Below are 57671 nucleotides of genomic sequence, written 5' to 3' on the forward strand. Positions count from 1 at the left end.
CTGCCCACATTGGAGATCACAAATTGTGATCTCCAACTTGCAAGCTCTTGTACTGTCAATTGAAACATGAAGTCTAGCGGGAATCTCGCGGCGTTACGTTTAACCGCTTGAACCAGCGTACGAGTTTCGACGCCATATATCGCGGCCAGGTCAAAATCGAGCAGCACCTTATGCCCGCGAACAATAATGATTCGCTGGGCGATCCGTTCGGCCGGCAAATGAACCGCTGGCCCCTTGGCTTTTGACTGCCTTCTCATTTCGCGAGCGACATTATCCCACCGAACCGCAATGGTCAAATGCCAAGGCGCATTTGCCTTGTACGATAACAGTGGAATCCCGGAATGATGCAGATTCTTCAAGACGCTGTTGTGGATTTGCACAGTTTCTTGCACATAGGGCGAGGTCATTCGAATTCGTCCAAGATCCTCAATGACTTATAATTGCACCTATCAGGACCTAAACCTTGTGCATCCTGAAATGAGGCACGAGAGAATCGCAGTCGAATCAATATCTTAACTTTGTCGTTGACTCCCAATCCACGTCGCGCTACGGTTGCACATTCGTTGCACACTTTCGCGCACCACGGGAGGCTTATGGACAGACTGGAATTGATGGGAGGACGGCTCCGTCTTTATAAGCGGCCGAAAAGCCGCTTCTGGCAGTGCTACACCCATCTCGGCGGGCGTTCGTGGCGTGAATCCACAAAGCAAGAGAGTCCTGCCCTTGCAAAGGAGTTCGCAGAGGATTGGTATCTCAATCTCAAAGGCAAGGACCGTGTCGGCGAGTTGAAGGGCGGGAAGACCTTTCAATTTGTTGCGCAGCAATTCCTGACGGAATACCGGCTGCTCACCCAAGGAGAACGTAGCCCCAAATGGATTGAGTATCTGGAAATGGCTCTCGACAAGCACTTGATACCGTACTTCGGTCCTCTGGTGGTCGCGGATATTACGTCTGGCAAAGCCCAGGAATACCGAATGCATCGCGTCAAAAACGGCTACCGTGGCAAGCCGCCGACCCGTAAGACGCTTGAAAACGAAATGATCGCTCTGCGGCAGGTTCTAAAGACTGCCGTTCGTCACCGTTGGCTGGCCTATGTACCGGATGTATCACCACCCTTCAAGGCATCTACCAAAGTCTCGCATCGAGCTTGGTTTTCTCAGCAGGAGTATAGGAAGCTGTACGAGGCGACTCGCGAAAGGGCCGCTCACCCCAAGAAGGAAATGTGGCGGTGGGAGTGCGAGCAATTGCACGACCTCGTTCTCTTTGTGGCCAATACCGGTTTGCGGCCTGACGAGGTGAAACGGTTGGAATATCGAGACGTTCAAGTTGTCCGAGATCAGGACACCGATGAGACGATTCTCGAAATCGAAGTCCGTGGCAAGACCGGTGTGGGATTTTGCAAAAGCATGGAAGGAGCCGTCAGGCCATTCATGCGGGCGAGGAAACGCAATCAGCCAAAACCCACGGACCGCATTTTTCCGAAACTGCACAGGCAGCTCCTCAACGACATACTGACTGAACTTGGCCTAAAAAGAGACCGCGACGGCCGCTTGCGGACGCTCTACAGTCTGCGTCACAGCTACATCTGTTTTCGCCTCATGGAGCGAGCAGACGTGTACCAGATCGCCAAAAATTGTAGAACCAGCATCGAAATGATCCAAAAGCACTACGCGGCGCATATCAAGAACACGCTCGATGCCGCGGCGATTAATACTAGGCGCCCAAAGCCGAACAAACGTCGGACCAGGGCTCGGGCCGACAGGATACAAGAAAAATCGATTGGCGACGTCGTATCGTAACGCTATAGGTGAGCGTTGTGCGGGCGTGGCGGAACTGGTAGACGCGCAGCGCTTAGGACGCTGTTCCGCAAGGAGTGTCGGTTCAAGTCCGGCCGCCCGCACCAAAGAGGCGCGGCCCGTGTAATGCGAAGGAGCCCATTCATCGAAAACTCGCGCCAAATCGAATTAACATTGCGATCTAAAACGGCTTTCGCGAAGATAATTACCTTTCGTCGCGTCCTTGGGCGCAGGTGATTAGCCAATAATCTGCTTCGCGCTCTTGCCGATACGCCCACTTTTTAAGGGAATGACACCTTCGGTTGTGTGGCTCTTATTGCTCTCACGTTGATTGCCGCAAAACAGGAAGCACTTTGACCAATACTCAACGAGCGTGGCCGCTCGTTTGGCAGAATTGTCGCCCCCATACGTGTACGAGGCTCTGAACGAGTTGTTGGGAACTGCCTGGCGTGCGACGACTGATCGCGAGGTGGCATCTGCAGCATTCCTACCTTTCGATGCCGCGGCTAAAACGCTAGTGGAACTTCGCGCCGCGACCCAGAGAACTTAATTTCTCGATTGGAACTTCAAGGATTGGACGCCCCAAATGACTGATGGATCACACGTTTTTCGTACGGCCGCCGCCCTGATCCGGAGCGCCGAAGCATTTCAAAAGTTGACAACTCCTGCAGTTTTGGCCAACGACCTCTCGGCTATTGCAAACATTGCACGAGCTCGAATTGAGTTGATTCGTAGCATTGAAGCTAAAGCGGCACGTGCGGAGGCAATCTGTGGGGCCTTTGAGTCACTTCAGTCGCTTACGGCGGCCCAATCGATGGCCAACACGATTGCAAAGCTGAGCAGCTCCGCCGAGGCGATCGCATCGCTAGACCGGCAGAGCAAGTGGCTTCAGAACATCCGAGACGCGCAATTCCGTCTCCCGGCAATTGAATCAACGCTTGCCGGTGTGCTTCAAAAGATGGAAGCCTCGCAATTACTCGTGTCGGGCATCTCGACTGACCAAATCGGCGCTGCACTGCCAATCGGTAGGCAACAGCAACGGCAACTTGTTAATTCTTTTAGCAAGCTGGGGGAAGCGCATGATCGCTTCTACACAGGCGCTACCGGCTCGACTTCTACACTCTTGAGCATCGAGCCGGCACTTGTTGCTGGCCCAGCCACAGAGTATCTCAATGCAGCCGACTTCATCAACGCTACTACCGGTCAGTTGGCAGACGAAACGACCCCAGGGATTCAGATTGTCGCAGGTGAGCGACAATCGACACTTGACGCTGCGAGCAGCCTGACGGAAGAGCTGGCGAGGCGCTTCCCCGATTTATCAGAAGCACTCGAAGGAGCGAGAATCGCGCGCGCCGAGAAAAAAGCGGACTATGTGCGCCATTTTTTAACCTCATACCGTGAACTCTTAACCCAACTCCTTCACAGGCTGGCTCCCGACGAATCTGTGAAGGCATGGACGGATGACCGTAAGGATTTCGACAAAGGCAGACCAACTCGCGCAGCGCGCGTGCGATTCATCTGCCGTCAAATCGTTCAAGAGAAGCTCCGGAGTTTTGTCGACAAGGATATTCCCGCGGTGGTAGAGCTGTTTTCCATTTTTCAAGCCGGAACGCATTCTGCAGCGTCGCCGTTTCCGGAACGACAGCTCGACGCAGTCCAATGTCGCGTGGAAGGCGCGATGCTTTTCTTACTACAGATCGATTCGGCTGGAGTCGGTTAGTGATTGCAATATGACGCTGATTCACCTTGTTTGCCAATATGACTACTTCGCCTTCGCGCGAGTCCGTTTCTGCGTCATTGCGTCCGCACCACGAGCAAACGGTGCTGCGTGATTATCCGCAAGCAAAATAAGGACAACAGTCGGATGTTGACCGAACTGGAAGCCCAATGTCTGGGTTATCTCACCCACCGATACGAAAGCAGCCCAGGCACTAACGTCTCGCGTGATACTATCCTGCACGAACTCAGGATAAGTGATGCCGACTTTGAATTGGCGATGCGTAGACTTCACCATCTTGGCGCCATTAGCGTCCAGTCGACGGACGCGAAATACGGATTTTCCATTACGCCCTTGCCTGGAGCGTTCGATGTGAAAGCAAAGTACGAACATTCCGCTCGCGAGGCGGCCAGGCCTCCCGACATTGTCGCACAATTAAAGGAGGCCATGCACCGCAATCCCGGAACCGCGTGGCTCCTCATCAGCTTCGCTGGATTGACGGCACTGGGCACCCTAATCAGCACATGGTGGGACGTCATCGAGCGGATCGTGAGACTTATCGGGCAGAGCAGCTAATCGAAGCCGAAGCTCGAGAGGGCGAAGTCGGCGGTCGTGTCAATGCGATTGCCATTAGGATCGTAGTCGTACCCGTTGCCGACGAGGATGCTGGCATTCGCCGTCAGGAGTTGCCCGTCCGCGTCGTACAAATACGTCAGGCTTTCGCTGCGATGCTCGCCATCGAAGAACTGCGACGTTTGATTAAGCGCATTGAAATGTCATGTACGGCTCCCGATCGTCGCGTCCTTGCTGACCGCAATTCACTCAGGGGCGCTTCCCTAGAATCAAAAACACCGACCAAATCGCCCAGATAATATTGGTGCCAACTAGCGCCAAGGTCATTCGTCTACAATCAGCTGTCGCCATCGCCACAATCGAATTTGCGTCACTCGTAGGGATCGCCGAAAAACTATCGAAGTGCATATCGTAAAGCTGCACGCCGAGAAAGGATGTGATTGCCACAGCCCAAATGCATATGCACGCCGACAGTATGGCCCAAACGGAAAACACGCCTATTCGCATCCGTAGCATATGCGCTCCCGTCCAGCAGTTTTTACTGGAAAAGACAGTCTTCATCGTTGTACAAGTCCCGGCACTTGCCGCCCAGGGAACGGTCGTTGTACCAAATGGCTCTACTTTAGCGCCCAGTCGAGCCAGCCTGACGATCGTATCGCTTTAATCTCCACGGTTGGCAGTTTCTTGCGACACTCGGTGGCTTTATCCTTTGTTACGCTTGTGCCGTGAAGCTCAAGCACTCGCACTTGGTTCCCGACACCAAGTGCGCTAAGGTCATCCAATAGAGAACGTAGGCCCGTCTCGTCGAACGTAGGGTCTTTAACAATGATTGTAGGAATGACCTGGGCGGCCTCGCGGAGTTGTGACGAACCGCCGGTGAACGCCGAGAGCGTATATTGCAGTGCCACATCCGGAAAGGAGGTGTGCAGTGCCTTGAGCTGCGCTAAAGAAATCGAAGTATCTCGAAAATCGATTTGACGAAGGAATTGAAACTTCCGCAGCCACTCATCTGCGGACGAATCAAAATCGCCCCTGCCAATTGCTATCTCCCCCACACGATCAGCGCGGTTCCGATCTTTCCCAAAGACGACAAGAAGGAGCTTGTATTCTGGAACTGGGAAGCGCGCGGTTATTGTCCACCCCGGCGCGAGATACCGAATAGCCTCTTGCTCGTCGTCCCATTGGCTATCAATGCGATGCACTCTGGCGAACTGTAAAAGCAAGACGCCGAGAAACACCAAAAGGGAAATCCACCCGATCATTCGCCACGGTGGTGAAAGCAACTCGACTGCTCCCAGGTTCAATAACAGCAGCGTAATAGGTCGGCAGCCCAAGGTCGCTTTAGCAGCGCCAGCCCAAGCGACGCGCTATTCATTCGTGCCCTCGGTCCCAGGGCGGAGAACAACGGCCGATCGTCGGATCGTAGTGCCGCCCTGGCGCGTCATGCTGGCACCCTGCAAGCATTGGTGCGTTAAGATCGCCTAAGTAGTCGTATGCGTTGTCGATGGCAGTTCTAGCAATGCGAATCGTTTGGTCGGCAATGCACTCGCTGTGGGAGACAGGTCGGGCGATGCAGATCATTTGGGCGGTTCTCCTTTAACTATTCTTCGTGTTGACCCCACGGTATTCCCGGTGCCCCAGTGGGACATACGTCCACCGTCTGTCCAACCATGACAACTCGAATGGCAGCCGACGTTCGGTGAAAGCATTTCCTTTCTTCGTTGCTTTGGAACGACGAGGTGGCACCTGCACGTCGATGTCGTCGCCTTTTCCTTTTTCGTCGATCCCATTTGGGCCAATGCTTCTGAAATGAATCTCCCCGTCCTTGCGCACGTCGAGAATAACGGATTGGCCCCATGCGTCCTTCCCCTCCGCAATCCCGGGCCAGGAAATCAAGCATTCTCGATCAAAGGCTCCATCTGCTCGTAAGTAGTCCAAAAGCCCTTGAAGACCGCCGGCTGGTAGTCGGTCCTCAAGGATTTTTACCCTTTCAGTCTCACCAGCAAGGCGGTGCAGCATATCGCGAGTGCCCTTGTTCTGCCTCCTTGGCTCGCGCGCACAGCCAAGCGCGCCGCTTGCTATACAAAGTATGATCACGAGACGAATAGAGGGCATGTTATCTAAGAGCCGGCTTGGTTTGCGCACTCTCTAGCTCAAAGCATGGGTAGTATTTCTGTACCATGTCACTGTAAATCTTGAATACGGCTTCCTGCGACACGGTCACTCCCGTATAGCTAGAAAAGCGTTCGATGTCCTCATCTGTGACAGGTCCAAGGTTCACTTTATTTACGTATACGTCGGTATTCGGATAGCTTCCAAGAAGGCTCCATGCGGATTGCCATGCCTCATTCAAGGCAGCGTTCGACTGAAAACGGCGATTCTTCAAGTCGTTTTCAAATTTCTGTAGCTGGTAAATATTGTTGAATATCTGCTCCGCAGCGTATCCGAGCCCTTCAGCCTGCCGCCATACCGACTGGCCTCTATGAGAATATGTTTCATCAAGAAACCAATCTTCTTTATCGTCGAGTACATGAGTCAGTTCGTGCATGAACGTGCCTTCCGGAATTGAGTTGACCGATCCGGATAGGGCTAGAAGGTCAAACGTGAAGTTGTATTGAGCTGCGTTGCCGCCTGTCAGTATTGACCAAGCGTTCTGGATAACATTAATCCCCGATGAAGCCTGTCGCAGGTTGGCGAAGTATGCTCCGAGATGAAAAGCATCGAAATATGCGTATTTCTCTTGCTCTGCCTCAATATCATTCAGTCTGCCAAGCAATCCCCCACCTTGATTATTGGCGGGGGCGGTCCTGTCAGAAGCAAGTAGGATGTTCGTAACAACAGGCGGAACAAGCCCCGTCGGATCAGTTGCATTCGTCGGCCTGTTCCCAGTATACCGATACAAATTCGACGGATCGCCCTGGAAGCCAATAGGGTCCTGGCTTATGAATCGTCCGATCCCTGGATCATACCACCGATTCGTGTTGTATTGCAGCTTCGTCAGAGGATCATCGAAGCGCCCCGTCCAGCCAAAATCAGCGTCGAGCGTGCCTGTATTTGAGATCGCATTGCCGAATGCATCGTACGACTTGTGCTGAACGACCGTCCCTGTGTTGCTAATCCAATCGCGGACGCTGTTCAAGTCGTCGTCCAGAGCCCAATCGACGTTATTGCTGGCATCTTCCTGAGCGAGCAACAAATCGACCGCTGGTGCCCATAAGTACCGGTCCTGCACGGCACCATTGTCGGCCAGGCTCAAGACGATCTGGCCATTGTCGTAGATGTAGTGCGATGAACAACTGGCAACGCCGGTCTCATGCGAGATTACCTGGCGTCCGACCATGTTGTTGAACATGTCGTACGTATAGTGGATCTCCCAGTTCTCGGTCGTCTTCGCACTGCTCGTATAGTCAGTGACGCTCGCCAACCGATTGCGATTATCCCACGTCAATAACAGTGTCTCGCCCGTAGGATTGCCGCTCGCGTCCAGCACGGTGCGCTGCGTCATATTCCCTTCGGCATCGTACGAGTATGCACAGGCCGTTCTGGACGTAGCATAGACAGTTTCCGCAATGCCGCTATTGCTTCGCTGCCGTTCGATTTACCGAGAGATTTCAGTCTTACGTCGTCATATCGCGACCCAACCAGTCGATTAGCTCTTCTAGTTGAAGACCCCGTTCGTTCGGTTCGTCGTCGTCCTGCAGACCTGTCTCGCACAGCTCACTAGCACACGAGCTACGCAATTTGTCTCGCTGAGTCCAATTAAGTGCTATCGTCGGTGATGTATCGACTGCATCAAGAAGCTCCGGATGATACTTCGAGATGACTTCTTCAAGCAAAGTCGAAAGTTGCTTGGAAAGTTGAGACATCGTTGTTGCACTCCTATACAGGCTGCGGAGGTCTCCCCTCAGGGGTGCTCGAACCTTAAGAATGCTTCCAGCACTGAGAGCCCCTACGACAGGTGCTGTCGAGCCCATTCTTCGCGAATCTTGTTTCCGACTACTCCTGTCAATGCTTGTTCGAGGTCGTAGTGAGTTTCAATATTCTCGACGAAAGATACGCATATTAGGTCGTCAATTTCAGAGGCTCCGCTGGACATCGCATTTTCAAGGCACTGAACTACTGCAGCCTTGTCTTGGCCGCCTGCCAGTATGTATCTCGTTAGATCCCCGAAAAACACGTGCGGGAGTAGTTCGCCATTGTCGGCCTGACGTTCCTTCAATAGACGGGCAACTCCATGAAACTCCGCAGCTAGTTGCTCACAGAATAATATTGTCGTGCCGTTCATGTCTCAATTGCCGCCCTGTCTCATGAGAGCATCTGATGCTTCCTCGGATCATCCGAGCGTAATAATGTCCCATTGGTCCGACTCAGGAAACCGAACGATTTCAGACGAGTCGTCCTTATAGAATTGGATTTCATCGAGCCATTCTCCGGCTAGAAATAGCAGGGCATGGATCGACATGCCATCAATGTCCAATACTTCAGCTTCCGTCGGAAACTTACGTTGCACAGAATCAACGGATGGGTGCAAAAACCTTAAGCTACCGTTGGCGTCGCATTCATATACGGAAGCCTCGTCAATTTGCGTCAGGAGTGCACTGGCGCTCGTCGCACTAAGGATGCGCCGTATTAGAGTAGATTCATTTGGCCGTAATGCGCGATGTTCCATGTAGACGTCCGGTTCTGTTTTCGCTAAATGCCTACGGAATATAGTAGGTGCCGATATTGATTGTCCCGTTGGGGAGCGTAAAAGCGCGGTATTCAATCGTACTGCCATCAACGACGGCGCGTCCCCAGAACCCGCCGTTGAACTTCGATCCGGCCGCCGCCGCAGCTTTTATTTGCGCGTTAATAGCGCCCTCAACGGCGCTCTGCGATAAGCCCGTGCCAGCTAGATGTCGCGCCCCGTGCCCAAAGGCCGTCAACGGCGATATTGGGCATGCAAGTCCAAATGCACCATTTTTCAGGCCTTGAGCAGCCTGTTGAATCGCCGCTTGGAGGTCGGCTCGCTCCGCTTGTAACTCCGCCAACTCCGACGCTACCGAATTGGACGGAATTTGCAATGTAATCTTCGTATTCTCGTCAATGCTGAAGGTTATAGGCGTTCCCTGCTGCTGAAGCTCTTGGATGCGAGCGTTGACCTGATCGAATCTATAGCTTTGCGGTGCCGACCAGACTGTCTGCCCCGTCGGATCGACGAAGTTCGTTGGACTATTGTCAACATAACGATACAAGTTCGCGTCGCCGGCAGCGAAACCTGTCGGGTCCTGGCTCAAGAACCTGCCGGTTTCGGGATCGTACCAACGGCCGCGACTGTCGCCGTATTGATTGTACTGGAACCCTGTCAGCGAATCGCGAAATACGCCCGTGAAGCCAAAAACGGCGTTGACGGTCCCAGAACTGAGACTCGCTTCCAAATCGCCGAAGGCATCAAAAGCATTGTGCGCGACGACTGCGCCTGAATTGTCTATCCAGTCACGGATGCTGTTCAGGTTGTCATCCAACGCCCAGAGAACATTGTTGCTGGCATCCTCTTGCGCCAACAATAAATCGACTGCCGGAGCCCATAAATAACGATCCTGCACAGCACCGTCATCGGCCAGATCCAAGACTATCTGCCCATTATCGTAAATGAAGTGCTGCGACGAATTGGCCACGCCGGCGGTGAACGAGACAACCTGTTGTCCAACCAGATTGTTGAACATGTCGTACTTGTTGGTTTCGATCCACTTCACGGTCGTCTTAGTACTGTCCGAGTAGTCAGTCGCGGTTACCAGCCTGTTGCGATTGTCCCACGTCAAAACAAGCGTCTCGCCCGTGGGATGGCCATTACTATTCAGCGCAATGCGCAGCGTCATGCTCGACGTTCAACGCCGATTATCGAGAATTAAAACATCAATCTGGCGTCGCAACGACCGCGATGACTTGCCCTGTTTCATCTACGAGGATCTCAAAAGGTGCTTGAAACTTCGTCCGCCCTTTCAGGTAGAATCGTCTATCCGTAGGTGGCAATACCTGCATATCGGGTGCAATAGCATCTTTATAACTGTTTAAGCTGGTTCTGTCTGAATACTGAAACTTGTTCTGCAGAATAAAGTCTTTGACGCATTCTCGCGGAATTTTAAATCGTACGAACATCCACGCTGCGCGGATGAATGATGGATCTTCTATGCTTGTGACTTCGGACACATCGCAAGAGATTTGCACCCCTGTCGAATCCTGTAGAAATGAAATCGGTTCCGTTTGTACGCATCGCCACACGACTAAAAGCAGAATAACTGCGATCGCGAGAATCGCGGCGCATCGACGTAACCGAACGCTTGCTGTTGACATAGAGAATGTAGGACGGCTAGCCGCCTTCGCCGCTCGAGTCACGCGAGACCACCTGTCGTCCCATCATGTTGCTAAACATGTCAACCGTACTTTTCGATCTCCGCTCCTACAGGATTGGTATCGAGGTTATCCGGCAAGTGCCTGTTAATCTGGGGTTGCTACGAATATCGCAAGTTCTCCATTACCATCAAGCAGCACCTCAAATGGCAAGCCGTGTTTTGTTTTGCCCGATTTGTAAAAACGGTCGGTGTTCCCAGAGACGACGAGTAATTCCTTCGGTATCGCGTCTCTCTTGCGACGCAATTCAGTTCTATCTGTAGCCTCTAAATCATTTAGCGTCGCGATCTCCTTCACACGATCACTCGGTACGTGGCAACGAACAAAGATCCAAGCAGGATGAATAAAGGAAGGGTCTTCAATAATTTGAAGCTCCGAGACTGCGCACGGAACGTGGATATTCGTCGCGAGCTGGACGAATTCCCAGTTTCCCTGACGAAAATAGCGAGTCAATGCCGCAACAGAAGCGATTACCGCAGCTAATACGCAGAGGGCGACTATCGCACGGCGCCGCCAGAAAGTCTGCCGCATCGACGCCCGTTCATTCGCGTTTCGTGCGATACCGAGTTCACTGACCATCTATTCATCACCCGGCGATTGCGCGCCGGCCCATCGAACAGTGCTTTGAGTCCAAATCTGTCTTGCTTTCAGATCGACGCTGCTCACCTCGAAAGGCTTACCACTAATTAGATAATATCCATAAATGACTTTTAGTTCTGCATACCAAGGACGGCCCGAAATCTCCTCGCCAAAGGGCTTCGGGTCAAAATCGTACGTATCTTTAAACGTTATAGTTCCATCAAACGTCCAACGCGGTGGAACTTGGCAGTCGGTTGTAAGAGTTCCGACAAAATGCACCGTAAAATTTCCTAGCGTTCCCGTTGATTGCGATTGAGCCGATACATCGCCTTCAAGGAGACCTGATGCCTGGCTTCCTTGCTCTTTTGCTTTTGCCTCTAACTGGTGAAGTAACTCATAGAATTTTGGAATATCTCGCACATCGAGCGGATCTGGCCGCACTGATATGGCCTCGGCCTCGGAAAGCACGTACGGCCCTCCAGTAGCCATTACGTAATGCGTCAGCAGTGCTCTCGCAAGCGGATTGTTCTGGGCTAGCAACGCCAGCAATGTCCCAAGTCCGTTTCCTCCCGATGCGTACCCAATCGGCTCCAGTCCGAATGGGTCAATTGCATTCGTCGGTCCGTTCTCGACGTATCGGTACAGGTTTGAATCGCCTGCCACAAACCCTGCCGGATCTTGACTTAGCCACCGCGCTGTTTCGGGATCGTACCATCTGTCGCGATTATTCTGAAAGCCCGTCAGATCATCGCGGAACACCCCCGTGAAGCCAAATGGCGCGTTAAGTGTTCCAGTGCTCAGGCCAGCTTCCAGATCGCCAAACGCATCGTAGGCGTTGTGCGCCACAACGGCGCCGGTGTTATTGATCCAATCGCGAACGCTATTCAGATTGTCATCCAGCGCCCAATCGACGTCATTATTGGCATCTTCCTGCGCGAGTAGCAAATCCACGGCGGGCGCCCAGAGATAACGGTCATCGACGGCACCGTTGTCGGCAAGCTGCAATACAATTTGGCCGTTGTCGTAGATGTAGTGCTGCGAGCTACTCGACACGGTCACAACATGGGAAACGACCTCCCGGCCGACAATGTTGTTGAACATGTCGTACGTGTAGGTGACCGTCCACTGTGGCGTGGCGTGCGAAGACGCATCGGCCGCTGAGGCGTAATCGGTGACGCTCGTCAATCGATTCCGATTGTCCCAACTCAAGACGAATGTCTCGCCGGTGGGATTGCCACTCGCATCCAACGCGGTTCGTTGCGTCGTATTCCCTTCTGCGTCGTACGAGTAGGCATACTTGCCGTCGTTCGTGACCTCGTTGTTGGTGATCGTCGTGTAGGCGGTGGTCGTGGTGCCGCCGAAGATCACCTGGCTGGTGGTGTCAGTACGATTGCCGTTCTGGTCGTAGTCGTAACCGACGGCCGCGATGCCGCTGGAATTGGCGTTCACAAGCTGCCCAGCCGCGTCGTACGAATATGTCAGGCTTTCGTTGCCGTGCTTGGCATTGACGAACTGCGAGATTTGATTGGCGGCATTGAAGTGCCAGCCGTAGTTCTCGATCGTCGCGCCGGTGGGACCTGTATCGAGCAAGCCCGTCAGTTGGTCGGCGCCATTGTACGTGTAGGTGCTATTGGCCACCGAGGTCGAAAACGCATCACTATAACGGTCGATCTCATCGATCTGGCCCAGCCCGTTGTAGCCGATGTTGACTGCTTTGTTCGCCACCGTATTCCCGGGCAGGCCAAACAGACCGGCCAAGCCGAACTGATAAATCTGCGTCAGCCGGTTCAGGTGGTCATACGAGTAATCGTTGAAGAAATCCAAGACGCCGTTGATGCTGGCCCCTTGCAGCGAGACCAGATTGCCGTTGTCGTCGTAGAATTGACCGATCTGGACCCCGCCGGTGAGCCCTGCCAGGTTAGATGTGGTTTGGACCAGGTGGTCGTCGCCGTCATATTCGTAGTCGTAGTTGGCGTCCGCCGTGGCGCTTCCCACGGTCATCGCTGTGGCGCTCAACATCGCCCCGTCGTCGCGATACAAGTAGCCGATGGTGTAGTAGGCCGTGCTCGAACCGGCAGCGTACCAGTCCTCGGCGATCTCGCGGTTCAGGCGGTCGTATTGGTAGGTCGTCGTGCGGCCGTCGCGATCGATCTCCGACTTCACATTGCCGTCGGCGTCGTAAGTATACGAGCGAGCGTTGCTGAGCTGATTCGTATCCGTAAGCGTGCGGCCGTCGTGGTCGTAGGTGTAGGTAGTTGTGTTCAGGTCCGGATCGGTGATCGTCTTCTGTTGACCCCACGCATAGTACGTGTAGTTCGTGACGTTGTGGTCCGGGTCTTCGACACTCGTCTGCCGGTTCAGATGGTCGTAGACGTAGGTCGTCGTATCGCCGAGGGCGTCGGCCTGCGTCTTCAGGTTGCCGTTGGCGTCGTAGGTGTAGGCGGTATAGGCCGTGCCCGCGTCGGGCGAGCCACTCGGGCCGGCCGAAGGGCCAAGACCCGTCGTGGGATTCGGCGCGATCTCACGGCTTAGCCGGCCGTCACCGTCGTATTGGTCGGTGGTGACGTGTCCCAGTGGATCGATGGTTTCAATCCGCTCGCTGTCTTTGTCGTAAACATATTGCGTCACGGGCCGATCGGCGTCGGTGCCGTCGTCGGTGGGAATCGGTTGCGTTTCCTTGGTGAGCCGGCCCAGCGTGTCGTACTGGTACGAGGTGGTGTTCCCCAGCGAGTCGGTCTGGGTCAGCTCATCGCCGGCGGCGTCATAGGTGTAGACGGTATACGGATAGCCGATGGTCGGATCAGCGTAGGGAGAGCGATTTCCTTCGGCGTCAACCGGACCACTGCCATCGCCCGTGTTGGGCATGATTTCTTCATGCACCCGCCCCAGACCATCGTATTGATACGTGGTGATCTGGCCGAGTTGATCGACCGATTGAATCAACTGCCCGGCGGCATCGTAGATATTCTCGGTCTTGGGATTATCCGAGCTATCGTTTCCGCCGAGGCCCGTCCCCGGATCAGGCTCGATCGTCCAGGTCAGCCGATTGCGGTAGTCGTATTCGTAGGTGGTCGTGTTCCCCATCGCATCGGTCGTGGTCGAGACATTGCCGTCGTTGTCGTACGTGTAGGCCGTATAGGGAGTGCCTGTCGCCGGCGTACCGTTGAGCCCTCCTATCGGCCCTAAACCATTGACGGGATTGGGCATGATCGTGCGGACGAGCTGCCCTTCGGTGTCGTATTGGTAAGTCGTCTGCCCCTCGGCGTTCGTCATGCTGGTCATATTGCCAGCCGCATCGTACGTATACGTCGTAACCTGCGAGCCAGTATCGTCCAGGCCAGTCAACGGATTGGGATCGACCTCTTTCACCAGGCGATTCATGGCATCGTAGTAGTATGTCGTCAGCCCGCCGTTCGGGTCGGTCATCGTTTTGCGATTGCCGGCCGCGTCGTACGTATAGCTCGTCTCGGGGCCGTTAACGCTCGGGTTGCCGTTGGGGTCGGGCGCGATGACGTCCAGCAAATTGCCCATCGGATCGTAGTCGTACTTGGTGACGCGCCCCAGCGGGTCGGTCACCGTCTTCAGATTGCCACTTGAATCGTACGTGTAAGTTGTCTGCAGCGTGCCGCCGTTGGGATCGGTTTCGATCGTCTTCCAAAGATTGCCGCGCGCGTCGTAGACGTATTGCGTGGTGTTATTGAGCGCATCGGTCTGTGTCAGCACCCGCCCACTGCCATCGTAGGTGGTGCTGGCCGAGGCCGTCGCCTGCGAGAAACCTGGATTCGGAAGCGCCGTATGGATCAATTGGTTCTGGGCATCGTATTGGTAGGTCGTGACGCGGCCCAACTCATCGGTCGACGTCGTCATGTTGCCGGCGGCATCGTAGTCGTAACTGACGCTGGCATGGTCCGCGGTGCCCACCGCGTAGTTGATGGTCTCGACCTGGCCGAATTTCCCAGGCTGAGCTGCATTTGAGTAGTACGAATAAGTGGTCAGAATTCCCAGCGGATCGGTCTCAGTGAGCATCAAACCGCCCGGCAGTTGGCCTGGCGAGGTCGGTGCCGGTGTGTACGTGTAGATCGTCGTACGATCGTTCGTGCCCGTACCGATTTCGTGAACCGTAAGCACCAAACCCGTGATCGGGGCGATCGTGTAATCGGTTTCGTGTCCCAGCTGATCGATATGCGTGGTCGGCACGTTTAAGACCGGGTCGTAATCCCAGTGCTCGGTACTGCCGTCTGGGTACTGCACCTCGATCACGTTGCCTTTGTCATCGTAGGTGTACGTGGTAACGAGCGTGGTGAGCCCCTGGTCGTTGTTGGGCGCCGTAGTGGTCTTGGTGAGAATCCGCCCGTTGAAGTCCCGGGTGTAGGATGTCGTATTGCCGTTGAAATCGGTCTCGCTGAGCACCAAGCCATGCGCATTGAAGATTTCGGTGCTCGTATGACCCAGCTCGTCGGTGATTGTGGCCGTACGGTTGGTGTTGGTGACGAAGGCCGCCGCATTGGCCGAGGAAGTGCCCGTGCCGGGGGCTAACAAGCCCGAAACTACTCCCGGCATGATCTGCTCTTTGGTGTTGTCGTCGGCGTGCTGGATGTAGCTCAGTCGGTTCGTCGAAGAATCAAATCCATAATTCGTCTGGGTGCTGATGCCGGCGGTTACCTGGGTCAACGAGCCGATGAGCTTGCTTGTCGGATCGTAAGACATAGTGCTGACGATGGCCGAGCCGCCTGACTGCGGCGGCGGAGTGGTGACCTGCGTGAGCGTGTTCGTGGCACTATCGATATGCACGCTGGTCACATTATTCGCAGCGTCGGTCACGGAACTGAGCAGGCCACTGGTGTAGCCGAACGATACCGTATGGCCGTAGTTGTCCGTGATCCCGCTCAGGCTGCCGTTGCCGTTGTACGCGTACTTCGTATCGTTGCCGTCGGGCTGGCTAGTACCGGTCAACTGCCCGGCCGCCGTGAAATACTTCTTGTTTCCTTGCGGATCGGTGAGCGTGAACGAACCATCGGTATTCTTCATCAGGTTCGTGTAGTAGCCGTGCGGCGTATCGTAGCCTCCCCACGACGAATCGTACGGATAAAAGGCCGCCTGTCCGTCACCGCTGACGTAGGTGATCCCGGCCGGCTGTGTTGAGCTGCCCGCCTGAGGAATCAACTGATCGAGGCTGCTGATCCACCAGCGGTTGCCGTAGGGGCTGGCGATGTGGTTGATGATCGCCTGCTGGCCCGAGTAAGCTTCGGTGACTGTCTGCGCCGAGCCGCCGCCGGACGCGTTGAAGTGGTAGTTGACCGTCATCGACCACAGGTAGGTGCCGGTGCTGAGCGCCGCGGCGTCGAACTCTTGGGCGAGCTTGATGTACGAGCCCTGCGCCAGGCCGGCGCTGCTGGCGTAATACTGCGTGGGGAGCGTAATGCCGCCGAAGGTGAGCGTGGCATCGGCCGAGTAGGCCACTGTTCCGGCTGCTGCGGTCGGAACGGCCTCGCTGAGCGCGACGATCGGATGCGGGTTATCGTCTGACTGATAAACGGCCGTTGCCGCGCCCGAGAGCGAACCAGCGACGAGCGGCTGATCGAGCGACAACGAGCCGGTCGCCGCCGTGGCGTCGAGATCGCTATCCGCCTCGGCCGTCATATCCGACGAATCAACCCCACACCCGCAGTTATCGCCTTCGTCATTATTGGGGTCGTCGTCGGAGTCCGTGTCGGAGGTGTGGATGGTGCCGGTGGCTTCGTCGTCCTTGAGAATGGCATTTGAAGGTTCGGATAATTTGATCGTAAATGTCTTGTCCGGCTCTTGATCGTCACTGGAGCTGGCGAGGATGCTTATTGTGATCGTGCCCGAATCCTCGCCGGCGGGAATTGTCAGATCGCCGCTCTTTTCTTTGTAGTCGACGCCAGACTCGGCTGTGCCATCCTCGGTCTCGTAGTGTACTGTGACCGGTGAGGTACTTGTTTCGTCGAGCGTTACCGTGAACTGCATCGGAATCGTGGAATCTTCAGCCGCTGGCTTTGTCGCTTCGTTATCGACAATTGAGAGCACTGGTGGAAGTAAGATATATGACGACGCAACGCCCGCTCGGAACTCATCATTTGCTTGAACGAAAATCAGAACTTCCCCCGGACTATTCTGATCGAGCGGTGGGTCACCATTGTTCGGCGCGTCCGCGTTATTGTCGTACGTAATCGTACGCAGTACTTTCTGATAATCCTCGACGCTGTCTACGCCTGACAATGTAAGGACACCATTCGCATATACTTTTGAGATTTGTGTGCCGGTCGTGTCGCAGTCGAGAACATCACCGCTTGACGGATGGGGCGTTGGGCCATTCAGATTCGAAATCGTCGCAGTTAATGACGTCAGTGTTGATACGCCATCTGTTAACGTCGCGTTGGGTGCCGCAATTGGGATCGGGCCATTATTAGTCCATTGGGTGTCGAGGTTCGTGTTAAACCGAGGATCGTCGGTCTCGCCGTTCAGAATCACAATCGGGCCTTGAACAAACGTAATGGTAGTGGCCGCTGTTATGCTTGGATCGGCATCTAACCATGCTTCTATGGTAAAACTGCCTTGGCCCCACTGTTCTATAGCAACAGCGCTTCTAAAGGGACTAGCATTAGATACCAGAGCGTTGGCAACACTCGCACCATTATCATTTGTTATGGCATGATAATCGCCAAAAGGAGATGAGTGCGCCGTGCCGTCGACCGTCATATAATCTACGGTTGTGTATTCTGTCGACGACGTAGATGTAGATATTGTGAAGAGAACTCTGCTGTTGGGATAGTCGAGCTGCGCCGACAAAGTCAACTCTGGCGAAGCATCAAATACTCGCCGACTCTCCAACTCCTCGAACTGATGCCTTCGCCTTTTTGAGCATCGTTTTGAACGTCGCATAAGAAAGCCTACCGCTTCAAATCGCCGAAACCAGCCCGATGTCTTAACACGCACGATGCCGTCTCCGAAGGTGGTGCGAATGACGATGTATTTGGAATTCTGGACGGTAGACCGTCGCTGAATACAAGAGTTATTTCTCAGCAACCCCCTACCAACTCCATAGAAGCAAAGAAAATAGTAGACTAGGTAAGAACGCGACGTTATACCGGGCTTGCCGCTTTCTCGCAACTGTCGCTAAGAATGACGAATGGTATGTGACTATATGCCGGTAGCGGTGGGTAGTGGAAAGTAATCACATCCAAGCCGACTCCTAGATCTCTCGGCGTCTTCGCCGCAACTGACCAATGACAGTTCAGACCCGCGATAACAACTGGTTTCCGCGTATTTGCCGGTATTTGCCCGTCCACTCTCGAACTCACGGAGCCCCCGTACCTTAAGGCGAGCAATTATGGCTAAACAACGCGTCAACAAGGCCGCGCAGATCCGCAAGACAATCGAGCAACTTGGGGCAGGCGCACGACCCCGGGAAGTAATCGCCGCCTTGGCCGCCAAGCGGATCAAAGTCACGCCATCGCAAGTAAGCAATGAAAAGGCAGCACTTGGCGGATCGACGGGCGGGCGCAAACGCGCCAAGGATGAGATCAGCATGGATACGCTAATTGAAGTGAAGAAGCTCGTCGATAGGTTCGGACTGGAAAATGCTCAAACGGCGATGGACGCCTTGTCGCGTTTGCTCTGAGCATTCAGAGCGCGAGCATTTGTAGTGAATTGTCATTACGGATCGCTTATCCGCTTGGCATAGTTACGACGGCGCTTATAAACTTCCAGTCGGCTCGGGAGTTTAGCGGCTCCGCCAGCCTGGTCGCTGGGGAAGTGTAGGGGCTTCCCTGGCGGCTACTATGCCTTAACGTCGAAATACCTTCGTCTGATTGCCGGCCTATTGTCGGCGGATTACAATCGCCACGGCTGTGCGCATGTGCCCACAGCTTGAGCCGTCTGGAACGCCGTCACGCTCCCAGGCGGCTTTTTTCGTGCGCGTAGGGTACTGCCTAATTTTCAGGAAATTCTTCGAGGGCACCTCGCCTGCGGCGACCGCGCGCTCGCGGGCTGCGCTTCGCTCCGGTCCAGATCGGACGCCTTGGCCCCTTTCGCCCGACTGGTGCGACGGCCTGCGGCCTCAGGCGGTCACCTGACGGTGGCTGAAGACCTGCTTCTCGTGCTACCGAGCTAGGGGGCACATCCCCCGGGCCGTCAAGGATCGGGACCACGCGACCGCCTCGGGTCTCCTTCCCACCTTCCTCCGCTCGCGCTTCGTGCAGGCGGGCGCCTCCCAACGGCGGTCGTCCTTGACTGCCCTCCCCCTGAGTTTTGGGCGCTTCGCCCCCGTTGCCCAAAAGCATGTGCTTTTGATGCACCGGGTTTTTTTCAATCTCAGAGGGAGTACCAGACCATGAGCACTGCCAACACCAAACGCACCGATGTGTACAGCCGCGTTACCTCCACGATCGTCGAACAGCTTGAGCGAGGTGTGCGGCCCTGGATGCAACCGTGGAAGACGGAGTATGCCGCCGGACGAATTACGCGACCGCTGCGGCATAACGGAGAGGCCTATAAGGGCATCAATGTCATCACGCTGTGGATGGAAAGTGAATTACGCGGTTTTGCCTGTCCCTTCTTTCTGACCTTCCAGCAGGCCAAGGAACTGGGCGGGTTCGTGAAGAAAGGCGAGCACGGATTGCCCGTGGTCTATGCCAGTACGTTCAAGAAGACCGACACCAACGACGACGGGGCCGAGATCGAGCAGGAGATACCGTTCCTCAAGCAGTACACGGTCTTCAACGCCGAGCAAATCGAGGGCTTGCCAGAACGTTTCTACGTTTTGGCCAAGCAACCTAAAGAGAAGTTCGAACGCATCGAGCAGGCCGAGCGGTTTTTTGGCAATACCAAGGCAGATATTCGTTATGGCGGTAATCGGGCCTATTACGCCATAGATGCCGACTATGTGCGGATGCCGCCGTTGGAAACGTTCCGCGATGCCGAGTCGCACGCGGCGACGTTGGCCCATGAGATCACGCACTGGACACGGCACCCATCACGGCTCAACCGCGATCTCGGCCGTAAGCGATTTGGTGACGAGGGTTACGCCGTCGAGGAGTTGGTGGCGGAGCTGGGAGCGGCCTTTCTCTGTGCGGATTTGCAGATCACGCCGGAAGTTCGCGACGATCACGCCAGCTACATCGACAGTTGGCTCAAGGTACTCAAAGACGACAGGCGGGCGATCTTCTCGGCTGCATCACACGCCAGCAAAGCGGTTGATTTCTTGCACGGGCTCCAGGGAGCCGGTCAGACCTGACCGGTTCTCGGCCTTCATTGCGGCAGGACTTCACTCGTACTTTCGGCAGCCAGTCCAATGGATACTCAATATACGATCACCGATCCAGACGACGCATCGCGGCCCCCGCTGTTCAGCTTCAACGAATGGCGACAGGTCGTACACGTCCTGAAGCTCTCCAAGCGGCAGGCCGAAATCGTCGGCTACCTCATGCAAAGCCAGACCCGCAGCTCAATACAGCGAATTTTAAAAATCAAGCCGTCAACCTTTCGGACACAATACGACAGGGCCAGGGCACGACTCGGAGCCAGCGACAAGATGGCGATAAGCTATCGCGTCTTCGAAGTATTTCGCCAAATCCACGGACGCGATTAGCACTGTCGCCAAATAGGGCGACACCTAATGAGCGACGCGCTTGCGGGCGACACCTAAACAGCGACTCGTCGCCCGCTCAGCGATGAACTATTCTCCGCTCATTGGTACTGATGCTGTTTCCTGAGTAACGGTGCCTATGTGGTCAGTATGAAAGGTCACCAAGAGTCTCACTTCGGACAGAGGAGCGGGATTGGCGACCACCGACAGAAGGACCGCCTGCAGTGCCGCATTGCCGCCCCCAATCTTCACCTCGAAGGAATGGCAGGACCTGATACGGTTCTGCGGACTATCCCCTCGGCAGGCGCAAATTGTTGGGCTGGTAATGCAAAGCTGGGACCGAAACGAGATCGTTGCAGCACTCAAGATCAGCGAGTCGACCTATCGTACGCAACTCGACAGAGCGAAGGCTCGGCTTTCCGCGCGAGATCGGATTGGGATTGTGTACCAGATGTTCTCGAAATTCCGCCAAACGGTCGAAGTCAAGGACGCTTAACGTCCAATGGCACATTCACTGAACGCTAAACCAACCGAAGCTAATGGCTAGCATCTAAATCGGCCGCGTCGTCAAGCCAGGTGGCTTGACGATCTTCTCGCCCCTCGGGTCACCGTACCGGTGTCCCTCGGTGCTTCAGCGTCGAAGAAGCGTTTTGCGTTCTCAATCTGCGCCATCAACCGGAGACCACGATGTATCCACGAGTTCTTCTGAGTATTGCCTTCTCGATGATTGTCGGATTCAGCATGTCGACCAAAGCTTCAATCCTGAATTACAGTTCGACAATTGTTGTCATACCCGCTCCTGCGAACGTGACGCCCGGAAACCTTGAGAGCGACAAGCGAATCCGTGTGTTCGCGGAGCAACAACATCTCACGCTCGCCCATGACCTGGCCGTCGACATTACCGTGCCTGGTACGTCGCCCGCCGGAGGTGTACCGAATCTAAGTATCGGTTCAATCGCCGCTGGTACGCTGGTCGACAGCTATCTTTTGCACTTCGACGATGCAGGCACTCCGGGCGACCCGGTTCACATTACCGGATCGATTGCGTTCAGTGACGATATTCTCGGCATCATTGTGCTTGCGCAATCGCTTGATGGCACTGACGCCTACCCTGGCTTAACCACCACGATCTATCCCTTTGGCGATGCGGCACGGGGATTAGAGCTTCACGACGGCAACGGCTCCGACAGCATCACATTCAGCACCGATTTGCATACGATCGCACTCGATTTTCACAATATCAAGAACACCGACGAAGTGCGGGTAATCACGGCCTCCACGGTGCCCGAGCCTTCGACATTCGCTCTGACCGTGGTTGCCGGACTGGGACTATTTCTTTGGTTGCGGCGGCGTTCGTTGTAACCCGAGGCATTTCGCAGCGCAATCGACTGACTCAGTATCTCATGCACGACAACCCAGGAATATTGCCATGATTCGATTCGCGTTATTTTCCGCACTTGTTGCAATCGGAGCACGCCTTGGACATGCGGCCACAATCGAGCCGCTGATCGTTGGGCAGCCGTCGGGGAATTCCGGCGTTCTCAACTACATGGCCGTTGCTACGTCCGGAGGCGGGTACGCGACGCCTGACCTTGGCAATAATCCCCTTATGGACTCGTTTGCCTCCTCGTTCACGTTTCCAGATGGCTCGACCAGTCATGCAGACGCGTCGTACAGCATCTCAGCAACCCCGAACAGCATTACCATCGTCGTGACGCTCGACGTGTCCTCGCCAGGTGGCGGCGACGATAGCGACGCAATAGTCCATTTGGGCGTCCCGATCGTGATAGATGCGCAGCTTTCCAGTTATCACGCGACCATTGACTGGCAATCATCCAATCCAGTTCAACACAACAACATACCTACTGTTGGCGGACTTCCCACAATCGCAATCGCCGACTACAACTCGTCCGGCCTCCTCGGACCATCGGGACCGGGGACCTATAGTCACGATGGATTCTTCGGCAATACCAGCAATCCAGGACCGGCCTTGGGAGTAATTGAGATCTATTTGCCGTTCTTCGGCCCCTGGAGCGCGCCAGAATTTGAAACCGACACTGTCTCGATTACTGTGTCGATACCTGTGCCGGAGCCGCCAGCTATTGTCATCGCTGGCGTTGCGGGGCTTTGCCTGGCGACCGTAGCCATACTCAATTCGGTCTACCGCCGCGAGCGGGCATCACTGACATCGGCGAGAAATCAATGATTGTCGTTGGCGGTAATTAGGCGTAGATGGAACGAATGCCTGCTGGCCAGTACGTTCCCCATATGCCGCCGCGATCCGACTAACTCACCGCCGGAAACGGATAAGTGGTCCGATTCACGATTTCTGAGATTTGGTAACAATTTGGTAACAGGATTGGCCATGCCGCCGACATGCGGCTACAATGCCGCGCACGGCGAAGTCGTCGTTTTTGTCCGAGTTTTGAGGCCTTTTTTCGCCAATCCCACGCGATCGCAATGCGACTGCAAAGTGCCCGGATATAGGTTGAGGGCCTAGTGGTGGCAACACCGTGCAGGTTCAAGTCCTGTTTCCCGCACTACTTTCTCTGCAAGGACTTCCGAAGAGTTATTGTAGGGGTCAGCGCCGAAGAAATCGGTGGCTGCCAACAGCGATCACGACAAAAACCTCTGGGGCCGGTTTGGGCCGACCCCAGAGGTTTTCTTGTTGCAGCACGTCAACGAAACGGGCGATCAGATCCTTTCCGCCGACTATCTTTCATCGCAGAACGCTCACTTTCGCCGAACACGACGTCGAGCTTTAATCCGGCGGCGATGTTCTGATCCCGTTCTGCACTTTGGAACCACCGCACGCGCTAGAACGCGTTATTCGCGGGCAGGTAGTAAACGTTGATGTCGGAGATCGTCAGGTTAAGGACCTGGCTGGGCCCCGATGCCAAGAATCGCAAGGGTTGAATGAAGAAGCGGAGCTGGCTAGGTCCACCTGCCGCAGTGGCGTTGCCAATCATGCGAAACTTAGCGGGGCCGGCGTTGGCGGACTCCGGCAGATACCAATATTGATTAATTGTATCTAGCCCAACTCCCGAGAGCGGAGCGACGAAAACACTTTGAACGTCGTTGAGATTCGTATGACGCTCGTTCCACAGGTAGCTGTACGTACCGCTGTCGGCCGTAATGGTCATATCGACGGCAAACGAATCCCCAGCATTCCAATAAAAGCTAGTGCCGCCAGACTGACCAGGGTAGTTGTTGTCCTGACAGCGAATCTCGAAACCATAATTGGCAGGCGTGCCGGAAGCAAAAGCTCCCGTCTGGACAGCCAGCGTATTCTTACCGGTGATACCGCCGCTGTTTATCGTCACCGCGATCTGTCCCGAAGTCCAACCTTTTGCGACGAGCCCAGCTAGGGGACAAACGTTCTGCCAAGGGGAACTCAGATTCTGCGAACGCCAATCGGACGGGAAGCTGCAAGTTCCTCGCGACAGCGTGTCGGTGTCGAAATCGGTGTTAGAGTCTTGACCATACTGTCCCGAGATCACATTCCGTGCCGAATTCGTCAATGACCCCTGAGGAAGGATTTCGCCAGTGTTGCCGACCGGGTAGATGGCTCCCGACGGTGAGGACGGGTTCCGAGCTAGCACCCCTTGCAAACCGGACCCCGAATTCTTGGTCTCCAGCATACGGTTGGCTTCCTGCCAAATGGTCAGCGTCGAGCGGGAGACGCTGTCCACATTCAGTCCGTACCGGCCATTGGCCTCGGCGTCGAAGTTTCCAGTGACGGCTGCGCAATTCGAAATGACGATGCCGTCGTTACCATTGTTGGCCGACTCGATGCGATTAGCAGTGACCTGGTGACAATTCACCAAAGTAAAGCCATCCACCCAGCAGCCATTCGTTTGAATGTCATCGAAGAAAGACCCATCCATCTCTTCGAAGTGCGCACCGTAACCGCCGGTCGTGCCCTGACCGCAAAAAGCAATGAAGATCGAACGGAAGACGCAACTCTTGCCGCCGAGCTTCTGGTAAAGGCCGTTGCCATACGGTGCCTGGATCGTGAGATTCTCGATCAGGAGGCGGGAGTAGAGGTCATTCAAACTCTGCGCAGCCGTTCCGTAGGTGTTCTGGATGGCCCAGCCGGTCCCCGTGTACATGAGTCGTGTGGCTTGCTGACCCGAGATGCCAAAATAGACGGAGTTGGTGCCGTTGTAAGAGATCTGTGGAAAGACGATCGTTTGTGAAGTGTACAGGTCACCACTCCACGTAATGGTGCAATCAGGGTCGATCTGGTACGGGTGAGCTGTAATCTGTGAGACAATATTAGAAATAATGCCTGAAATAACAGAATCGTTTGTTGCTATGTCGCCTGGGCTGCTGCTGTTCAGTACGGCACCTGCGGCTCCAAGATCAATCATGGGACACCTCGCAAAAAGAGTTAACGGAAGGACAGGAACTCATACGGATCGGATTCCGGCGAGTTGGCCGGTCAAGCGACGGTCATGCGCGCAGTGGTAGCGCTCGATACTTCAGGTCGTGGAAAATCAGGAGCTAATTACCAACGCATCCGCAGATGTTTTGCATTCCTGGGCATCACAAATGCGAGACGAGCCGCTGCACGTCGAACGGCGCAGGAAATCTCTTAAATCAAAGGGCGAAGCAAATGCGTCGGCTGCTACTGCTTTGCATCGTGCCGGCCTTGAGGTTGATATCCCAGTTCTGCCGCTTGAGATCGTGCTTTCGCGACGATCATCATTGCGACGTACGGTACGGTACCACAGGGCGTGGCCTAATTTCTACTCAAGAAATTGCGAATTGATGGCGTGCTCTCTACAGCTTGTCTTCATGCCCACACGCCAAGTTTTGTAGGGGTACAGCGCGCCGTGCTCTAGATCTAATCCGGCACTGGATCGCGTTGGCTCTTTGGCGAATTGCCAATTTACTGAAGACGACGCAGCCGCGAAGAACCACGTGTGCGGTGCATTGCAATTTGATAGGAACAACTTCAGCCGCGTTCCACTGCGGACAGTCGCAACGATTGTAGCGGCGCTTCAGGTGCTAACGAAATGCTTGATCGCGCAGTTGGCCGAATGCCGAGAATGTTTGACGTACAGGCAATTAGCAGCGGAAGGCAGGAGATGAACTAGGGCGAATACATTGGACGTATTTCATCGCTCGAACCAAACCTAAGAAAGTTGTTCGCAAATTGAGCGTCAGGAAACCTGGCGACTCAACAATTGAAAAAGGAGTTGAGATATGTTGCGACATTTACTGATGGCCGCTGTCGTCGTAGTCGGAATGGCATGCATGGTGCAAGATGCACATGCCACCACGCATTGTTGCAAAGGTCGGGTGGCGGACTACCTGTTTGGTGGTTATGGCCGAGGCCCGTTCGGTCACGGCTATTTTCCCTACGCTGGCTATATGCCGCGTGCCAATTGCACCGAATGCGGACACAGAATCTGGTAGGGCATTGACGAATGACATCAGCGATTCCCGGCCAGGTGAACATTGCGGTTGCCGGGATCGCTGGGGGCGCATTCGTTCGCTAAGCGATTTATGTTTTTTCTGCGTCGGCGCTACGTCCCGCTGTCGAGTTGCGAGCACGGACGATCTTGCTGGGAATAGGCCACGACGTCTTAGATTTCCGTCAATTAAATCGAGGCTCGTGGCTCGTCGAACGAACGAGATGCGGCCCTATTGGCAATTCCGTCAGGCGCCGACGGCGAAACGGAGACAGCTTCCAATTCCCTCTTGATCCGGTTTTGTGATGGCAGTCGCTTCTGTGTGATGGCCAGCATTCCGGCTGCTGCGCTACTGGCGTCGGTCCCGCCAGTAAGCTTGCGGTTTGTCTCACGATCTCGATACCGCAAATCGAGATTAACGTCGCGGTGAGTCGAGAAATCGGCCGCTTCTGCCATGTGCCCCGTCGGACTCGCATTCAGGGGGGGTGCGCTCTCGATTGGCAGCGAGGGTCCTGTAGCCCGGTTATAATGCCGGGCACTGCGAACCCGTGAACTGTTCGCATGACGTCTCGTTGTTGCAAAGCATCAGAGGTTAGCTAAGACGATCCGCATAATCGTTGGATTCGGATCGTGAGAATGGACCGTTGACTCCTATCTGCCATGCAAAGACCTATCTTTGACTGGTCCACGCCGGCCGGACCGCGGGCAGTTTTTTATGTCCATGCGTCTTCATGTTGCCGGCTAAAACGTCACACACGCGTCGCCGGTCGATCGCGAACGCCGTCGTTCGTGAATGGCGGCTATAGCAGCATTCTGGACTGATCTTCTATGCTGTTCGTGGAGTATTTCTTGCTGCGACTCCTGCTGTGGGGAGGCCTATTGGCGGCGCTCGTGGCGCTGGCGGTCGGTCCGCGCAAGCTGTGGCGCGGCGTCAAACGGCTGTGGAGCGTCGCCTTTCGCAAGCGATTGGATCCGGAAGAGATCCTCACGCAAATCGTGCTGCAACACGAACGTCACGTAAAAGCGGTGCGTGACGCGCTGGTGCAAGCTGAAGTTGCCGACCAGGCGATTCGCAATAACCTGCGGCAGAGCGAAGAACATGTCGCGACACTAGAGACCGAGGCTAAGCGGTTCGCGACGGCGGGTGATGAACTAGGGGCGCGGGCGGCGCTCTATAAAATCAACCTCGAGCGGTCGGCCATCGAAAGCTTTCGTGAGCAGCTTGATCGCCATAACGGCATGGTCGCCGAATCTCGCCGCAGGTTGTACATGCTGGAACTGCAATTGCGTCAGTACCAGGTAGGCCGGAACATTTTACTCAGTCAATTAGCCCAGGCCGAGAAGGTGGAAGAACAGTACGCGATTGCGCGTCGCTTCGATCCTTTCAACGCTGTGGCAAACTGGCAGAAGGCCGAAGGACTCGTTCAGGAGAAATCGCTTAACGCTCGGGCGATCGAACGAGTCTATGTCGACACGTCCGAATTGGCAGCAACCGGCCCCCCTTCGGCAGTCGACCCCGTCATGCTCGACGCACAATTGGCGGAACTGCGCGCACAACTGGCGAATGTTAATCAAATCAACCACAAGACGCCGCTGGACTCAGAGGACAACATCGATCCAAAGGGTCGGCATGACGGCGCTTCGCTGACCGATCGGGATTCCAAGCCATCCCAGGAAGAGAAACGGGCATGAACTTCTATCGACAACCGCGCTTTTGGCTCGGGCTGTGCATCCTCTTGGTAGGGCTTGCCATCGTCCAGCAAATCTGGCACTGGGAAGTGGAACGCATCGAGGTTCCCTCCGGGCAGTACCTGATTCGGATCAGCCGTTGGGGACGAGATCTTGGCCCGGATGAAATTATCGCGCCCGATGAATCTTATAAAGGTGTCATGTTGCAAGCGTGGGGAGAAGGGCGACACTTTCTCAATCCGCTTTTCTGGAGCCATGAAGTTCACTCGTTGGTCGAAGTCGAACCGGGCGAATGCCTGGTGTTAACCCGGAAATTCGGAAAGCCACTTTCCCCGGCGCGCATGGCGCAGGGTGAGGTTCTGGGGGCCGAAGATCGTGCCGACCCGAGTCTCGGCGAACGAGGCATTTTGCGGGACGTGCTGACGCAGGGCTTTTACCGTCTGAATCCATACGCGTACTCATGGGAACGGGTGAAGGCGGTTGAGGTCGGCGTCGAACAAGTTGGCGTACGAACCTTGAAAGTCGGCAAGGACCCTCATGGGCTCAGCGACGAGCAGCGGAAGGATCAGTACCTTGTGCCGGAGGGATACCGCGGAGTCCAACAAGAGACCGTTCCGGCCGGTACGTATTACCTCAATCCGTACGTCGAATCGATCACGCCCGTCGAAGTCCGCAGTCACCGCGTGCGGCTCGCGGATATCGAGTTTCCCAGTCGCGACGGTTTTATTCTGAAGCCGCAAGTTGTCGTGGAATACGCGGCCCAGCCGGCGGCGGCTCCGTTGTTGACGGTGCGGCTGACCGACGTGGGCGTGTTGCATCAGAAAGACACCACGCCCGAGGAACAAGCGAACAACGAAATCTTGCAAAAAGTGATCCTGCCGCACATCCGCGGCTATGCACGCATCGAGGGAAGCAACTTCGACGCCCGTGACTTCATCTTGGCCGCCACGCCCGAGGCGGGGCCGCAGGCAGACAAGGCGCTCAACGCGCGCGAGGCATTGCAACGAGCCCTGCTAGAGAAAGTGAAGCCGCAATGCGACGCCCTGGGAGTTGAAGTCCGCGCCGTGACGTTGGCTGATATGCGGCCCCCTGAAGAGTTGGCCGAACAGATTGCGCTACGCGAACTGGCGCGGGTCGAACAGGCCAAGAACGGCGCGAAGATACGGCAGTTTCGTGCTGCCCAGGAATTGCAGGCCAAGGAAGCATTGAAGGGTCAGGCCAAAGAAAAGGTCGAAGCAGAGACGCGTCTGATTCAAGCCAAGACGAAGTCCGCACAAATGAAGGAAGTCGCGATTTCGCAAGCAACCCAGGATCTCGAAAATGCCCAGTTGTCGCTCGACGCCGCGGAGAAACAGGCCGAGGCGACCTTGGCGACGGGAAAGGCCGAAGCGGCGGTGATTTTGCTGCAAAACGAAGCCGAGATCGCTGGTCTGCGTAAGGCCGTGGCGGGCTTCGCGAACGTGCAGACGTTTGCCCAATACCATTTGATGGACAAACTGGGTCCGGCGTTGACCGAGATCTTTGCGTCAGACGACAGTGATTTTGGCCGACTGTTCAGTAACTATCTGACGCAGCCGAATGGCGGCGCAGGCAAGTCGCCCGTCAGGCCCGCGGCAATTCCCGATTCCACCACCGCCGGCACGAAATAACCATCGCGGTTTGCGGCAAGTGATGCCGAAATCAAGGAAACCTGGCAAATGACCGAAACGTTCAATCCTCTCGGCACTCCGGCTCGCTTCCGGGGGTTCGCGCGCTGGCGGCGGGCCCTGATCGTGTGGGGCGTGATCGCGCTCGTGGCACTGGTTCTGGTGTCTTCGACTTGGAAGGCCTTCTTCGTCTATGTCCGGCCGGGATCGCACTTAGTAATCACGGCGAAGGATGGGCAACCCCTCACGCCGGGACATGTACTGGCCGAAGCTGGCCAAAAGGGAATTCAGCGCGAGGTGCTCGGCGAAGGTTGGCACTTCGTCCTGCCGATCGTTTATGCCACCGAGATGGAGAAGAACACGGACGTGCCCCCAGGCAAGGTCGGCATCGTCACCGCATTGGGCGGAAAGCCCTTGCCCCCTGGACGTCTACTGGCCGAAACCACCGAGAATCCTCAGGACGAAGAGCAGGGCATTCAAAGGCAAGTGCTGCCGCCGGGATCGTATCGCATTAATCTGCGCGGTTACCGGGTCGAATTGGTCGATGCTACGGAGATCAAGCCGGGATTTGTCGGAGTGCAGCGCCGACTGCTGGGCATCGATGGTGCGAGTCGCTTTGCCGAGAAGCCCAATGAGAAGGGCATTCTGCGCGAAGTTCTACAGCCCGGTTTGTACTACATCAACACGAAGGAATTCGAGGTCATTCATTCCGAAGTGGGCATTTTCCAAACAGCCTTTCGCTACGACAAACGTCCCCAGGAAAATACGGCGATCGACTTCACCTCAAAGGGGGGCTTCCCGATCAGCATGGATTGCACCGTGGAATGGGAGATCCTGCCCGCCGACATGCCCAGCTTGGTGGCGGAGTATGGCTCGCGCCAGGTTGTAGAAAAGACCGTGGTCGATGTGCAGGCCCATTCGATCGGCCGTGACAAAGGCATTGATTACGGTGTGCAGGATTTTCTCGAAGGTACAAAGCGAGAGAAATTTCAGGCTGACTTTACCCAGGAACTCATCCGCGTGGGGCGGGTGAAGAACGTGACGGTCCATTCCGCGTTCATTCGGAACATCGTCATCCCCGAGGCGTATTTGAAACCGATTCGCGACAAGCAGATTGCCGGCGAAACCGAGATCACGAACAAAGCGAAGGAAATCACGGCGCAAACCGAGGCTGAAGTTGAGCGCGAACAACAAATGATCCAGCAGCGTGTGGTGGAAGTCGAGGCCGAGACCAAACGACTGGTGGCGAGCATCGACCGCGACGTCGAAAACATCGGTACTAAGACCACCAATGAAATCGATAAGCTAAAAGCCGAATTCGACGCGAAAATTGCCGCACTGGAAGGGCGTCGCACACAGGTCTTGGGCGGGGCCGACGCTCAAGTAACCACGCTCAAGGAAACGGCTCGGAGTACCCTTTACCAGTTGAAGATGGACGTCTTCAAAAACGATGCTGATGCTTTTCTGCGGTACTCGCTGTCCGAACAGTTAAATCCTAATATGGTAATGCGGCTGTTTCATAGCGGCGCCGGCACATTCTGGACCAACCTCGAAGGTAAAGGGGTCAGCCTGATGCTGCCCGCAGCGGGCGCCGCGCCGGCTGCCGCTGCGACGCCGGCCGCTGGCCGCGGCAACGAAACTAAGTAAGAACCGTGTTGGTTCTCGATTTCTACACGCCCGAAGAAGGACGACGCGGCAATGATGCTTGGCAAGCTATGGCGTGCGATTCGCGCCCAGATCAATAAGGGAGTAAACGCCCTGTGGGCCGCCGATCCCATCGCGCAGATGCAGTACGAGTACGATGCGGCCGTTGCACAACTACGGGACGGTCGTGAGGGACTCGAGCAGCATCGGGCGCTCGTCGAGCGCGTCGGCCGCCAGGTAAGCGGGGCGGAACGCCAGTTAGTGACGTTAGGGGCCAAAGTGAAAGCCTACCTCGCCGCAGGGGATCGAGAGTCGGCCGCGCGTTTTGCCCTGGAGTTGCAACGCGCGGAGCAGGAGTTGGCCGAGAATGAGAGCCAGCTTGAACTTCATGAGTCCGCGTACGCGAACAACGTGGCCAAGATCAAACACGCGGCCAAGAAGCTGTCCGAGGTTCGCAATCGCATCGCGCAATATGACGCCGAACTCAAGACCAGCAATGCCGAAGCCGAGATCGCTACGCTTGTCAATAATTTCAATCTCGACATCACCACCGACTTCGGCCAGATCGAGCAGATGCTGCAGGACAAGATCAGCCTGAACCGGGCCAAGGGACGCGTCGCGGCCGATCTTTCAGGCCTTTCGGCCATCGATCTCGAGCGCGAGCGCGCGATGGAATCGATTCTGGCTGAGCAAGCGCTCGAGCAGTTCGAGTCTCAGCAAAAGCTCAGCCCTGACGCTAATTCGACGAAGATCGTCCAGAACCCCGATCCGAGCAGTGCCCCGAAACGAATCGAAGGCCACTCCTAGTCGAGCCGAGCCGACCGAAGTCTGTAGCAATCATCACGGGCGAAGACCGCAACGCTCCCTCATTTGCCCAACTCGTCCGCCAATTCCTTCGCCCCGTACACTTTGCGTAGGGCTTCGACGATGGCCGACGAATGAACGCTCGTCGCGCGCGCCTGATCTTGCGTGTAGATGAAGTCGAGAACCAGCGACTGAATATTGCCGTCGAAGATCAGGCCCACGACTTCGCCATCGCGATTCACGACCGGACTGCCTGAATTTCCGCCGATAATGTCGGCCGTGCTGACGAAGTTAAAGGGGGTCTTCAAGTCAAGATCCTTCTTGTGACTGAGCCAGCTCTCGGGCAACTCGAACGGATCCTTGCCGCCGTGATCCTTCGAATGCTCGTAAGCACCGGCAATCGTTGTCCAAGCGGGCATCCTTTTGCCGGCATCGTCGTAGCCGGCCACCTTGCCGTAGGCCAGGCGAAGCGTGAAGGTCGCATCGGGATAGACGCTTTCGCCGTAAATCGCGAACCGGGCCTGGGCAATCTTGCCATAGGCTTGACGTTGGGGCTCGTCGACCTGCTCTTCGTAGATGCGGCGAATCTTGCGCGACGGCTCGTCGATCAGGCGAGCGAGTTCGATCATCGGATCCTTTGACTTCTCGATAGCCGCGGCACCCCCGTCAGCCAGTTGCTTTCGAAGTGCTACGTCAGCCAATTTCGAACCGGCGACCAATTCGGCCGCGCGCTCGCGCGGGGATTTGCCGTCCAGGATCTTTTGTACCAGTGGGTCGTCGGCCCCCTCGATCTCCATCAACATTCCTAGCGAGTCAGCCAGCTTCACCACTTCCAGGTCGGCGTAAATCGGCGCCTCAGAAAACAACTGTTGCTTCAGCGAATCGAGCCCCGCCTCGGCATATTCGCGCAGTCGTTCGGCGTTCGGCTTGCTCGTCTCTTCCGATAATCGCAGTAGCCGGCGGGCGATCGTGAACAGATCGGAATTAAATGCACGGCCGACTTCGAGCAATTGATATTCTTCGTAGATGCCGGCCAGCACTTCTACCGTGCGAGCCACCTGATCCCAAGCGTCGCCATATTCCTTGGCCAGCTTCGGGTCCTTCATCACGGCGTCGCGCAGCGCGGTTTCCTCGCGACGTTTCAGGTCCATGATCTTCGGATCTTGCAGGCCGGCCAGACCGCCCAAGCGGGCTTTGCGGCTGTTCTGGTAGCTGAACAGGTCGTCCTGCGCCCGGCGTAGATTTTCTAAGCCGCGTTCGGCAAACGTCCGCAGGGTTACCTCGCGGCGACGGATCATGTCGAGCACTGACGGAAACGCGACGTCCCGCAAGAACTCCAAATGCTTGACCGTATCCAGGCGATTGGTTCGGCCCGGATGACCGGAGACGAAAATCAGCTCGCCGTCTTTAGCTCCGTTCTTGCTCCACTTCAAGAAGTCCTTGATCTTCGCCGGCTTGCCGTCTTCGTAGACGCGGAAGAAGCACACGTCCAAATCGAATCGCGGGTATTCGAAGTTGTCCGGATCGCCGCCGAAAAAGGCGATGTCCTTTTCGGGAGCGAATACCAGGCGCACGTCGGTATATTTCTTGTAGCGGTACAAGTGATACTTGCCGCCGTGGTACAGCGTCACCACGTCGCTGCGCAGGCCAGTCTTGTCGAACGACTCTTTTTCGATCGTATTCATGACGGCCAAGCGCTGCTTCCGCGCCTCGGCCGCGTCAACTCCTTCTTTCACTGCGGACTTCACGCGATCGGTGACGTCCTCAATATCGACCAGCACGTTCAATTCCAGGTCGACGCACTTCACCTCATCTTCGTGCTTCTTGGCGTGAAAGCCGGTCTTGATCAGGTCGCGCTCGGGCGTGCTGAGTTTTTGCAGGCAGTCGGCACCCACGTGATGATTGGTCATCACCAGGCCGTCGGACGAAACAAACGAGCCTGATCCACCGCTGTTAAAGCGGACCGACGATTGTCGCACGTGTTTCAGCCAATCCGCATTGGGCTCGAATCCGTAGGTCTCCTTGAGCATCTTGTTCGGCGGATTGGTGAACAGCCACATTCCTTCATCGGCCTGCAGCGTGGAAACGACGGCAGCGCTCATGCAGAAAACTCCCAGGATGGTTATCAACCAATGCGCTCGATGCATCGTGGCGAACTCTCTTGGTAGAAAAGTGACATTTTGGACGCGAAACGGCCTATTTCGATTTCGCCGATTTCGCCGGCGGAGACGTCGACTGAGCGCCGCGGAACAGCCAGCCAAAACCCGTCAGCGCCAACAGCACGATCAAGAAACTGAAAGCGGCCAGCGACGGCCAGTTGCTCGCGACCCAGCCGGGCGGCAGTTTCGGAGACAAGTTGAGATATCCGAGCCAGGCGGAAGGCAAGAATCCAAAAAGCGCGACCAAAACTCCGGCAATCGCGCCACCGGCAATGTAGCCGGAACTAAGCAGTACGCCCGGGCTCATGTCCCCTTCGGCCTGCGACGAGCGACGGATCTTGTCGACGAGCCAGCGGACGGCGCCCCCCAAAAAAATCGGTACCGACGATTGAATTGGCAGATAGACTCCGACCGCGAACGGCAGCGACGGCACGCCCGCCAGTTCCAGCGTGATCGCAATCAGCACACCGATGAATACCAATTCCCACGGAAGTTTTTGCCGCAGAATTCCGTCGATGATCAAGGCCATCAACTGGGTTTTTGGCGCGTCGAACTTGTTGACCTTCGTGCCGTCGTCTCGTTGTTTGACGCGACCATTGATGCCGGGATCGACGAGGTAAACGAGTTGCCCACGGTCGTTCGCCAGATACTTACCCTGCGGAACGTTTTGCACCTGTCCTTCGGTGGCGTGCCAGACGTAGTATTCGTGTTGATCGTCGACGTACTGCCCGCCAGGTTTCTCTTTGTGGGTAATTTTTGAAACGTCGGGCACGATGTATCGTGGCACGTTTTCGGGCCGGTTGGTCCATACCGTCCCGGCATTGTTGAGCATAAGCAAGACGACACCGATGACCAGCGCGCTGGATAACGCGCCGATCAATATCGCGATTTGCTGCAGCCGCGGCGTGGCACCGATTAGATAACCGGTCTTCAGGTCTTGCGAAGTTGTGCCGCCATTGCTCGAGGCAACGCATACGATCGCGGCCACGGTCATGGCGGTCAAAGCCGCCGCCCGATCGGTCTTTCCGAGGGCAAGAAAGATCAAGCAGGTGAGTAACAACGTCGCAACCGTCATGCCAGAGATCGGGTTCGAGGACGAGCCGATTTCCCCGGTCAGTCGTGACGAAACGGTGACGAACAAGAAGCCGAACAGCACAATCAATCCGGCACCCAGCAAACCGTTTGTCGTCACGCCCAACCCCAGGCTGGGAATTACGGCCATGGCCAGCACCAAGACGATCGCGCCCAGGAAGACGACCGCCATTGGCAGGTCTTGTTCCGTCCGCATCGTCGCTCCGGCGGCCGATTTTCCGCCGCTGGGAATTAGATCGCGTAAGCCGGACTTCAGCGAACTGAAAATCATCGGCAGTGCCTGCAGCATGCTGATGATTCCCCCGGCGGCTACTGCCCCTGCCCCAATGTAAAGAATGTAATGCTTTCGAACGGCCACGACTGACTCGACGATTTTCTCGGTCGACCCGCCAACGGGAAACGGCGCCTGATTGCTGAACAAAAACACCATCGGCGTCAGTACCAGATAGGCCAGCACGCCGCCGGCCAACATGATCGAGGCGATCCTGGGCCCGATGATGTAGCCCACGCCCAATAGCTCGGGGGTCAGTTCTCCGCCGACCACGCCGCCGCGCAACCCCTTACCGGCGGCGTTGGTAAGGGGCTGGTTTACTTCGTCCTTCCAGAGGTGCAGCGCCGTCATCACAAACTTGTGTACGAACGCCAGACCAAAACCGGTGAACACGGTGGCCGCGGTCGCGCCCCCTTCTTCGCCAACGATCAGAACATCGGCGCAGGCTGTTCCTTCGGGATACTTCAGCGTGCCGTGCTGCTTGACGATGAAGGCCCGCCGTAGCGGAATCATCATCAAAATGCCGAGTAGGCCGCCCAGCACGCCCACGGTCATGACGCGGGTCAGTTCCATATCCATGCCCAACAGCATCAGGGCAGGGATTGTGACGCCGACTCCGAAGGCGATCGACTCACCGGCCGAACCGGTGGTCTGGACGATATTGTTTTCCAGAATGGTCGAGCGGCGAATGCCAAACAGGCGCGAGAACAGCCGGAACAGCGTAATCGACAGTACGGCGACCGGAATCGACGCGGAAACGGTCAACCCAACCTTCAGCACCAGGTATAACGACGAAGCGCCGAAAATGATGCCCAACACCGCCCCGACCAAAACCGCCGACCAGGTGAATTCGGCCATCTCGACCGATTCAGGGACGTATGGGTCGTGAGCCGGCGGCGCGGACTGCTTGGCGGTACGCGGCTCACCTGCGGTGGGGGCTGCCATGCGACGAGGACTCCCTGTATTCCTTTGGGGACGTGCGCCGGATTCGTTCGCATTAGTCGCGGCGCGGTAATCCGCTGTCGCGGCCAAGGTCGACCTCGCATTCCGTGCGGGCAAACCGCCGAGGCCCCCTGTTCCAGCCGCCTCCGGCAGCGGCAATCTGTGCTAAGAGTGGCGGGTTCGCCCGGGGAATGCAAGCCCTGTCTGGCTTGGGGCGGATTCACCCCATTCGCGGGAGCCGGCAAAGATGGCGCGCCGTCAGGATTGATCGTCCTGTTTGACGTCGCGAATCATTTGTAGAAAGGCATCCATCGAGGGGCAGCGCTTGTCCACCCGTTGCTCGACGCACGACATGATTGCCTTGCCAAGTACCGGATTGATCTGCGGGCGATATTTCTCGATTTCGACCGGCGCATGCATCGCGTGCGACATTGCCGCACGGCCGTCCGTTCCACGTTCCCAGGGAAGATTGAACGTGCATATCTCGTAGGCACTGACGCCGAACGAAAATACGTCCAACCGCTGATCGGTCGCCAGTCGTTTGACCAACTCAGGCGCCATATAGTTTGGCGTCCCAGTCCGATTCCCTGGCTGCATGAACAGCGGGGTTGCTGGCACGGTCAGTCCGAAGTCGATCAGTTTCAACTCGTTGCCATCGGGCGAAACCATGAAGTTGCGAGGGCAGACGTCGCGATGAATGTAGCCCGCCTGATGGACGGCCCGTAGCGCCTCGGCCGCCTGGCGAATGAGCGAAACGCGGCGCCCGTCCAATAACGTGCTGCGGCCGATCGTCAACGAATTCAAGCCCGTCCCGTCGATGAACTCCATCACTACGAACGGCTCGCCTTGCAGCGTGGTGCCGTGTGACAGAACGCGCACGACATTCGGGTGTGAGACGGCCGCGATGATCTCGCCTTCGAAGGGCTTCTTGAGCCCCTTGAAACGAGCTTCGAATTCGGCCGTCTTTTTCGGATCGAGGATCTTCAGCCCGACGACTTGCCCCGACTTTCGATCGCGCGCCATGTAGAACTTGGACATGGTGCCCGAGATCGCTTCGCGCAGGAACTCGTAGCGGCCGCGCACGTCGACGCGTCCGCCGGTGAGGACCGATTTGAAGCTATCGAGTAATCCCATGAACTTTCCCGCGGGGCACGTCTTGCAGACGGATGAACGCCTACGAGTTCACTCTAGGCCGAGAAGCAAAGGCCAGCAAGGCGGCAGGCCACCGGCACGGACGGATGAGCCTATTTGCCGCAGAAGTCGATGGTCCGCGCGATTTCGCTCTTCAGGTCCGAGCGGCGGACGATGCGATCGACGAAGCCATGTTCCAGGAGAAATTCGCTGGTCTGGAATCCCTTGGGCAGCTCGATGCGAATCGCAGCTTGGATGACGCGCGGGCCGGCGAAGCCGATCAAGGCCCGGGGTTCGGCAAAGATGACATCTCCCAGCGAGGCAAAGCTGGCCGCCACGCCCCCCATGGTCGGATTGGTCAGCACGGAAATGAACAAACCACCCGCGGCGTCGAAGCGCGCCAGGGCGGCCGACACTTTGGCCATTTGCATGAGCGACATTATGCCCTCATGCATGCGCGCCCCGCCCCCTGAACCACTGACGATGATCAGGGGCAAATGCTCGACTGTGGCCCGTTCGATGGTCCGCGTCAGCTTCTCGCCGACGACGGCACCCATGCTGCCCATGATGAAGGCCGAGTCAGTAACGCCGAACGCCACGCGACGGGCACGAATCATGCCTGAGCCCACCACGGCCGCGTCACGCAATCCGGTACGGGCCTGCTCCTCTTTCAATCGTTCGCGGTAAGGCTTCTTATCGGCGAAGCCGAGTGGATCGACCGGTTCGAGCTCTCCGAACCACTCCTCGAACGTCCCTTCGTCGAGCAACTGCCGGATGCGCTCCTGGGCGGGAACGTACCAGTGATAGTCGCATTCGGGACAGACCCCCATCCGCTTGTCGGCTTCCTTGCGGAAAATCGTCCGCTGGCAGCCTGGGCAACGCTTCCACAGCCCTTCGGGCACGCCGCGCTTGGGGTGTTTAACGCTGGGCTGCTCGGCCTGAACGTCAGACTTCCCGGTGCTCAAGGGAACGCTCCCAAGCGTCGATGGCGTAGTTTCTGGGGTCATAACTGCTGCCAATCGTATCAGGTTCACTCAACTGTGTAATCCCGAGTATCGCCTGTTGCGGAAGCGGGAAAAAGTGCCCTTTGGCAGCCATTTCGGGCCGAAGGCGGGCTTTCTGGGCGACTGTGCCCCCCGCGAGAGAGGGCCACGGTTCGCAGACTCGAACGTCGATCGGGCGCTTAGATGCCGCACGACCGGTTCTACGTGACATTCTCAGGCGAGATTTCCAACATTTGCCAATCACCGTGCCCCGCGGCGGCCTGCCAGAGGTCGCCGACCTTCGCGTGGGACAGCCGGGCCTTTACGAGCGATGCTAGTGGCTCGGGGATGACGATCGCAATGACCCCGTCGCGATGTTTTTTCAGCAGTTTTTCGAGCACCTGATCGACTCGGTCGGTCGCTTCGCCGAGCGTTTCGCCTTGCGGAGGGCGGACCGACTCGGGCTGGTCTTGCCATTGCCGATAGACGGTGGGTTGGCGTCGTTTGACCTCGTCGATGCATAGCCCCTGCCACAGGCCGTGGTTGAGATTCTGCATGCCGCGTAGCGGCTTAAGCTTAACGTCTAGCCCCTCGGCGATGGCTGTGGCCGTGGCCTGGGCCGGTTGGCAAATCGAACAATAAACCGCACTGATCGAGCGATCGGCCAATTCCTTGGTCAACCGCGCGACCTCGTCTTTGCCGTGTTCGTTCAGAGGGACGTCGAGCGTGCCTTGAATTCTTCCCTGGTCGCAATAGTCGGTAGTACCGGGGCGGATCAAGATGATTTGCAGCATGTTGGTTTTTTGTATCTCGAACTGGTTGCGTGGACAACGAGCAGGACAATCGCCCACGGCTCGGTCGTCGTTCGTTATGCCTGTCGCGCACTGGCGCGGGCCTTCTCTTTCAAATTCCCAATCGCGGCCCGGTAGTCTTTTGCCCGAAAGATACCGGAACCCACCGAGTAGAGTTGCGCGCCGGCCGCCGAGGCGGCGGCGATGGTTTCTTCATGGATGCCGCCGTCGATCTCTAATAGCGGCACCGGATGCTTGCCCTCGCGCAGCGCGCGCAGTTTCTCGAGCGCCACGGGCTCGAATGCCTGGCCGCCGTAGCCGGGATTCACGCTCATCACCAGCACCGTATCGCAAAAGGGCAGGCAGGGTTCGATGGCCGTTAGCGGTGTCGCAGGGTTGAAGGCCAGTCCGGCCGCGGCGCCTTGGGCGCGAATCTGCTTGAGGACGGCGGCGGCGTCCTTCGTGGCTTCGACGTGGATCGTGACCAGATTGGCGCCCGCCTTGATGAAGCGTTCGACATACCTTTCTGGTCGGTCGATCATCAGGTGTGTCTCGAGCGGCAGCTTCGTCAGCTTGCGCACCGTCTCAACGACGATAAAACCGTACGAAATATTATCGACGAACTCGCCGTCCATCACGTCCAGATGCAACGCCGGAACGCCCGCTGCTTCGACGCGCGCCACCTCGTCGGCCAGATGGCCGAAGTCGCACATTAAAAGCGACGGTAACACGCCAGGCAGCGACGCGCGCAATTGTTCGATTACAAATTCAGGGGTCATACGCATAGGCGCATAGAGCGAACACGCGGGATGTGTTCGGGAAGTGCCGGAGGCCGATCCTGCTCGATAGATCACCGGGCACACGTCATGGTGCGCCCGCCGACGGGAGGCAATTCGGGGCAGTTAGTACACTGTGCAGGAGCCGGCGTGAACCGTCCAGAGTGAGGTCGCACGCGAACTATCATGGCCTCGCACCGAAGTGATTCTAGCAGATTGCACACTTGGTTGTCTGCGCGGGTCCCCTGACAGATGTGCAAACCCCACGGCGATAAAGGGTTACGCCGGTGAAGTAGCACGAAGAAACCCACCCGGCGTAGAAATTCGCTTGCTAGCACCGATTTACGGGTGCTTTTAAGTCGTCGGGCGCTCGGAAAGACGCCCTACCGCTCGTCGACTTCCTGGCTGCGCGGCAGGTCTTCGAGGCTATCCAGCCCGAAAAGCTGCAAAAACCGTCCTGTCGTCGAATACCGCGACTGGCGCGGTCTTTCCGTGGAACGCTCGACCTTTAGTAGCTGCCGACGAACCAACTGCGACAAAATGGCACCGCTAGACCGGCCTCGCGTTTTGGCGATTTCGTCACTGCTAATCGAGCCGTTGTAGGCCACCAGGGCCAGGACTTCGATGGCCGCTTGCGACAGCCGTGCCTGGCGCGCGCGCCCCAACACGCGTTGCCGTGCGCTGGCGAACTCTGGCAACAACGTTAGTGCATAACCGGCCCCCCGGCTCTCGACCGCGTACGGACAGCCGTTGCGCCGATATTGCTCGTTCAAGTCGCGAATGATTTCGTCGACCTCGGCGGCGTTGACACCGCGCATCAACGAAGCCATCTGCTGACTGGTCAACGGTTCGTTTTGCGGATGCCCTACGAAAAGCATCGCCTCAACAATGCTGCGCGGGGTAACCTCAGGCCCGGGATCGGTCGATGCAACGGTGGCCGCGCCGGAGTTGACTGTTTCGGTCGGAGCTGCCATCGCGTAGGGATCTTCGCCGCGCGACAGCATCTCGGCGAATCCGGCCGTGAGGGCGTCGAGCGCCAGTCCCTCATCGTTTGGGTGCATCGGCGATTCGCTGCGAGATTCCATTCTTTAACTTCGCTGTTGTCTACGGCGTATGCGTCCGTCCTGCGCGACGATCCGCCGGGCCACGCCTTATGCTGTTGCCGTCACGCGCTTCTTCCATTCACGCTTCATGAAATTCAGACCATCGGTGGCCAACTGTTCTTCGGTCTTGAACATGCGCCGCCAGATCTTGGTCGCGGCGGCCAGCGCGGGCAATGCCATGCCGAAGGCCTCGATCATCAACCAGCCGTCGTAGCCCACTTCGTGCAGCGTGTCGAAGGTCTGGGCCCAGGGGATGTTCCCCTCGCCGGGCGTGCTGCGGTCATTCTCGGAAATATGCACATGCACCGTTTGAGCGGCGCAAGTGCGAATGGCCTCGATCGGGTCCTTTTCTTCGATATTGGCGTGGAAGGTGTCGTACATCATTCGGCATCGCGGATGGTCGACGTCCTTCACGAATCGCACTGTGTCGGCGGCGCTATTCAGCAAATAGCACTCGAAGCGATTCAGGTATTCAAGGGCCAGTGTAACGCCGCACGCCTCGGCATGTTCGGCGACTTGCCGCATGCTGTCGGCAGCCCATTTCCATTCGTCGCTAGTGGGGCTGGCACCTGAAAAATGTCCCAGCGCCGAGTGAAAGGGCCCGGCCATGATCGTCATCCCGGCAGCCTGGCAGCATTCCAGTGCCAACTTGTTGTTCGCGACGCCCGCGGCGCGAATTTTTGGATCGTTAGAGGCAGGATTATCGTCGACACCGCGACAGGTAACCGCCGTGCGCTCGAGTCCCATGTCGTCCAGCCACAGGCCGATCGCGGCGAACTTGTCGGGATTCAGATCGAAGACCGGCGCCTCGATGCCGTCGTAGCCCATCTTTTTGAGCTTTTCGACGATGGGACGATGCTCCTCGGTGAGGTTATCCGTCCACAAAAGCAGATTCATCCCAAACTTCATCGCTGGCTCCTGGTCGAATGATTCAGCCTGCCCGGCTCTCGGCGTCCGAGGCGGGGTACAGCAACTCCTGACGCCGGGCATCGACTTCGCGACGAGCCTCGGGCAGGAACTCGATCAAGCGTTCCGGCAAGGCCGGCAACCGCACGCGACGCATTACCTGGTTCAAACGGAACAACAGTTTGACATCGTCGCGGTAGTCCGACAAGAATCTCTCCCGCGCAAATAGTGGAATCATTCGGGCCAGCCGCTCGGCCGGTCGCGCGGCCATACGGTTTACGGCCAGTTGAACCAACGCCGGATCGACCTGCGTAACGGCCCCGTAGTACTGTTCCAGCCGTTCGGGCTCTCGCGCGATCAGCGAGGCGTCGAGCAGGATTTCAACCAGAATGTGCCCCAAAAAACTGGGCCGCATTCCCTCGTCCGGATCGAGTAGTTCCCGCAACCGGGCCGTGAATCGCCACGATAACTCGGCGAAAACGGCCGTCGTATGAAACCAGCCGTCGTCCGCGTGGTGTCGGGCGATTCCCCGGGCCAGGGCCGCCACGCGAGGATCCGCGTCAGCCGTCCACGGCGCCGCCTGCCGCGGCCTTACCCGCACGCCCCGATCCGAGACGTTTAACCAATCCGGCACTGCGGTCCCTGCCAGGAACCAGGGGTCATCGATAAACGCATAGCCGTGAGCAAAGTAGTTCATCGGCAACATTCTATGCCGAGCATCGGTATCGCGCAGCCCACCCGTGGCAACTTCTGCTGCACTGGCGAATCACGCGACTACGTCAATTGATTTCCACCCATTGGCCACTCTTGGCACTGGCCAGCACCGCATCGCAGACTTTTTGCGTCCGCAAACCCGAACGGAAATCAGGCTGCACGGGCTTGCCCGTTTCGAGGCTAGTCAGGAAATCGGCCAAGGCGTTGATGAATGTGTGCTCGTAACCGATCGTGCAGCCGGGGACCCACCATTTGTCCATGTACGGATGCTCGAAGTTGGTGACGTTGACGCGCTGCCAACCTGTCAGATGGCTTTCGATCTTGTCGCCTGTCTTCGGATCGGCGTATTTGAAGTATTGCAGGATGTGTGGATCTTCGAGGTCGAAGAAGACGCTACCCCGCTCGCCATTGAGCTCGAAAGTGTTGTAGTTCTTTCGGCCACGAGCGTAGCGCGTGCTTTCGAAGGTTCCCATCGAACCGTTCGCGAACAGAGCGAGGAACATGCAGGCGTCGTCGATCGACACGGGCTGCTTCTTGCCCGTCTCGACGTGAGTGCGTTCCTTGACGAATGTTTCGGTGGCGGCCGAGATGCGCTTGATCGGGCCGTTTAGCCATTCGGCCGTATCGATCGAATGGGCCAGCAGATCGCCGGTGACGCCCGAGCCCGCCACGGCCGCGTCCAGTCGCCACAGGGCCGCGCCTCCCTGCGGCACGTCGTCGGCAATGGTCCAATCTTGCAGGTATGTGGCCCGATAATGAAACGGGCGGCCGATGCGTCCTTCGTCGACGACTTGCTTGGCCAATGAAATTGCGGGCACCCGGCGGTAGTTGAACCAGACCATGTTGGGGATCTTGGCCTTTTCGACCGCGGCGACCATTTCTTCCCCTTCGGCCACGCTCATCGCCAGCGGCTTCTCGCAGAGGATCATCTTGCCCGCGGCCGCGGCGGCCAGCACGATCTCGCGATGCGTATTGTTCGGGCTGCCGATATCGATGACGTCGATGTCCTTGCGCTCGATCAGAAGCCGCCAGTCGGTCTCGTACGATTCGTAGCCCCAATTCTCGGCGAAGGCCTTGATCTTTTCCTCATTACGGGCGCAGCAGGCCTTGAGCACCGGCCGGTGTGCGTGCTTGTAGAACTGGCTGACCTGGCGGTAGGCATTGGAATGGGCACGGCCCATAAAGCCATAGCCGATCATGCCGATGTTTAAGGGCTTGGACATGGATGCTCCGAGCGTGAATGTCTAATGTCGAATGCGCTAATGTCTAAAGAAAGCAGAATGCAATAATGTCGAAGTCTTCGGCGGATTTTCGATGGGTGCGTTACTTGGGTGGTTTTGACCTGCGCTCGGTTCGAGGCACTCGCACTTTGCGATAAATTGTGGTGAATATCAAATGCAACTCTTTGGCCTCGCGCCACAGCCCGCGAATGGCGTCCTTCTGTTCAGGTAAAGCGGTCGCAAACATCCGTAGCCAGTGCTTCGATTCTCGGCATTCCCGTTTGCAAATACTGATGCGGTAACAGAGCTCTTTCTTCGATCCAGCATCGTTTGCCTCGCAGTAGTTCGCCCCCACGCTCGTGGCGGCACGAATGAGTTGGCTGGTCAACGGTGAAGTGACTGGCGTGACGGTAGTTTCTTTCATCAGCCGGACGACGTTTTCGCCAAACACTGCCGTCCGCTCTTCCAGGTCATAGCGCGGCTGGCCCCCGTTTTTTGGCGTTCGTCATTTTGATTTCTTTAGGCATTTCGTCGTTAGACATTCGGCATTTTCTTGCTCAACTCTGCCAGCCGTGCGCATCCCGCACCGCAATCATGGCCGAGAGAATCGAATTCCACGTTTCCGGCTTGTGCATGACGTCGTTGGGGAACATGCAACCGTCCCAGCAGATGTGCTGAAACTTTTTGGTGAGCGTTCCCTTTTCGTCGCGTAGCCAATGACCGGCGTCGCGAGCGATATTCAAGCGGCCGTTCGGATCGCCGGGCAGGCAGTGTCGGCCCGTCTTGTCATGAGAACCTGATCCCTTGACCGTTCCGTCGTTTTGTGCGACGTGGAAATCGATCGTCCATGGACGTAATGCCGCGGTTAGCTTTTTCAGTCCCTCTTGCAGGCCGGCGGTATCTTTCCAATCGAAGTCCGTCGGCAGGATGCGGTCCTCGGGGGAGTTATAGCCCAGCAGATACAAAAGCGTATGGGCCATATCGGCCTGAAAGCCGACGGTTTTTGGCCGATCGGTCAATTCCAGTAATTGCACCATTCGCTTCCAACTGTGCATACCGCCCCAGCAAATTTCACCTTCGGCGGCCAGCCGCTCGCCGTGGTCCTCGGCGATCACGGCTGCCTCGCGGAACGTGCCGGCGATCTTTTTCGAATTCGCCGTCGCATCGCCTTGTGACCAGGTACCGGGATCGACCGACGAATCGATGCGCACGACGCCATAGGGACGTACGCCCAACTCGCGTAGCTTCTTGGCAATCCGGCAACCCTTGCGCACTTGGGTCAGGAAGCTTGCTCGCTCCTGGTCGGAACCCATCGCCGAACCACCGCCCGTCGGAGGCCAAACCGGCGCCACGACCGATCCGATGACTAACTTGCGCGAGCGGACCTTGTCGGCCAGCTTTTTCAGATCGTCGTCCGACGAATCGATATCGACGTGCGGCGCGAATAGAAACAGGTCGACGCCGTCGAACTTGACGCCATCCACCTCGGCGGCGGCCGTTAGATCGAGCATCGTGTCCAGCTCGATCGGCGGCTCGCTGTCGGGGCCTTTGCCAACGACGCCCGGCCAGGCTGCGTTATGTAGCTTGGGAAAGTTATTCGTATGCGTAGGGCTCATGCGTGCGTTCTCGCGAACTTTGATTTCAGCGTTTGTAATCGCCCATCTTCGGTAGTTTGGCGTGAGTGTCCGGGCCAAAGTAGCGCAGACCTACCAACGGCTCACTGCCGGTATTTTCGATCTCGACGCCTGCCGTGGCGGCTTCGTGCGTGATGAAAATTTCGTCCTCGGTGTGCTGGCCGAAGTGAATCATGGCCGGCGTTTGCAAGGCCAGCTTGCCCATGCGGCCGCGCCCTTGTACGGTGATCCAGCCGCTGGCGCCTGGGTCTTGCAACTTGCACTTCGCGCCTGGCTCGACGGTCAATTCCTTGGCGCTGAATAATTGCGCGCCGTCAACTGTGCCGTAGACAATCCAGCGATCGGTATAACCCTGACCACTGCGCGACGCGTCAGTAATGGGCTCCAGGTAATTGTTCTCTTTGAAGTGCGTGTCGACGTTCTTCTCCCAGTCGAGCTGCTCGATGATGAAGTCCAGATCCTGGTGCTTGTCTTTTGGCACGTCTTTGACCAGCAAGGCCCACGGCACCTCGCGCCCTTCGACCAACGACTGGAACATTCCGAACACATCCGAACCCCATTGCGGCTCGTAGGTGCAGAGCGAACCGGGGGCGTGCAGCACACCCGGCGGAATCAACCAGCCGGTGCCGCGCTTCAAACGGAAAGCACGCGACAGGTCGAGGATGCCATTGTCCCCCTTCGACCAGTTCTCCAGGCAGCGACGCAACTGCTGACGCGTCGTGCCGGGTTCGAGCCCCATGAACGTGTACGCGAAGTTATTGTCGACGTTGTTCAGTTGCGGTGGGAAATAGTAGCTCTCCGGCTTTCCTTCCTGGCCTGTCAGCGCCGCATGCTCGAACTTCTGGTGCATGTGATGGGGAATGGGCCCCATATTATCGAAGAACTTCGAGTAGACGGGCCAGCGCTTGTACTTGTCGAACATCGCCTTGCCGACCAGACGCGTCCCTTTTTCGGCCACAGCGTCCGAAAGCGTGAATCGTTGCTTTTCGAATGCGACGTAGCTCAATCCTTCATCCGGGGTGCGGTTATCGTTGGCCGCTTCGGTGGTACTGGCGAACCAGCGCTCGTCGATGCCGCCGCGATGCGCGCCGTAAGCGTACCAATCGGTCGGGGCGAGTTTGATGCGCTTGCCGGGGTGCAGAAAGCTGCGCGGCACCCACGTGGGCGTCAGCCGCAGCAGGCCGCCGCCGGCGTCGAGCGCTGCGTCGAGAATCTTGCCCACATTGTCCTTCGCCACCACGTCTTTGGTCGAAACAGTCGCTGTCGCCATAATTACCGCCCAAATTCCAAGGAAAAATGCCTGGCAGAATGCCCGGCAAACGGTTTGTGGGAAAGGACTTGTTTTATTCGGTCGCCGTGTGCTTCGCAAGCCAGCGAAGAGCCGTGGCGGGTGTCACAAAACGGGCGGGTTGAGCGTCATTACAGGAGCGGCGGCAGCTAAAATGCGTGACGCTCTGAAGCACGGCCAATCCATTCCCGGGAGAACGAACATGGCAGTTTTGCAGAAGCGATCTATGGGCGGCTCGATCGCGCTATCGATTCTTGTGGTTGCGACGAGCGCCGCTTTTTCGCACGACAAAGACGACGACAAAGTCACGCCGCCGGGCAGCGGCAGTGCGATCGCCAAGGTGTTCGAGCAGGTGCTGCCCGCCGGTGACTTTCGCAAAGTTAACGTCATCACGGTCAGCTATGGTCCCGGTGGTAAATCACCCAAGCATCGCCATGACGTGGCCGTGTTTGCTTACGTCGCCGAGGGGGATGTCGAGAGCCAGCTCGAAGGCGAAGAGCTGAAGACGTTTCACAAAGGCGAGATGTGGTACGAACCGCCGGGGACAATCCACGTCGTGAGCCGGAATGCCAGCCAGGAGAAGCCGGCCAAGCTGCTAGTGTTCTTGGTGCAAGAGGAAGGAAAAGCGGCCACGACCGTCGTCAAGTAAACCTAGCGGCGAAATAACCGTGCTGCATCCGCACCGGCTGGTAAGGGCAGCTCATGAATCGTAGATTCTAGCCGATACGAGTATCGCTCGGCGAATACGATTGCATCGCCTGGCCCTCGAGTCTCTTTGCACAGGGATGCCGTTGCATGAGCGAACAGTCGTGGCTGTTGACCGATGTTGACCAGCGTGTGTTTGTGCCGGAGCTGGAGCTCGGGCCGGCGGATTTCACGGGAGACCAGGTGCGCGGGCTGCGTGTCAAGAAGTACGTCTTGCGCGGCGGTCTCAGCGAAGGCGTCGACGTGATCGAGCTGGAAAACGGTCTTCTCCGCGTCATCGTGCTCCCGTCGCGCGGCATGGGAATTCACAAGATCTTCGCGGGCGATGTCGAACTGGGGTGGCGCTCTCCGGTGCGAGGGCCGGTAAACCCGAAGTTCGTCAACCTTTTCGAAGGGAACGGCATCGGCTGGCTCGGCGGATTCGACGAATGGCTTTGCCGCTGCGGCCTGGAATCCAACGGCGGTCCCGAATGGGACGATGCCGGGCGTTTACAGCGCCCGTTGCATGGCCGTATCGCTAACTTACCGGCGCATCGCGTCGAACTCGCCGTCGATGGGCATACCGGCGAAATACGTGTGACGGGCATCATCGGCGAAGCCCGACTCTTCGCTCGCAAGCTGCGGCTGTCGTCGACCGTGCGCCTGCGAGCCGGAGAAGCGGTGCTGCACATCCACGACGAAGTTGCCAATCTGTCGGCGGAGCCAACGGATTTCGAGCTGTTGTATCACATCAACTTCGGCTTGCCGCTGCTACAGCCGGGAGCGACGCTTGTCGCTCCGGCGATCAACGTCGTTCCGCAGACATCGCATGCGGCCACCGATGTGTCCTGCTGGCATACGTACGGCGTCGAAGAGGCGGGGCTCGGCGAATTCGTCCATTTCTTTACGTTGGCCGCGGACAAGGACGGTCGCACCCAGGTTCTGCTTAAAGCGGCCGAGGATCGAGGTGCCGTCCTGTCGTTCAATGTCAATCAACTGCCCTGCTTTACACAATGGAAGTGCCAGCAGCCGGCACAGGACGGTTACGTCACGGGCCTCGAGCCCGGCACAAATTATCCGAACGTGCGCTCGTTCGAAGAGCAGCAAGGGCGCGTACCGACGCTGGCTCCTGGCGCGTTACGCAACTTTGACCTGTCGGTCGAGGTGTTCGACACTGCCGCCGGCATTGACGCCACAGAACAGGCGATCCGCAAGCTGGCCGGTGACCAAGCGCCGCGCATCTTCGAACGTCCGCAACCGGGCTGGTCTCCCGCGTAATGTTCTCGATAGCCAGATGCTATTCGTTCGTCTTGTGGCGAAGGATTTCACGCCAGGTGCGGGCGCCCGGCTCAGGCACGCGCGCCAACCAAAAGACGCCGGCCGCGCGCGTGACGGCACCAACCAGAAACAAAATCGCGAAATGATCAAGGGTGACGCCGCCCCAGGTGACGTGGAAATGCGCGTCGCGCAGCCGGTCGAATATCACACCGCCGGCAAGCGTGCTCAGGCCATAGGCCAGCCCGCCGATTGCCTCGAACGAGGCAATATGGCTGGCATTGTCTTGCGGCGGGGCGAGCTTGAGCATGATGTTCGTCAAGCAGATGTTCAGTCCTGCGTAGGCCGACCAGACAACCCACGCTCCGGCTACCCACCAGGGAGCATCAGGAGTAGCCAGTAAGTAGAACAGGGGGCCGATGGCAACAATGGCCTGGCTGAGTTCCAATACGGGCCGATTACCAACGCGATCACTGGCCCGTCCTACGAAGGGGCTGAGCGCCATCTGTCCGCCGCGCATTCCCAGTTGCATCACTTGCATCGGCAGCACACCGATGCCGAGCGCGTAAACATAAATGTTCTGCGCCGCCTGTGTGATACCGTTGAAAAACGAAAACCAGCACCGATAGACCAGCAACCGGCGAAAAGCCGGATCCCCTAGAGGCCAGCGACGCGCGGTCCGACTAGCGACGTTTCGCCGCGGCGCGGGTACGTCTTGCATCAGCGAAAGTGGCAGAAGTGATGCGAGTAAAAAACCTGCCCCGATGCAATTCGGGATCACGTATCCCAGCAATAATCGCTCGGGCTGTGTTTCCTTATAAGCTTTCTTCCAATCGTCGGTGAAACGACCGCTGACGAACAAAGCCGGAATCAGAAATGCCAGTTGCCAAACTTGCCGACGGGCAAAGTAACGGCCGCGAATCGGTTGCGGTACGAGCGCCGAAAGCCATGACCAGAGTGCGACGCTACCGACGTATTCGAGCAACTGATGTACGCAAATGAGCGCTAACATGCCGGCAAGCGCCGTGGCACGCGGAATGTCCGGCGATAGAGTTATGGCCGGCAAACCGACGGCCAACAGCAAATAGCTGGCCAGGGACGCCTTGAGGCAGGTGGCTTTGATGCCGCCGAGAGGCCCAATCAAACGCGGCGTCGCCAGTCGCAACAATCCCACCAGCGTCGGCGCTGCGATCAGCAGGCCCAGGGCCGTTCCTTTCGCGCCAAGCTCTTGTGCCAAATAGTAGATGAGCGTGCCGGTAGTGAGACCGTTGCCCACGCTCCACAGCGCGCCGTTCACATAACCAAGTACGAGCGCGCGACGCCGTGCAGCGCGTGTCAGGCGCGGTGCAGTTTGAGAGGTGGAATAAGAACGTTCATCAGGCGTCATGGCCGCCAAAGCCTAAGCGGCTGCGCACGCTCATGCAATGTGAAGAGGATCACGGAGGATCACGATCAGGAATCGCAAAACAGATAGGCCGCGGCTGGCATCTCGGGCGATTCTCGGGGCGCGCGACGATGCGCCTGAACAGTTCTTGTTGTAGAAACGCCGGCGCCGAGTGCCAGTGCTCTAAGGGCTTCCCGGAGGAATCGGATCGCCGTTGTCGTCGTACTTTGGCGACTTCGCACCCCCAGTCTTTTTGCCATTGGCGGGCGTTTTAGTGCGCTGGCGTTTGTTGGTGGACTTGGCGACCGATGGATCTGCTGCCTTGTCCTCGTCTGCCCAAGGACTCGTCGGCACGATTTCTTCTTTCTCGGTTTCGCGAGAACGTGGAGCTTTCGGAGTCTTCGGGGCTTTCGTCTTTCGCGCCGGTTTGCCTTTTGCTTGCGGCTTTGACGTCGAGTCGTCGGACTCGTCTTGCATGGGGCCAGCCTGGCCACCAAGTCCTGGTTGCCCGGTTCCCCCTTTATCATTCGTGCCGGCATTCGGACCGCCGCCGGCGTCGGGCGCCGCGTTGGGGCGAGCACGCTGAAACGCACCGCCGCCATTCGCCGGTTGTTGACCGCTTGGTTGCTGTCCGTTTGGCTGCTGAAAGCCGTTTGGCGGTTGGAAGCCGCCTGGTTGCTGCATGGCGCCGGGCTGTTGTTGTGCGTCGGATTGCTTCGGCGCACCGGCCCCCTTGCCCGCGGCGCCTTGTCCTGCGGCGTTTGGTCCGCCCACACTGGGAAAGGGGGCCAGTCCGCCTGCTGCTGCGGCCGGCGCGCCGGCTCCCGCAGCGTTCTTGTCCGGCGCTTTGTCGTTAGCTGGGCGTTTGGCGCCGGCCGGCTTTTCGGCCGCTTGATTATCGGCTTGCTCCTGACGTTGCTTGTCCGCCAGTTCCTGCGGCAGCGTGCCGGTATCCGCCAGCAAATAGCCTGCCCAGAAGAAAGGATGGTCGGCCGTCGGCGCCTCTTCGTGCGCGGTTAGCCGCAAACGGGGCTCGTTGGCAGGGTTTAGTGCGTCCTTCGAGACCAACAGCAAGCTGCGCTGCCAGGCGTCGGCCGCACTGGCATGAGGCAATTCCTGTGCGAATTCTCGTACTAGATCGATGCTCGATTGGCCGCCCGTGCGCCATCGACTTAGCAATACGGTCCGCGCGCCGTTGGCCATCAGAGCGCAAACAGATAGGAACACTTCATTCCCCGGCTGGCCCGTCTGCTTTTTCATCGCGTTCTCGGCCGCGGTATGGAACGACGGCATGATGACAAAATCGGGGCCACCCCATGGAAGGGCAAACCAGTTCGCCACCGTACCCGTCCCTTTTTGATCCTGGGGCAGCGGGGACCAATCGTAGGGATCGTCTTCCGAAACCGGAACCTCGTTGAGAACGATCAAACCGTCGAACAAAGTGGCGTAGGCCGGCAGGTCCTTCGGCATCGGCGAATGGAGCGCCACAGCGCCGGGCAGTGTCTTGCTGATCTCGGTATACGCTTCGCTGGCCTGTTCGGAATCACCTCCGAGCATCAATTTTCCCAACACGACGGCCGTATTTCCGCCGGCGCGACGTGGCCGAGGATCGCCGACTCCCAACGAGACCAGCGGTGCGTAACGAATCTGCACCTGAGTCATCAGGGGAACTTGCTCTTCGCCGACAGTCACCGGCAGCGCCTCGAAGGGCAAATACCACAAGGCGCCGTCGGGGACGATCACCAGTTCCTTGAAACTCTTTAGGTCGGCTCGAGAATCCTTCGTAATCGCATCGAAGATTTGCTTGGCCGGCTCTTTCCAATTCGAGGCGTTCAGATCCTTGAGCGTCATTTGGCGATTGCCGTCGACGCTTCCCATGCTTTGCAAAAGTTTCATCACAGGCTTGATCAATTGGTCGCCCCGCGGCACCTTCCAGTAGCCGTACTTGTCGCGGGTCATCAAAATCGCGTATGCCTGCCGCGGCGTGGAGAAGAAGCTGAGGATCGCATGCCCATCAGGCAGGGCCGCTTTAATGTCCTTCGTCGCGCGGAAGGGAGGAAAAATCAAGTTGCATGGCTCGCGTCGGACGGCCATCTGCCGCAGTATCAATTCCTGCGAGTTGCTGGTTTCCGTCAACGCGGCCAGCTTATTCGCCTGTTGATGACCCGCTTCCGCGTTCTCGGCCACGAGTGGCGATTGCTTCAACGCGCCATGAAGTTTCTCGGCCGCCTGGTGCAATTTTTCATAATCGGAATAGCGGGCCAGCAAATCCTGACGCTGCAAACGCGACGCCTGATCTAGATTGTCCTCAGGGCCATCGAGCAGCCAGCGCAGATTATGCAGACGCCCACCGAAATCTAACGTGCTCAAGAACCTGTGCCGGCGCGCAAGGTCGCTGATTTCGAGTACCCGTTCGTGGTCTTTGCGGTCGACGGCCACCTCGAACCAGTGCTCATACTCCAATTCGTGCGGCGTCATCATGACCGACAGCGCTTCCATTGGATCGCTGGCCCAATCCCCCGGCGTCGGGTCGCGTAGCACCTCGCCATACAGATCCATCGCCACGCGCGGGCTGAATGTCCCATCGGTGTACAGGGCATCCGCCAGCGAGATGTGAAACAGCTTGAGCGAGCCGTTCTTTTGAAAGGCCATCGCCTGCGCCAGCTTTTGGTCCCCTAGCTCAACATTGCTTTGCTGATAAGCAGCCAAGGCGCTAATGAAGTTCAGCCGTGCTCCGACCTTACCCATGGCCATTCCGCGCCGGCCAATCGACGTTCCCGCCGTATTCAGCAGGCCCAGCGCCGTCTGTGGCTGCTCGAGGATGCAGTAATTTTCGGCGGCAAGTATCTGTGTCGAGACGTTCAGATGGCGCAGATTGTTGGCCCGGGCCCATAGCGTGGCCGCCGTTAATGGCGGGTATAACCCGGGGCGATTCGCCATCAAGTGCGTAATCTGCCCGTAGCGGAACGCCTCTTCGAGTGTTGTGGGATCGAGATAGAGTGCGGCGGAATAGGTCGCCTCGGTAAAGTAATTCGTCGCGGCATCGTAGTCCGAGGCCTGCAGCGCCAGCCGGCCAAGCTCGAAGAATGCCATGCCGGTCAACGGGTGGTCGAATTCACCGGCTGCGAGTACGGCTCGTTCGAGCGATGTTTTCGCTTGCGCGTCTTTACCACCGCAAGAAAATGCGATCCCTAGTTGCAGGTCGATCCAACATTCGGACCAGTGATTGGGATGTCCGGGACGGCGTGAGAATTCGGTAATCAGGTCGTTTGTCAATTGATCCTGGGCGCAGGCCGGACCCATCAATTCGCGCCGGCGACGCATGGCCAGACACGTGCAACGGATGATCTCGGTGGCATGGATCATCGTTTGCATCGGCGCGCTGGCGACACCTCCGCCTTGCGCAACAAGATTCTGCAGGTTCGTAAACTGCCCCTGCATAATCCCGTACATATCGGGATAGTTCCCAAGCACGACGGCCCGCGCGCTTCGTCCCCACGGGAGCGGCCTGAACTGGCCAACGTTTGCCGTGCGCAGTGCCGGAAACTGGACCTGCATCATCCAGTTGTTGAAGGCCGAGTAGATCGACAGGGCGCTGTTGTATTGGGCAAGTGCCTGCTGGTGCTGCCCCATCTGGTAGTAGCACTCGCCGACCATCGTGTAGTAGCAGATCGAATCGATCCAGCGCGTCGTTCCGGCCCGAATGCCGCCGCGGCCGGCGGATTGAAATTCGAGCAGCGCGTCACGATAGTCGCCGTCATAATAGGTGCTGAGCGAGCCGAGATACTGTGCCGAGGGGGCGGAGAAGCCGAATTGGGCCCCGGCCGATTTTGGCAAGATGAGTAGCGCCACAGCCATCACGGTCGTCGCTAGCAGGCGGCGCCGAAGGCCATGCGTCAGCCGTTCGTGCGGCATGGTTTTGCCCACGTCTTCAGTCCTCCTCCAGCTTTCGCTTGCGTGCCTGATCGCCAGCGCCGAAATAGCGCCTGCACAAGCGTTGTGCCTGCTGTTCCATGCAGGTCGACGGCCGGAAAATCAAAGAAGTGGGTCTCCGGCTCGCGATCCTTCCAGCATACAAGGAGCGCCCCCGATTGGCAAAAATACGAGCACTGCCAATCGGCATAGGTTCATGCGGCACATGAACTTCCGCGACTGATAGCACTTCGCCGCGGCGCGTTAAAACCGGCCCGTCCCCAGTGTTTGCCGGCAGATTCTCGCAAAACGTCCGAAAGTCCGCACGCCGCAAGGACGATAAACGTGGTTAGCAACCTTTCCGGTTGTAGCGATTAAACCATGCGAGAACCTCCGGAGTCGCAGGACGGCGGCCCGGCGCGCCAGGAGCAGGATTACTGATGGCTCGGTCAAATTCTACCTCTGTCAAAGCTTGCTGCTGTGGCATCCTGATGTTGGCCGCGACGGCCAGCGTTGGCTGCCAGAGCGACTATGCCGGGCAGACTCTGCCGAGTGCCTACTGGCAAAAGGATGACATTCAATATTTTCCGCCGGGCCCTGAGTTCAAGCTGACGCGAGAAGCCGCGGCGCTGAAGACTTACGGCACGGGTCGCACTACCCGCCCGATCGGCGCACCGCTGGGACCGATCGACGAAGCGCCGGGCCCCGTGCCAGGCGGTTTGGACAATGGACCGGCTCCGGGCGCCGCACCGGCACCACGGCAACCTGTCGGAGGCCCCGTTGTCGACGAGGCGCCGGCCGTCGAAGCCGCGCCGCCTGCCGAGGTACCGGCCGACGATCCGTTCAATCCGCAATAGTGTGAATCATTAACTGGCCTGCCTGGCTCGGCGAATAACCGGGCCGCGCGTGGTCGAACCGATAGGAGTATGCGATACCGCCGGTTTTCTCTTCGAGCGTTCCGCACAGGGATGCTTACGGTAGAAGAATCTCGGTCATCGCATGGCAGCGGTCTAACCGCCGCTGCCCCACAAATTTTTCGGACGCCTGAAATACCTGCCGCGCACATACGTGCGTACCGCCGAAACGGCGGACAGAATCGGGAAGTATTCAAGGCGCGTAGGGGGGACCGATGCTCTTCGCCACTAGTGTCCGTGGGACGCTTAACCAAGTGACCTTGGTCACTAGCAGGCGAAGAGTCGAATCAGTGTGCGAGTTCTGCGTCGAACGGGCGGTTTCACCGCGCCAGCGGCGCAGGCTCCGCGAGGAAGCAGCCTGACTATGCCACCACAGCCCGATCTTGCCGAGTTGGCCCAATACTGGGCCAATGAAAGTTTCGTCTGGGTCGGCTTCGGCACCCTGGTCGGGCTGTTGGGTAAAGCCATCATGCCGGGGCGCGATCCCGGCGGCGCGATCGCCACGCTGGGCATTGGCATCGGCGGCGCCATCATCGGCTGCGGCGTACTGTCGTTCTTCTTTCCCGAATATCGCGTATCGCCGCTGACGCCGGTCGGCTTCTTGGTGGCGACCGGCGGTGCCTTCTTGCTGCTGTTCTTCTACCGGCTGCTCGCCGGGTACGTCATCACCGAAGACGGCGAGGGTTACGTCCCGCGCCCAATGTTCTCGCGCCGCCGCTACAGCCGCAGACGCGAGCCGGTGTACGATGATCGCCCTTATCGCGATTAGTCGGTCGCTGGGAACATTTCTTGTTTGCCGGGATGGATAACTACATCCCCGCGGCAATATCGAACGGCGATTGATCATCGCGATCGTCGGTTCGATGTCTTCCGGTGTGGGCGATAGCCTGAGCCGGGCTCGCCACGGATGTGATCGCCTTCGCGCTGTTCGCGCACCTCGCGGTTTGCCTTGACGCGGCGCTTGTCGAGCGCTTCCTTCGGCGGCCGATCGGCGATCAGGCAATCGCAGCCGCTGCCGATGAGATCCTGGCGGCCGGCTTCTTCGAGCGCTTTGCGCACTTCGAAGTAATTCTCCGGCTTGAAAAACTGCAGCAAGGCGCGCTGCAGCTTGCGGTCGCTCAGATGCTTTGCCACATAGACCGGTTTCTTGGTCATCGGGTCGAGGCCCGTATGGTACATGCAGGCCGCGATGTCGAAGGGACTGGGAATGAAGTCCTGCACCTGGTCCGGCTTGTAATGATTTCGTTTCAAAAAGAGCGCTAGCTCAATCATCGAATCGAGATCGCTGGCCGGATGGCTGGCAATGAAATACGGCACCAGGAATTGCTTCTTGCCGGCTTTGCCACTGGCCCGTTTGAACTCACGGTCGAAGGCGGTGAAGTCGTCGATGCCCGGCTTCTTCATCGCCGAAAGCACGTTCGGATCGGTGTGTTCGGGCGCGACTTTCAAATGGCCGCCGACGTGATGCTCGGCCAGCTCGTTCATGTACGTCGAATCGAGCCGGGCCAGGTCCATGCGGATGCCGGATGCCACCAGAACCTTGCGAACGCCCGGTTCTTGCCGCGCCTCGCGCATCAGCTCAATGAGCGGACCATGGTCGGTGCCGAGCAGCTTGCAAATCGTCGGATGCACGCAGCTCAGTCGGCGGCAGCGAGCTTCGACCTCGGGACGGGTGCAGCGCATTTGATACATGTTGGCCGTCGGCCCGCCGATATCGCTGACGACGCCGGTGAACTCGGGCTCGGCGGCCATCTGCTTGATTTCTGAGATAACGGACGGCTGGCTGCGGCTTTGAATGATCCGTCCTTCGTGCGCCGTGATCGAACAGAACGTGCAGCCGCCGAAGCAGCCGCGCATGATCTGCACTGAATCTTTGACGACCTGGAACGCCGGAATTCGCTCCGTGCCATAGGTCGGATGCGATCGTCGGGTGTACGGCAAGCCGTAAACACGGTCCATCTCCGTTTGCGCCAGTGGGAAGGCTGGCGGATTAACCACCACTGCCTCGCGCGCGTGGTACTGAACGAGTCGTCGCGCGTTGTAGGGATTCGTTTCCAGGTGCGCGATCTTGGTCATCTCGGCAAAGGCGAGCTTGTCCACCGAGACCTGTTCGTAGCTGGGTAGAGTGATCGTGTTCTCGACGGGAGCCAATTCGCTGGCCCCCTGGCGATAAACGACGCCGCGCATGTCGCGCAGATCGCGAACCGTTTCGCCGGTCGCAAGCCGCCGCGCGATCTCGACGATCGGACGTTCGCCCATGCCGTAGACCAGCAGGTCCGCCTTGGCGTCGAGAATGATCGAGCGGCGGACTTTGTCGCTCCAATAATCGTAATGCGCGATCCGTCGCAGGCTGGCCTCGACTCCACCAGCGATGACCGGAACGCCTGAATACGCTTCGCGCGACCGCTGACAATATGCCAACGTCGCCCGATCGGGACGACGCCCAATCTGCCCGCCCGGACTGTACGCGTCGTCGTTGCGCACTTTCCGGTTGGCGGTGTAGTGATTGATCATCGAGTCCATGTTGCCGGCGCTAACGGCAAAGAACAGCCGCGGCCGGCCGAACGTGCGCCACGCGTCGCAGTTGCGCCAGTCAGGCTGACTGACAATGCCGACGCGAAGGCCTT

44 protein-coding genes and 1 tRNA gene (1 of these 45 running past the window's edge) are annotated in these 57671 nt (G+C 57.5%); 18 read left to right on the forward strand and 27 right to left on the reverse strand.

Annotation, left to right across the window (positions count from 1 at the left end; genetic code table 11):
• Nucleotides 1-407 (reverse strand): ORF6N domain-containing protein (locus tag VGN12_12100; protein ID HEY4310184.1); only part of this gene is annotated, 407 nt, incomplete at its 3' end.
• Nucleotides 408-593: 186 nt separating this feature from the next.
• Between VGN12_12100 and VGN12_12105 the strand changes: the two genes are divergently transcribed.
• The 4 genes from VGN12_12105 (at nucleotide 594) to VGN12_12120 (ending at nucleotide 4089) form a co-directional block, all read left to right on the forward strand.
• The gene (locus VGN12_12105; protein HEY4310185.1) at nucleotides 594-1799 is read left to right on the forward strand and encodes a hypothetical protein; all 1206 of its coding nucleotides are present in this window, start codon (nucleotides 594-596) and stop codon (nucleotides 1797-1799) included.
• Nucleotides 1800-1818: 19 nt separating this feature from the next.
• Nucleotides 1819-1903, forward strand: a tRNA-Leu gene (locus tag VGN12_12110).
• Nucleotides 1904-2382: 479 nt separating this feature from the next.
• Nucleotides 2383-3516 (forward strand): hypothetical protein, encoded by a 1134-nt coding sequence (locus tag VGN12_12115; protein HEY4310186.1) that lies wholly within the window; start codon nucleotides 2383-2385, stop codon nucleotides 3514-3516.
• Nucleotides 3517-3660: 144 nt separating this feature from the next.
• Nucleotides 3661-4089, forward strand: a complete 429-nt coding sequence (locus tag VGN12_12120) for a hypothetical protein (protein HEY4310187.1) — start codon at nucleotides 3661-3663, stop codon at nucleotides 4087-4089.
• Here VGN12_12120 and VGN12_12125 read toward each other — a convergent pair.
• From VGN12_12125 to VGN12_12165, 9 genes are all read right to left on the reverse strand, one after another.
• A complete protein-coding gene (locus VGN12_12125; GenBank protein HEY4310188.1) occupies nucleotides 4086-4220 on the reverse strand; it encodes a hypothetical protein in 135 nt (44 codons plus the stop codon). The two genes, VGN12_12120 and VGN12_12125, sit on opposite strands and share 4 nt — an antisense overlap.
• A 483-nt stretch (nucleotides 4221-4703) precedes the next feature.
• Complete coding sequence (locus VGN12_12130) at nucleotides 4704-5369, reverse strand: hypothetical protein (GenBank protein HEY4310189.1); 666 nt, start codon at nucleotides 5367-5369, stop codon at nucleotides 4704-4706.
• Nucleotides 5370-5682: 313 nt separating this feature from the next.
• Nucleotides 5683-6105 (reverse strand): hypothetical protein, encoded by a 423-nt coding sequence (locus tag VGN12_12135; protein HEY4310190.1) that lies wholly within the window; start codon nucleotides 6103-6105, stop codon nucleotides 5683-5685.
• Nucleotides 6106-6202: 97 nt separating this feature from the next.
• Nucleotides 6203-7591, reverse strand: coding sequence for an RHS repeat-associated core domain-containing protein (locus VGN12_12140; protein ID HEY4310191.1), 1389 nt, complete (start codon nucleotides 7589-7591; stop codon nucleotides 6203-6205).
• Between the two features lie 112 nt (nucleotides 7592-7703).
• Complete coding sequence (locus VGN12_12145; GenBank protein ID HEY4310192.1) at nucleotides 7704-7952, reverse strand: hypothetical protein; 249 nt, start codon at nucleotides 7950-7952, stop codon at nucleotides 7704-7706.
• 83 nt (nucleotides 7953-8035) lie between these two features.
• Nucleotides 8036-8371, reverse strand: coding sequence for a hypothetical protein (locus tag VGN12_12150; protein HEY4310193.1), 336 nt, complete (start codon nucleotides 8369-8371; stop codon nucleotides 8036-8038).
• 415 nt (nucleotides 8372-8786) lie between these two features.
• Complete coding sequence (locus VGN12_12155; GenBank protein HEY4310194.1) at nucleotides 8787-9821, reverse strand: RHS repeat-associated core domain-containing protein; 1035 nt, start codon at nucleotides 9819-9821, stop codon at nucleotides 8787-8789.
• Between the two features lie 742 nt (nucleotides 9822-10563).
• Nucleotides 10564-11055 carry a hypothetical protein gene (locus VGN12_12160; protein ID HEY4310195.1) on the reverse strand — a complete coding sequence of 164 codons (492 nt, stop codon included), beginning with the start codon at nucleotides 11053-11055 and terminating at the stop codon, nucleotides 10564-10566.
• On the reverse strand, nucleotides 11056-17295 hold the full coding sequence (locus VGN12_12165; protein ID HEY4310196.1) for an RHS repeat-associated core domain-containing protein: 6240 nt from the start codon (nucleotides 17293-17295) through the stop codon (nucleotides 11056-11058).
• A 1111-nt stretch (nucleotides 17296-18406) separates the two neighbouring features.
• Here VGN12_12165 and VGN12_12170 point away from each other — a divergent pair.
• The 5 genes from VGN12_12170 (at nucleotide 18407) to VGN12_12190 (ending at nucleotide 22868) form a co-directional block, all read left to right on the forward strand.
• Nucleotides 18407-18697 (forward strand): hypothetical protein, encoded by a 291-nt coding sequence (locus VGN12_12170; GenBank protein ID HEY4310197.1) that lies wholly within the window; start codon nucleotides 18407-18409, stop codon nucleotides 18695-18697.
• 711 nt (nucleotides 18698-19408) lie between these two features.
• Nucleotides 19409-20311, forward strand: a complete 903-nt coding sequence (locus VGN12_12175; GenBank protein HEY4310198.1) for a zincin-like metallopeptidase domain-containing protein — start codon at nucleotides 19409-19411, stop codon at nucleotides 20309-20311.
• 57 nt (nucleotides 20312-20368) lie between these two features.
• Complete coding sequence (locus VGN12_12180; protein ID HEY4310199.1) at nucleotides 20369-20665, forward strand: hypothetical protein; 297 nt, start codon at nucleotides 20369-20371, stop codon at nucleotides 20663-20665.
• A 738-nt stretch (nucleotides 20666-21403) separates the two neighbouring features.
• Nucleotides 21404-22024, forward strand: coding sequence for a PEP-CTERM sorting domain-containing protein (locus tag VGN12_12185; GenBank protein HEY4310200.1), 621 nt, complete (start codon nucleotides 21404-21406; stop codon nucleotides 22022-22024).
• A 67-nt stretch (nucleotides 22025-22091) separates the two neighbouring features.
• Nucleotides 22092-22868, forward strand: a complete 777-nt coding sequence (locus VGN12_12190; GenBank protein ID HEY4310201.1) for a hypothetical protein — start codon at nucleotides 22092-22094, stop codon at nucleotides 22866-22868.
• A 610-nt stretch (nucleotides 22869-23478) separates the two neighbouring features.
• Here VGN12_12190 and VGN12_12195 read toward each other — a convergent pair.
• On the reverse strand, nucleotides 23479-25035 hold the full coding sequence (locus VGN12_12195; protein HEY4310202.1) for a hypothetical protein: 1557 nt from the start codon (nucleotides 25033-25035) through the stop codon (nucleotides 23479-23481).
• An 838-nt stretch (nucleotides 25036-25873) separates the two neighbouring features.
• On the opposite strand from VGN12_12195, the gene VGN12_12200 reads away from it, so the two are divergent.
• The 5 genes from VGN12_12200 (at nucleotide 25874) to VGN12_12220 (ending at nucleotide 31868) form a co-directional block, all read left to right on the forward strand.
• Entirely contained in the window at nucleotides 25874-26086 is a 213-nt protein-coding gene (locus VGN12_12200; GenBank protein HEY4310203.1) for a hypothetical protein, read from the forward strand.
• A gap of 824 nt (nucleotides 26087-26910) precedes the next feature.
• The gene (locus tag VGN12_12205) at nucleotides 26911-27774 is read left to right on the forward strand and encodes a PspA/IM30 family protein (protein HEY4310204.1); all 864 of its coding nucleotides are present in this window, start codon (nucleotides 26911-26913) and stop codon (nucleotides 27772-27774) included.
• Nucleotides 27771-29420, forward strand: coding sequence for an SPFH domain-containing protein (locus tag VGN12_12210; protein HEY4310205.1), 1650 nt, complete (start codon nucleotides 27771-27773; stop codon nucleotides 29418-29420). Before VGN12_12205 ends, VGN12_12210 begins: the two co-directional genes overlap by 4 nt.
• A gap of 48 nt (nucleotides 29421-29468) precedes the next feature.
• Nucleotides 29469-31064, forward strand: a complete 1596-nt coding sequence (locus VGN12_12215; protein HEY4310206.1) for an SPFH domain-containing protein — start codon at nucleotides 29469-29471, stop codon at nucleotides 31062-31064.
• Nucleotides 31065-31115: 51 nt separating this feature from the next.
• Nucleotides 31116-31868 (forward strand): PspA/IM30 family protein, encoded by a 753-nt coding sequence (locus VGN12_12220; GenBank protein ID HEY4310207.1) that lies wholly within the window; start codon nucleotides 31116-31118, stop codon nucleotides 31866-31868.
• 59 nt (nucleotides 31869-31927) lie between these two features.
• Here the strand turns inward: VGN12_12220 and VGN12_12225 are convergent, their stop codons facing one another.
• From VGN12_12225 to VGN12_12285, 13 genes are all read right to left on the reverse strand, one after another.
• Complete coding sequence (locus tag VGN12_12225) at nucleotides 31928-33967, reverse strand: S46 family peptidase (protein HEY4310208.1); 2040 nt, start codon at nucleotides 33965-33967, stop codon at nucleotides 31928-31930.
• Nucleotides 33968-34061: 94 nt separating this feature from the next.
• Nucleotides 34062-36332, reverse strand: coding sequence for an oligopeptide transporter, OPT family (locus VGN12_12230; protein HEY4310209.1), 2271 nt, complete (start codon nucleotides 36330-36332; stop codon nucleotides 34062-34064).
• A gap of 255 nt (nucleotides 36333-36587) precedes the next feature.
• Nucleotides 36588-37463 carry a serine/threonine-protein kinase gene (locus VGN12_12235; protein ID HEY4310210.1) on the reverse strand — a complete coding sequence of 292 codons (876 nt, stop codon included), beginning with the start codon at nucleotides 37461-37463 and terminating at the stop codon, nucleotides 36588-36590.
• A gap of 110 nt (nucleotides 37464-37573) precedes the next feature.
• On the reverse strand, nucleotides 37574-38425 hold the full coding sequence (gene accD / locus VGN12_12240; protein ID HEY4310211.1) for an acetyl-CoA carboxylase, carboxyltransferase subunit beta: 852 nt from the start codon (nucleotides 38423-38425) through the stop codon (nucleotides 37574-37576).
• A 239-nt stretch (nucleotides 38426-38664) separates the two neighbouring features.
• On the reverse strand, nucleotides 38665-39237 hold the full coding sequence (locus tag VGN12_12245; protein HEY4310212.1) for a histidine phosphatase family protein: 573 nt from the start codon (nucleotides 39235-39237) through the stop codon (nucleotides 38665-38667).
• Between the two features lie 74 nt (nucleotides 39238-39311).
• A complete protein-coding gene (rpe, locus tag VGN12_12250; GenBank protein HEY4310213.1) occupies nucleotides 39312-40013 on the reverse strand; it encodes a ribulose-phosphate 3-epimerase in 702 nt (233 codons plus the stop codon).
• 380 nt (nucleotides 40014-40393) lie between these two features.
• Nucleotides 40394-41095, reverse strand: a complete 702-nt coding sequence (locus VGN12_12255) for an SMC-Scp complex subunit ScpB (GenBank protein ID HEY4310214.1) — start codon at nucleotides 41093-41095, stop codon at nucleotides 40394-40396.
• A gap of 66 nt (nucleotides 41096-41161) precedes the next feature.
• Complete coding sequence (locus VGN12_12260; GenBank protein HEY4310215.1) at nucleotides 41162-42022, reverse strand: sugar phosphate isomerase/epimerase; 861 nt, start codon at nucleotides 42020-42022, stop codon at nucleotides 41162-41164.
• Nucleotides 42023-42044: 22 nt separating this feature from the next.
• On the reverse strand, nucleotides 42045-42716 hold the full coding sequence (locus tag VGN12_12265; protein HEY4310216.1) for a hypothetical protein: 672 nt from the start codon (nucleotides 42714-42716) through the stop codon (nucleotides 42045-42047).
• An 82-nt stretch (nucleotides 42717-42798) separates the two neighbouring features.
• Entirely contained in the window at nucleotides 42799-43956 is a 1158-nt protein-coding gene (locus tag VGN12_12270; protein HEY4310217.1) for a Gfo/Idh/MocA family oxidoreductase, read from the reverse strand.
• 100 nt (nucleotides 43957-44056) lie between these two features.
• Entirely contained in the window at nucleotides 44057-44404 is a 348-nt protein-coding gene (locus VGN12_12275; GenBank protein ID HEY4310218.1) for a four helix bundle protein, read from the reverse strand.
• A gap of 106 nt (nucleotides 44405-44510) precedes the next feature.
• On the reverse strand, nucleotides 44511-45569 hold the full coding sequence (locus tag VGN12_12280) for a TIM barrel protein (GenBank protein HEY4310219.1): 1059 nt from the start codon (nucleotides 45567-45569) through the stop codon (nucleotides 44511-44513).
• Between the two features lie 25 nt (nucleotides 45570-45594).
• Complete coding sequence (locus tag VGN12_12285; protein ID HEY4310220.1) at nucleotides 45595-46857, reverse strand: hypothetical protein; 1263 nt, start codon at nucleotides 46855-46857, stop codon at nucleotides 45595-45597.
• 220 nt (nucleotides 46858-47077) lie between these two features.
• On the opposite strand from VGN12_12285, the gene VGN12_12290 reads away from it, so the two are divergent.
• Nucleotides 47078-47524 (forward strand): cupin domain-containing protein, encoded by a 447-nt coding sequence (locus VGN12_12290; protein ID HEY4310221.1) that lies wholly within the window; start codon nucleotides 47078-47080, stop codon nucleotides 47522-47524.
• Nucleotides 47525-47670: 146 nt separating this feature from the next.
• On the forward strand, nucleotides 47671-48837 hold the full coding sequence (locus VGN12_12295) for an aldose 1-epimerase family protein (GenBank protein ID HEY4310222.1): 1167 nt from the start codon (nucleotides 47671-47673) through the stop codon (nucleotides 48835-48837).
• Between the two features lie 19 nt (nucleotides 48838-48856).
• Here the strand turns inward: VGN12_12295 and VGN12_12300 are convergent, their stop codons facing one another.
• Both VGN12_12300 and VGN12_12305 read right to left on the reverse strand, forming a co-directional pair.
• A complete protein-coding gene (locus VGN12_12300) occupies nucleotides 48857-50221 on the reverse strand; it encodes an MFS transporter (protein HEY4310223.1) in 1365 nt (454 codons plus the stop codon).
• 180 nt (nucleotides 50222-50401) lie between these two features.
• Complete coding sequence (locus tag VGN12_12305; protein ID HEY4310224.1) at nucleotides 50402-54145, reverse strand: CHAT domain-containing protein; 3744 nt, start codon at nucleotides 54143-54145, stop codon at nucleotides 50402-50404.
• A 425-nt stretch (nucleotides 54146-54570) separates the two neighbouring features.
• Between VGN12_12305 and VGN12_12310 the strand changes: the two genes are divergently transcribed.
• Both VGN12_12310 and VGN12_12315 read left to right on the forward strand, forming a co-directional pair.
• On the forward strand, nucleotides 54571-54987 hold the full coding sequence (locus VGN12_12310; protein ID HEY4310225.1) for a hypothetical protein: 417 nt from the start codon (nucleotides 54571-54573) through the stop codon (nucleotides 54985-54987).
• Nucleotides 54988-55408: 421 nt separating this feature from the next.
• Nucleotides 55409-55813 carry a GlsB/YeaQ/YmgE family stress response membrane protein gene (locus VGN12_12315; protein HEY4310226.1) on the forward strand — a complete coding sequence of 135 codons (405 nt, stop codon included), beginning with the start codon at nucleotides 55409-55411 and terminating at the stop codon, nucleotides 55811-55813.
• A gap of 74 nt (nucleotides 55814-55887) precedes the next feature.
• Here VGN12_12315 and VGN12_12320 read toward each other — a convergent pair whose 3' ends face one another.
• On the reverse strand, nucleotides 55888-57671 hold the 3' portion of the coding sequence (locus VGN12_12320) for a YgiQ family radical SAM protein (protein ID HEY4310227.1). The gene runs 124 nt beyond the window's last position; the window shows 1784 of its 1908 coding nt (coding positions 125-1908); its start codon lies beyond the right edge, outside the window; it ends in the stop codon at nucleotides 55888-55890.

This window comes from Pirellulales bacterium (assembly GCA_036499395.1).
GTDB lineage: Bacteria > Planctomycetota > Planctomycetia > Pirellulales > JACPPG01 > JACPPG01.

Bases quoted from the DNA above. Each gene is read 5' to 3' on its own strand.
- VGN12_12230 (HEY4310209.1), bottom strand. From the start codon at position 36,332: ATGGCAGCCCCCACCGCAGGTGAGCCGCGTACCGCCAAGCAGTCCGCG.
- VGN12_12315 (HEY4310226.1), top strand. From the start codon at position 55,409: ATGCCACCACAGCCCGATCTTGCCGAGTTGGCCCAATACTGGGCCAAT.
- VGN12_12185 (HEY4310200.1), top strand. From the start codon at position 21,404: ATGTCGACCAAAGCTTCAATCCTGAATTACAGTTCGACAATTGTTGTC.
- VGN12_12295 (HEY4310222.1), top strand. From the start codon at position 47,671: ATGAGCGAACAGTCGTGGCTGTTGACCGATGTTGACCAGCGTGTGTTT.
- VGN12_12190 (HEY4310201.1), top strand. From the start codon at position 22,092: ATGATTCGATTCGCGTTATTTTCCGCACTTGTTGCAATCGGAGCACGC.
- VGN12_12290 (HEY4310221.1), top strand. From the start codon at position 47,078: ATGGCAGTTTTGCAGAAGCGATCTATGGGCGGCTCGATCGCGCTATCG.
- VGN12_12180 (HEY4310199.1), top strand. From the start codon at position 20,369: ATGGATACTCAATATACGATCACCGATCCAGACGACGCATCGCGGCCC.
- VGN12_12120 (HEY4310187.1), top strand. From the start codon at position 3,661: ATGTTGACCGAACTGGAAGCCCAATGTCTGGGTTATCTCACCCACCGA.
- VGN12_12260 (HEY4310215.1), bottom strand. From the start codon at position 42,022: ATGAAGTTTGGGATGAATCTGCTTTTGTGGACGGATAACCTCACCGAG.
- VGN12_12225 (HEY4310208.1), bottom strand. From the start codon at position 33,967: ATGAGCGCTGCCGTCGTTTCCACGCTGCAGGCCGATGAAGGAATGTGG.
- VGN12_12170 (HEY4310197.1), top strand. From the start codon at position 18,407: ATGGCTAAACAACGCGTCAACAAGGCCGCGCAGATCCGCAAGACAATC.
- VGN12_12270 (HEY4310217.1), bottom strand. From the start codon at position 43,956: ATGTCCAAGCCCTTAAACATCGGCATGATCGGCTATGGCTTTATGGGC.
- VGN12_12205 (HEY4310204.1), top strand. From the start codon at position 26,911: ATGCTGTTCGTGGAGTATTTCTTGCTGCGACTCCTGCTGTGGGGAGGC.
- VGN12_12105 (HEY4310185.1), top strand. From the start codon at position 594: ATGGACAGACTGGAATTGATGGGAGGACGGCTCCGTCTTTATAAGCGG.
- VGN12_12215 (HEY4310206.1), top strand. From the start codon at position 29,469: ATGACCGAAACGTTCAATCCTCTCGGCACTCCGGCTCGCTTCCGGGGG.
- VGN12_12285 (HEY4310220.1), bottom strand. From the start codon at position 46,857: ATGGCGACAGCGACTGTTTCGACCAAAGACGTGGTGGCGAAGGACAAT.
- VGN12_12160 (HEY4310195.1), bottom strand. From the start codon at position 11,055: ATGGTCAGTGAACTCGGTATCGCACGAAACGCGAATGAACGGGCGTCG.
- VGN12_12175 (HEY4310198.1), top strand. From the start codon at position 19,409: ATGAGCACTGCCAACACCAAACGCACCGATGTGTACAGCCGCGTTACC.
- VGN12_12140 (HEY4310191.1), bottom strand. From the start codon at position 7,591: ATGACGCAGCGCACCGTGCTGGACGCGAGCGGCAATCCTACGGGCGAG.
- VGN12_12135 (HEY4310190.1), bottom strand. From the start codon at position 6,105: ATGCTGCACCGCCTTGCTGGTGAGACTGAAAGGGTAAAAATCCTTGAG.
- VGN12_12115 (HEY4310186.1), top strand. From the start codon at position 2,383: ATGACTGATGGATCACACGTTTTTCGTACGGCCGCCGCCCTGATCCGG.
- VGN12_12255 (HEY4310214.1), bottom strand. From the start codon at position 41,095: ATGGAATCTCGCAGCGAATCGCCGATGCACCCAAACGATGAGGGACTG.
- VGN12_12200 (HEY4310203.1), top strand. From the start codon at position 25,874: ATGTTGCGACATTTACTGATGGCCGCTGTCGTCGTAGTCGGAATGGCA.
- VGN12_12195 (HEY4310202.1), bottom strand. From the start codon at position 25,035: ATGATTGATCTTGGAGCCGCAGGTGCCGTACTGAACAGCAGCAGCCCA.
- VGN12_12235 (HEY4310210.1), bottom strand. From the start codon at position 37,463: ATGGGATTACTCGATAGCTTCAAATCGGTCCTCACCGGCGGACGCGTC.
- VGN12_12145 (HEY4310192.1), bottom strand. From the start codon at position 7,952: ATGTCTCAACTTTCCAAGCAACTTTCGACTTTGCTTGAAGAAGTCATC.
- VGN12_12210 (HEY4310205.1), top strand. From the start codon at position 27,771: ATGAACTTCTATCGACAACCGCGCTTTTGGCTCGGGCTGTGCATCCTC.
- VGN12_12150 (HEY4310193.1), bottom strand. From the start codon at position 8,371: ATGAACGGCACGACAATATTATTCTGTGAGCAACTAGCTGCGGAGTTT.
- VGN12_12280 (HEY4310219.1), bottom strand. From the start codon at position 45,569: ATGAGCCCTACGCATACGAATAACTTTCCCAAGCTACATAACGCAGCC.
- VGN12_12310 (HEY4310225.1), top strand. From the start codon at position 54,571: ATGGCTCGGTCAAATTCTACCTCTGTCAAAGCTTGCTGCTGTGGCATC.
- VGN12_12265 (HEY4310216.1), bottom strand. From the start codon at position 42,716: ATGAACTACTTTGCTCACGGCTATGCGTTTATCGATGACCCCTGGTTC.
- VGN12_12300 (HEY4310223.1), bottom strand. From the start codon at position 50,221: ATGACGCCTGATGAACGTTCTTATTCCACCTCTCAAACTGCACCGCGC.
- rpe (HEY4310213.1), bottom strand. From the start codon at position 40,013: ATGACCCCTGAATTTGTAATCGAACAATTGCGCGCGTCGCTGCCTGGC.
- VGN12_12245 (HEY4310212.1), bottom strand. From the start codon at position 39,237: ATGCTGCAAATCATCTTGATCCGCCCCGGTACTACCGACTATTGCGAC.
- VGN12_12220 (HEY4310207.1), top strand. From the start codon at position 31,116: ATGATGCTTGGCAAGCTATGGCGTGCGATTCGCGCCCAGATCAATAAG.